Here is a 57,671-nt window from a genome sequence, read left to right on the forward strand (position 1 = left end):
AAAAAGCATGCTTCGGCGTGCTTTTTTTGTGTCAACGTTCCTGCTATTGCCTCCCCCTTTCCTTCAGAGTGCTCTTTTTTCACTATTTTTTCCACTCCATCTTATGGCAGCTTTTTCTACTTCAAAGGCTAGTTTCTTTCTGGTGTAAAAAGAGCGGCAGCTGTCGCCTTCCTTTTGTCATAAATTCGTCAGAATTTCATCACAAAAAGAAAAGAAAGATACCAGTAAGCCCGCAAATTTCTTTTTTCTTTCCTTGATAGACTGAATGTAGTAAGAATCGAAAAGCGGAAGGAAGAAAAACATGAAAAAAATCGCCATTATTTTTGGAGGCAATTCACCGGAATACACCGTTTCTTTAGCTTCAGCAACTAGCGCAATCGAAGCACTCCAATCATCTCCCTATGACTACGACCTCTCTTTGATCGGGATCGCCCCAGATGCTATGGATTGGTACTTGTATACAGGAGAACTGGAAAACATCCGACAAGACACGTGGTTGTTGGATACGAAACATAAACAGAAAATACAGCCGCTATTCGAAGGAAACGGCTTTTGGCTAAGTGAAGAGCAGCAAACGTTGGTACCTGATGTTTTATTTCCCATTATGCATGGCAAATACGGGGAAGATGGCAGTATCCAAGGATTGTTTGAATTGATGAAGCTGCCTTATGTAGGCTGCGGGGTGGCAGGTTCTGCCTTATGTATGAACAAATGGCTGCTGCATCAAGCTGCAGCAGCCATTGGCGTACAAAGTGCTCCTACGATTCTCTTGACAAATCAAGCCAACCAGCAAGAACAAATCGAAGCTTTTATCCAGACCCATGGCTTCCCAGTTTTCTTTAAGCCTAATGAAGCGGGCTCCTCAAAAGGGATCACTAAAGTCACCTGCGTTGAAGAAATCGCTTCTGCCTTAAAAGAAGCCTTTACTTATTGTTCCGCAGTGCTCCTACAAAAAAATATTGCCGGTGTTGAGATCGGTTGCGGTATTTTGGGCAACGACTCTTTGACTGTCGGTGCTTGTGACGCCATTTCATTAGTAGACGGCTTTTTCGATTTTGAAGAAAAGTACCAGCTGATCAGCGCCAAAATCACCGTCCCTGCGCCATTGCCTGAAACGATTGAAACCAAGGTCAAAGAACAAGCTCAGCTGCTCTATCGTAGTCTTGGTCTTAAAGGTCTTGCTCGCATCGACTTTTTTGTCACGGAGCGAGGAGAACTATACTTGAATGAAATCAATACTATGCCGGGCTTTACGAGTCACTCCCGCTATCCTGCCATGATGGCAGCGGTCGGCTTATCCTATCAAGAACTACTACAAAAACTGCTTGTCTTAGCAAAGGAGGAAGTCAAATGAATCCCTATCTACAGTTAGTTAGCAAAGAATTTCCGTTAGAAAAAAACCAAGAACCCCCTCATTTAGTCCTTGCTGCCTTCAGCGAAGACGAGGTTTACTTGCAGCCAGAAGCAGCCAAACAATGGGAACGGCTCGTCAAAGCCTTAAAGCTTGAAAACGAGATCTGCTTGTTAGATGGCTACCGAACCGAAAAGCAGCAACGGTATTTATGGGAATATTCCTTGAAAGAAAATGGGCTAGCCTATACGAAACAATTTGTGGCATTGCCCGGTTGCAGTGAACATCAGTTAGGCTTAGCGATCGATGTTGGTTTAAAGGGCAGCCAGGATGATTTGATCTGCCCACGATTTCGTGACAGCGCAGCCGCTGATTTATTTACCCAGGAAATGATGAACTATGGGTTTATTTTACGCTATCCCGCAGACAAACAGGAGATTACAGGGATTGGCTATGAACCATGGCATTTTCGTTATGTCGGTCTGCCTCATAGTCAAATCATCGCCAGTCAACAGTGGACCTTGGAAGAATACCATCAATACCTTGAACAAACTGCGAGGCAGTTCGCATGAAGAAGAATCAAGGAATCGAGCAATTCCGGGTGATTTTGGCGATGATGGTGGTGGCGATCCACTGTCTGCCTCTTCACCGCTTATGGCCTGACGGTGATATCCTGATCACGTTGACGCTCTTCAGAATTGCCGTCCCCTTCTTTTTTATGATCAGCGGATATTACGTGTTCAGCGACTTAGCCACCCAAAACAGCTATCCTGCCAGACAGCGTGTCTGGCAGTTTATTAAAAAGCAGCTGCAAGTCTACCTCATAGCCACACTGCTCTTTTTGCCGCTTGCTTGGTACAGCGGCATGCTTGGGTTGAACATGCCGCTGGGCACCTTTATCCAAACATTGTTGGTCACTGGCATTCTTTACCATCTTTGGTATTTTCCTGCGATCATTACCGGCAGTCTACTAGTGATGGGCCTCTTGACACGGCTTTCTTTCAAGCAGGTGTTTTTCATTGCTGTCGGTTTGTATGTGGTTGGTTTAGGTGGGGACAGTTGGTCTGGCCTGGCTGCACAAACACCCATTACGCCACTCTATTCACTGATTTTTCAACTATTGGATGGAACTCGCAACGGCATTTTCTTTGCTCCTTTGTTTTTGATCTTAGGGGTACTAGCCAGAAGATTTGCCAAGAAACCAGCTTCTCCCCATCGCTATAGTTATCTGCTGATCAGTCTGATTTGCTTGCTTTTGGAAAGTTACCTTTTGCATCACTTTACCACGCCGAAACATGACAGCATGTATGTTTTTTTGCCCTTCGTCCTGTTGTTTTTATTTCCGATCATCCAGCAATGGCAAGCACCCATAATCTGGAAACAAGCGGGTCGACTGTCCCTTTGGCTCTATTTGCTCCATCCTTATACCATTGCAGTGACCCATTTTCTTAGTCAAAAGCTACCCTTGCTGCAAAACAATCTGATCAATTTCTTGGTGGTCTTAGGACTGACCATTGGGGTGGTGCATGGTCTCTTTGCTTTGCAAAAGCTGTTCCCGTTTTCGAAAAAAACGCCGCTTCACTTGCAGCGAGCAGCCAAAGAATTTTCCGCCCCCGCTTTGTTGCACAACTTGCAGGAAATCAAGCGATTGATCCCAGCAACAACAAAAGTGATGGCGGTGGTTAAAGCGGATGCTTATGGTTGTGATGCGAAGACGGTTGCCGGTACCCTAGAAAGAGCCGGCGTCGATTTCTTTGCCGTTGCTACCCTTGAAGAAGCCATTGAATTACGGCGAGCAGGCATCAAAAGTCGCTTACTGATTTTAGGGTACACTTCTGCCCAACATGCCAAAGAGATGAAACATTATTCCTTGATTCAAACCATCGTTAGTGAGGCCCATGGGCATGCTTTAGCCCAAACAAGCATACCGATCGAATGCCATTTAGCAGTAGATACTGGTATGCACCGCTTAGGCGTTGCACCTGATCTTGAGACAGTTACTGGACTTTACGCCTTGCCATCTCTCAAGATCACAGGCATTTTTTCCCATCTAGGCTCTTCAGATCAGCTGGATACGGCAAGTATCTTGCGGACACAAGCCCAAATCACTTGTTTTGATGATCTGTTGGCTGGCTTATCCGCTAGAAATATCGTCTATGGACTGACACATCTGCAAAGCAGCTACGGAATATTGAATTACCCAGAGAAACACTATGATTATGTACGTCCAGGTATTCTTCTAACTGGTTCATTGAGCGTCCCGAACGAACCAACGAAGCAGAAGATAAACGTACAACCGATTTTGACACTCAAAGCCTTACTGGTAGACAAAAAAACAGTTGCCGCTGGTGAAGCGATCGGCTATGGATTAGGCACTATTTTTGATCGACCAGCCACGATCGGGATCGTTAGCATCGGCTACTGCGACGGGGTTCCACGTGCCCTATCAAACCAAGGGTTCCAACTTTCTTATCAAGGTGCTTTACTCCCGCAGATTGGGTTGGTTTGTATGGATATGCTCTTGATCGATTTAACGGACTATCCAGAACTGGCGGTCGAAAGTTCGCTCGAAGTAATCAGCGATTGGACGACTACCGCTGATCAAGCACAAACCATTACCAATGAATTGATCAGCCGCCTAGGTTCCCGCATCACCTCTAGTTCAAAGTAGAAAACGAATGCATTCGCTTACCGATTACGGTATGATGGGTGTAGAGTAAATGGTAGTGTAAATGAAAAATGATCGTAGATAGTTGGAGTGAATCAAGGATGGCAGAAAAAATAATTGTTGTTGATGATGAAAAAGAAATCGCGGAGTTAGTCACGACGTTTCTAAGGAATGAAGGCTTCCAAGTAGAACCTTTTTATGATGGAACGAGCGCTTTGGCCTATCTTGAAAAAGAAACGGTCGACGTGGCGGTTTTAGATGTGATGCTGCCGGATATCGACGGCTTCCAGCTGTTGCAGCAAATTCGTAAGACCCACTTTTTCCCAGTACTGATGCTCACGGCAAAAGGGGAAGACTTGGATAAAATCACCGGTCTAAGCCTTGGGGCAGATGATTATGTGACCAAGCCCTTCAATCCTTTAGAAGTCGTTGCTCGGGTCAAAACGCAGCTGCGGCGATACCAGCGTTACAACCAGTCAGCGAATCCCCAGAAGATTGAAGAATACGAAAAGGAAGGCTTACTGTTGAAAATCAATAGCCACCAATGTTTTCTTTATGGCAAAGAGGTTTTCTTGACCCCCATCGAATTTAAAATCTTGCTTTACTTATTTGAACACCAAGGATCGGTCGTTGCCTCGGAAACCCTTTTTGAAGCAGTTTGGAAAGAAAAGTATTTAGACAACAATAACACAGTGATGGCACATATCGCCCGTTTGCGGGAAAAACTGAACGAACAACCCCGCAAACCGAAATTAATCAAAACCGTATGGGGGGTCGGCTATATCATTGAAAAATAGAAGTCCATTGATCCGCAAGCTCTTGACCCAATACTTTATCACCACGGGCATCTTGATGGCGATCTTGATCATCATTCCTTTCGCAGTACGCTTCGTTGCTGGAATGAGGGTCTGGTATGGCTATGAACCCATTTATCAAATTTTACGACTTTTTGCTGACTATTGGCTTCTTTGCTTAGCCATCGGGGCCTTACTGATTTGGGTGAGCACAACGATTTATTATATGAGTAAAGCTATCAGTTATTTGAATGAAACGATCCAAGCCACAAACCAACTGATTGCCGAACCCACGAAGCGAATCGTTCTTTCCAGCAATATGATTGATGTGCAAGAAGAAATGAACCAGTTGCGAGAGAAAAACTTACAGGATCAACGAGCCGCCAAAGAAGCGGAACAACGAAAAAATGATTTGATCGTCTATCTCGCACATGATTTACGAACGCCTTTGACCAGTGTGATCGGCTATTTGACGCTTTTAGAAGAGGAACCGCAGCTTTCTACCGAACTACGCGCACGCTATACGAAGATCGCCTTGCAAAAAGCCCAACGGCTGGAACTATTGATCAGCGAATTTTTCGAAATCACCCGCTTTAATCTTACAACGATCGCCTTGCAAACTGAAACCACGGATCTGAGCTTGATGCTGGAACAGTTGACGTTTGAATTTTTGCCGCTGTTAGAAGAAAAAAATCTCCATTGGCAACTTCAGCTACAGAAAAAAGTCTTTGCGACCGTTGATACGGAGAAAATGGAACGCGTTTTTGACAACTTGATCCGCAATGCCATCAATTATAGCTATCCTAACTCCCCTTTGCGATTAGCCATCAGCGAGTCTGATGATATCCTGATTCGTTTGACCAATCAAGGAAAAACGATCCCAGCTGAAAAGATCGGCTTGATTTTTGAGCCTTTCTACCGCATGGATGCTTCCCGAGCAACAGCGACGGGTGGGACGGGTCTTGGTTTGCCGATCGCCAAAGAAATCGTTGAAGCATTAGGTGGAAAGATTTGGGCGGAAAGCCGTGATGAAACCATCGTCTTTTCGATTCGCCTACCGAAGGCAGCAATGGAAAAAAATGAACAGCTGTCAAAGCCCCATCCATCTGAACCAACCGCTTAACAGGCAAACAACCTGAGCATTTCGCTGCTCCCCTTCTAATTCAGAAGGAGGAATAGCTGCTCAGGTTGTTTTTTATTGATTGCTTATTGATACACCAAAGATCGTAACGCTTGATCGACTTTTTCTGCCGCTAAGCGTCCTTCACGAATCGCCCAGATGACTAAACTCGGTCCTCTTTTGGCATCTCCTGCGACTAACACTCGTTCATTGTTCGTCGTGTAATCATCGTACACTTCTCGCACACCAAAGGCATCGAAGAGTTGGGTCTCTGCACCAACAAAGCCCATTGCCAGCAAGACCAAATCCGCCTTGATCACTTGCTCTGTGCCAGGGATCGGCTGAAACTGTTGATCCACTGAGACCGTTTCGATGGCGATCAACTGGCCGCGTTCGGCGCCGATAAAGGCCGTTGTGGACACCCCATGATACGTCACTTGTGTTTGTAGCACTTCAGCCGCTTCTTCTTGCCCATATCCTGTGCGGGCTGTCATTGGGTATTCTGGCCAAGGATTGCTGTCGGTCCGTGTCAATGGCAGTTGGGGCGTGATCTCCAATTGACGCACAGAAGCGGCTCCTTGCCGAATCGCTGAACCAATACAGTCATTTCCAGTGTCGCCGCCACCAATCACGATAACATGCTTGCCAGCAAGTTTTTTACTTGTTGCCGCTTTGCCATGCTTTAACACATCTTTGGTTGCTTCCGTCAGATAATCGACTGCAAATTGCACCCCAGTCAATTCACGCCCTGGAATCTTCAAGTCACGAGGAACACTAGCTCCTGTTGCCAAGATGACCCGATCATACTGAGCGGCCAATTCTTCTGCCGACAAGTCACGACCGATCTCCGTATTAGCGACAAAGGTCACGCCTAGCTCTGCCATCAAGTCAATCCGTCGCTGAACGACGTCTTTATCTAATTTCATATTTGGAATACCGTACATCAGTAAACCGCCAAAGCGATCACTGCGTTCATAGACCGTCACTTGATGCCCTAGTTGATTCAAGCGCCATGCAGCGGATAAACCAGCTGGTCCGCTGCCGACGATGGCAACTTTGAACCCAGTCGCTTCTTGAGGCAATCCCGAGGCTTTGACCCAATCATTTTCAAAAGCAGTATCGATAATAAAGCGTTCATTGTCGTGGATCGTGACACCCGAGCCATTCAGTGCTTCGGTACAGCCTTTTTCACAAGGAGCTGGACAAACACGACCAGTCATTTCAGGTAATGGGTTGGTTTTGGCAAGACGCTCAAAAGCGGCTTGGAAACGCCCTTGATAAACCAAGTCATTCCATTCAGGAATCAGGTTGTCATTGGGACAACCTGAAACCGCTCGTTGCCCCCCGTAAAAAGAACCGGTATGACAAAAAGGAATCCCGCAGTTCATACAGCGTGCTGCTTGCTCTTGACGCTCATTTTCAGGCAATGGCGTCTGTAATTCTTGCCAGTCTTCGATTCGTTCTGCCACTGGTCGGGTAGGATTTTCTACTCTTGGGTACTTTAAAAAACCAAATGGATCTGCCATATTAGTCACGCTCCTTTCCTAGGATGGTCAATTGTGGACCGACGACAGCTTCGAAGGCTTTCGTCACAAGTTCATCTCCGACAAACCCTTGGTCCGCCAAGGTCTCCGTCGCTTGGATCATCTGATGGTATTCTGTCGGATAGACTTTGATGAAATGGTGCTGCTGATTTTCCCAATCTTCTAGGATCTCAGCCGCCTTCAATGAATCTGTATAGGCGAAATGCTGCTGGATCATCTCTTTTAGTTGGTGGTCATCGCCACTTTCGCCAATCCGATATAAATCGACCATTTCCCGATTGCATTTATCGGCAAAGGTTTGATCGGGGTCGTAAACATACGCCACGCCACCGGACATTCCAGCACCGAAGTTGCGGCCGGTTTTTCCTAATATCACCACGACACCGCCAGTCATGTACTCACAGCCATGATCGCCAACACCTTCGACAACGACATTGGCTCCACTGTTACGAACACAAAAGCGTTCGCCAGCAATGCCTCGGAAATAGCCTTCGCCTCGATTTGCCCCGAAGCACGCTACATTACCAACAATTGGTGAATGCTCTGCGTCATAAGCGGCATCTTCAGGTGGCACAATGATCAAGCGGGCACCGCTTAACCCTTTGGCTACATAATCGTTGGCCTCACCGATCAGTTTCAACTGGATGCCCTGGGTGGCAAAAGCCCCAAAGCTTTGTCCAGCAATACCTCGATACGTAAACTGTAACAGACCTGGCGTAACTTCATAATTGCCAAAACGTTCCGCGATCCAGCCTCCTAAACGCGCGCCGACTGAGCGTTGAACATTATTGATCGTATGATTCGTCACGATTTCTTGATTGTTGTCGATAGCAGCTTGTGCAAAAGCATCTAATTCTGGCCATTGACGTTTCTCAAGGAATGGATCGGTCACTTTGCGTTCGATTGGGATTGTCGTCCCAATCATTTTCGAAAAGTCTAATGATTTTGCTTTGCCTTTAGCAACGAAGCGTGGTGTCAACAATTCCGCATGTCCTACCATCTCATCGATGGTACGAAAGCCTAACTCAGCCATCGTTTCCCGTAGATCTTCTGCTAAAAAGTACATCGTATTGATGATGTGCTCAGGTTTTCCAGCAAAAAATTTTCGCAACGCTGGGTTCTGTGTAGCAATGCCGACAGGACATGTATTGATACTGCATACCCGCATCATGACACAACCAATCGCAACTAGCGCTAAAGAGGCAAAGCTATATTCTTCTGCTCCTAAAAGAGCAGCAATGGCGATGTCCCGACCCGTCATCAATTTTCCATCTGTCTCTAAGGTCATTCGCTGCCGCAAATGATTCATAGCTAACGTTTGATGGGCTTCTGCGAGCCCCATCTCCCAAGGCAAGCCGGCATCACGGATCGAATTTCTCGGAGAAGCACCGGTCCCACCGTCATAGCCTGAGATCACGACTACGTCTGCGCCAGCTTTGACGACACCGGTAGCGATCGTACCCACGCCCGTACTAGAAACCAATTTGACATTGATCCGTGCATACGGATTGATGGCTTTTAAGTCATAGATCAGCTGGGCTAGATCTTCAATCGAATAAATGTCGTGATGTGGTGGCGGTGAAATCAATCGAACACCAGGCGTAGACCCTCGAATCTCGGCGACCCACGGGAAGACTTTATTGCCTGGTAATTGGCCGCCTTCTCCAGGTTTCGCTCCTTGCGCCATTTTGATCTGAAGTTCATCTGCACTCATTAAATATTCGGCGTTGACACCAAAACGGCCAGAAGCTACTTGTTTGATGCGACTATTATAATTAATGCCCTCTACTGGTTTGAAACGATTTCGGTTTTCGCCACCTTCTCCACTGTTGGATTTTGCCCCGATCGCATTCATTCCTTCAGCAATACAGCGATGCGCTTCTTCACTTAGTGAGCCGTAGGACATCGCCCCGACTTTAAATCGTTTGACGATCGTTTCGACAGGCTCCACCTCAGCTAACGGAATACTGCGTCTTGTGTTCGCAAAGGTCCACATAGACCGTAACGTCGTTGGATTGTCCAATGCCTCTTGATTCATTTCCGCCGCATATTCTTTATAAAGCTCATAACTGCCTGTGCGAACGGCTTTTTGGAACCCATAGATCGTTTTTGGATTGAACAAATGATGCTCCCCATCGGCTTTGTACTGGAAACTACCGCCAGAATCAAGATAATCCATTCGTTTTTCACCATATGCTGCCTCATAACGCGTCAGATATTCTTGCTCGATTTGCGCTAACGAGAGACCACCGATACGGGTAACCGTGCCGGTAAAATATTCAGCGATGACTTTCTCAGAGATACCAACCGCTTCAAACAATTGTGCCCCGTGGTAACCGGCGATCGTTGAGATCCCCATTCGTGACATGATTTTGACAATGCCCTTTTCACATGCCTTGCGGTAACTCTCGATCTTCTCTGAAAGCTCAAAATGCGCCAATGTCTGGTAAGCCCCATAAGGATGGACCCCACTTGCTCCGTAGCCGACTAACATGGCATAATGATGGACCTCACAGACTTCCGCAGTATCCGCAACGATCGATGCCAAGGAACGTTTGCCTTTTCGCACCAAATAATTGTGCAGGCCTGATACCGCCAAGAGAATCGGAATCGCCACTTTTCCTTCTTGCGATTGGATGACTTCCCGATCACTTAAAATGACGATCGTTGCCCCAGCATCGATTTTTTGCTCCGTTTCTTTAAAAAGCGCTTCTAACGCTTGTTGCAAAGCTACACCGTTTTCTGGTACATAATCATAAAGAATCGACTGTAAAACCGCTTTTTGACCATTTTGATTTAACTGTTTGATCTTTTCATATTCACTCGTTTTTAACACAGGACTAGCAATCTTCAGCTTATTACAATTGATTCGGATGTCCTTTGAAACATCCCCATCTCGACCTAAAAACAGCTCGGTACCGATCACTAATTTTTCGCGAATCGCATCAATGGGTGGATTGGTCACTTGGGCGAATTGTTGCTTGAAGTACGTAAACAAGGATTGGGGACGTTCGCTCAAAATAGCTAAGGGTGAATCAAACCCCATGGAGATCACTGGTTCTTCTCCCGTTTGAGCCATAGGTAAAATCAACGTGCGTATGATCTCATCCGTGTAGCCATTTCGTTTCCAAAGGGTCTGAATCGCATCGTCTGCTGTTTCCTCCTGCTTCTCAGTGTCGGGAAGCAGCTCTGGTGTCAATAGGTGTTCCGCTAGCCACTCCTGGTAAGGGTGGGCATTCGCATAATGCGCTTTGATTTCTTGATTTCGTAAAATCACCCCTTTTTTGGTATCCACCAAAAACATATTTGCTGGTCCAAGCACCCCTTTTTCAATCACTTCCGATGCTGGCAGATCCACAACTCCTGACTCAGAGGCCACGACAACAAAACCAGCTTTCGTGATCGAGTAGCGAGATGGTCGCAATCCATTACGATCAAGGGCAGCTCCCACCATCTCCCCATCGGTAAAGCATAAAGCTGCTGGTCCATCCCAAGGGGCCATAAAGCTTGCATTGTATTCATTAAAAGCCGTCAGTTCTGGCGTCAAGCCAGCTTCTTTAGACCATGCTTCTGGCACCATCATCAACAGTGCTTGGGGAATGTCTCGACCTTGACGATACAAGTATTCCATACAGTTTTCCAGCTTTGCCGAATCGGAGTTTTCGTCATCGTAGACTTCGATCTGATGTCCATGCATCCAATTTTCCGCCCCGCGTAACGTGTTGATTTCGCCATTATGGGCTAAGAAACGAAAAGGTTGCGCCCGACTCCAGCTTGGAAAGGTATTCGTTGAAAAACGAGAATGGGTCAAAGCAATACTCGAAGTCATTTCTGGGCTTTGAAGATCTTTGAAAAACAAGCCAACTTGATAGGCATGCAGCATCCCTTTATAAACAACTGTCTTACTGGACAAGCTGCAGATAGACAACTCATCGGTATGATACGTTTTTTCCAGTTTACGCCGTAGCCGGTAAAGCTGATCTTCAAAGGGACGGCCAGCTGCTACATCGACAGGCTTTTCAATAAAGACTTGCACAAAAGATGGCATGACTTTTTGCGCCCCCGGCCCACACTGATAATAATCATATGGAACGTCGCGCTGCCATAAAACCGTAAAACCCGTTTGTTGAATATCTTTAGCTACTTCTTCTTGGACCTGTGCTGCTCGGAGCTTTTCTTTCGGTAAAAAAAACATCCCAACAGCATAGGCGCCTTTTTCAGGCAATGGGATTCCTGCCTCTTTTGCCTGCTGCTGAAAAAAAGGATCTGGCATCGCCATCAAGATTCCTGCTCCGTCCCCCGTGTCAGGTTCAGCGCCAGTTCCCCCTCGATGATTCATCCGTTCTAACATCGTTAAGGCATTTTGGACGAGCTCTCGGGAATAATGACCATTTTTCTGAGCAATGAACCCCATCCCACAAGCATCTTTTTCAAAAGCGGCATCGTACATCGTTTGGTTCGTTGTTTTCATCATCTCTAAATCACTCATGGAATCACACTTTCTTTCAATATTCTGAATATTCCGATTTTTAACAGTTTACAACCTGATTTTCTATCTGGCAAGTTTTTTTTACTTGATCCAATTTAGTTGATTTCTTCCTTCAAGGGTTACTTACATCCACAGAACAAATAGTGACTTGTAAATCACAGGCAGGAATCTTCGTCTAATAAGGTTTTTTTATTATACAATAAACTGTCGGAAAATTATTGCAAACAAATGAGAATCGTTATCAATTAACGCGAATTTTCTCATTTGGATGTCACAAACAGCTGCTTATGTCCCATTTTCAAGGAACAAGCTTGACTGATTTCAAAAAAAAGATGACCCGCAATGGGATCATCTTTTTCCGTTTTTTTATTTTTCAAAGCCTTCTGCAACCGCTTCAGGATAGTTTTCTTTGACAATAGCTGCGCAATGGCCGCAAAGTGTTGGTAGCTGCTCTTCTACACCGACATCCACACGGACTTGACGACAACGTTCGCAGACTTCACCTTCGGCTTTTTCCACTAAGATCGCCACGTCTTCAAATTGATAGGCCGCTTCTGGTGCTGCTTCACCTGCTTCTTTGATCGTTAAGAAGTCCGGTGAAATGATAAGCAATTGAGCGATATCTGAATCGATAGCTTTTAGTAATGCCGCAACTGGCTCAGTTGGATAAACAGTGACTTTCGCTTCAAACGATTTCCCGATCAATTTTGCATTACGTGCTTCTTCCAATGCTTTTAAGACATTGTCACGGAAATCAAGGAAAGCACGCCATAAATCAAGCAGCTCTTCTTGGTTAGCAAATGTATCATAGCCAGGGAACTCCGCTAATTGGACATATTCCTCTTCTTCTTTCAAATGTGACCAGATTTCTTCTGCCGTATGCGGAATGATCGGCGTCAGTAATTTCGTCAACGCAACCGCTGTTTGATAGAAGACGGTTTGCATGGCGCGACGTTGGAAATCATTTTCAGCTTCGATATAAACAACATCTTTCGCAAAATCCAAATAGAAGGATGACATATCGACTGTCAAGAAGTTAATGACTGTTCGGTAAATATGCAAGAAGTTGTATTTTTCATAACCATCTTCTCGGATCGTTTTGATCGTTTGATTCAAACGAACCATCATGTATTTATCGACAGAACGCAAGTTTTCAAATGGTACGCTGTCTTTTGCTGGATCAAAATCACTCGTGTTCGCTAATAGGAAACGCATGGTATTGCGAATTTTCCGATAGACCTCTGATACTTGATTCAAGATATCCATAGACACTCGGACATCCGCTTCGTAGTCAACACTGCTGACCCAAAGGCGCAAAATATCCGCACCCATTTGGTTGATCACTTTTTCTGGTGCAATGGTATTACCAAGAGATTTACTCATCTTACGGCCTTCGCCATCTAAGGTGAAGCCTTGAGACAAGACGGCTTTGTATGGTGCGACTTCATTGATCGCCACACTAGTTGTGATACTTGAGTTGAACCACCCGCGATATTGATCAGAACCTTCCAAGTACATGTCAGCTGGGAACGTCAATTCTGGACGTTGACGTAACACGGCTTCGTGAGAAGAACCTGAATCAAACCAAACATCCATGATGTCAGTTTCTTTCGAGAATTTACCGTTTGGTGAGCCTGGATGCGTGAAGCCAGCCGGCAGCAATTCTTCGGCTTCTTTTTCAAACCAAATCGTTGAACCATGTTCAGCAAACAAGGTTGCCACATGCTCGATCGTTTCAGGCGTGATGATGGCTTCGCCGTTTTCTGCATAAAAGATTGGCAATGGTACACCCCACGCACGTTGACGAGAGATCACCCAGTCGCCGCGATCGCGAATCATATTGTATAAACGGGTTTTGCCCCATGGAATGATCCAATCTACTTTTTCGATCTCATCCAAAATGTTTTGACGGAACTTATCAATTGAAGCAAACCATTGTGGCGTTGCCCGATAGATGACTGGTTTTTTCGTCCGCCAATCATGTGGATAGCTGTGAGTAAAGAAGTTTAGTTTTAATAGCGCCCCTTTTTCTTCTAAAAGCTCAGTGATCATTGGATTGGCTTTGTCATAAAAGACCCCTTCAAATCCTGGTGCTTCTTCTGTGAAGACCCCACGGCTATCGACTGGTGATAAGACATCCAGCCCATATTTTTTGCTGACGATGTAGTCATCTTCCCCGTGTCCTGGTGCAGTGTGGACCAAACCTGTACCGGCATCCAATGTCACATGATCCCCTAACATCAACAGAGATGTACGGTCATAGAAAGGATGTTGCGCCGTCATTTTTTCTAATTGATCGCCTGCCAATTCTTGCAATACTTCGACAGATTCCCAACCAATCTCATTCGTCACGGTTTCTAATAAATCTTTTGCCACGACAAACTTACGACCATCAGCCAAGATTTGAACATAGGCAAAGGTTGGATTCACAGAGATTCCTAGATTCGCTGGCAAGGTCCATGGCGTCGTCGTCCAGATAACAAAAGATGTATCTGAATCAAGCAAATCTTTGCCATCTGCGACTGGGAAAGCAACATAGATCGATGGTGATTTCACATCTTTGTATTCGATCTCGGCTTCTGCTAGTGATGATTCACTAGATGGTGACCAGTAGATTGGTTTTAATCCTTTGTAGATATAGCCTTTTTCTGCCATTTTTCCGAAAACGCGAATTTCTGCAGCTTCATAATCGGGCGTCAGTGTGATGTATGGGTGCTCCCAATCACCAGAAACCCCTAAACGTTTGAAGTCAGCTCTTTGTGTATCCACTTGTGTCAAAGCATATTCTTCACATTTTTTGCGGTATTCTGCCAAGCTCATTTCTTTGCGCTTGATTCCTTTATTTGTCAACACTTGCTCGATCGGCAAACCATGGGTATCCCAACCAGGTACATAAGGGGAACGGAAACCTGACATTGATTTGGAACGTACGATAATGTCTTTACTGATTTTGTTCAATGAGTGTCCGATATGGATGTTCCCATTTGCATAAGGAGGACCATCGTGTAAGACAAAGGTTGGCTTGCCTTCATTTAATTCTTGACGGCGTTGATACAATCGATTTTCTTCCCATTCTTTTTGCCAATCCACTTCTCGGTTCGGCAAGTTGCCTCGCATTGGAAAAGCGGTTTTTCCAAGATGCAGTGTTTCTTTCATTTTCATTCTTGTTTCGCTCCTTTTCGTCTCACTACGTTTCCGTATAATTTCTAAATCCATTGACTCGACCAATCAATTGCTTCAATTGAACGTATCAAAATGGATTGGTTGCCATGACTTTCTTGTGTTTAGGTCTCACTGATTTTAAAAATCAATCCTAGTGATTCCTCGTTTGGTTACTACGCTCTCGGCAGTCGCCTAGTACTGTTCATCATCTATTCTGTCTTGCTTCCACAAGCCAATCATAGTGATTCCTAGTAAGGTTACTACGCTCCCTACTGTCGCCTAGTACTGTTCATCATCTATTCTGTCTTGCTTCGCAAGCCAATCATAGTGATTCCTAGTAGGGTTACTACGCTCCCTATGGTCGCCTAGTACTGTTCATCATCTATTCTGTCTTGCTTCGCAAGCCAATCATAGTGATTCACAGCAAAAAACACGTCCGTCCCTGGCAAGGGACGAACGTGTTCGTGGTACCACCCAAATTTTTATTGTCGTTAGACAATTCTTTGATGATCGGTAACGGGATCAGGCGTCGTTCTCTACTTGAGTCTTTGGATAATCGGCTCTTTAAAGAACGCAACTCACAGATGATCTGATTTCTTACAGGGTTTTATTTGGCTTCCACTCTCCCAAACTCGCTTGAAAATTATAAGAAATTTTTCTGTTCTGTGTCTTAGTTGTTATCTGTTTTGTTCAATTCGTCTAATAAGTTTCTCGCATCATCTAATGTTTTCACTTCAGGGCTTTCGCTTACATCAACGATTTTTTCATCTGATTCAACAACGTCCACATCAAATGTGTCCACTGCTTCTGAGTTTACTCCAGAACCATTTTCACTGTCAAGTTCTTTTGATAAAACTTCTCTGATTACTTGATGGGAATCTTGCACGTAGCTTGAAAATGGCGCCAAAATTTCTTCCCACTCAGGGCTCTTCACTTGTTCTAATTGGGTTTGTAACATAACCAATAAGTTGTTGTGGAAGACTCTGGTTTTCTTCTTCAAGTCATTTGTTTCTGTTGCCAATTGACGGGCATTGTCTGTTGCATCCGTCAAAATCTCTTTAGCTTTTTCTTCCGCTGAGGTCATCAAGGCATGGGCATGTTTTTCTGCAGTAGCAACCATTTCATCCGCACGGTTTTGGGCAGACGTAACGATCACTTCTGATTCTTTGCTTGCGCTTGTTTTTACTTTATCCGCGGTATCTTGAGCCACGATGATGGATTGGTTCAAGGCGTCTTTCAGTTCATTGAAATACTCTAGTTTTTCTTCGGCGTGTTTCAATGATTTCTCTAACTCGCGATTGCGTTGAACCGCTTCTTCATAATCGCGGACGATCATATCCAAAAAGTCATCGACTTCGTCTTGGTTGTATCCTCTCATTTTTACTGAAAAGTTTTTATTTTGAATGTCTAATGGAGTTAATGCCATATTCTATACACCTCTTTGATTTATTTACGTAATACACCTAATAACAATCTAACTTTTTCTTTTTTCGTGGTTCCTTCTAACCCCTGTATTTGAATCCGACCAAATCCTCTTACTGAAACGATATCCAGTAAATCCAGAACAAAATCTGGTCGTAGTGCTTCTGTCCAGTTTACTTTTACTTTTCCTGATTCGATCAACTGTTTCGAACGCTGACGTGAGATGTTGTATACGGCAGAGATCACTGTATCAAGACGCAATGAACTAACCGTTTCTCTTTCCTCGGTCCAGCCATCTTTAGGAACGATCAACTCGGTGTATTTTGTTTCTTCCAAGCGCACCGATACGTTTCCGATTTTATCCACTTGGAGTTGGATAAAATGACTGACTTCAGCGGCAACGAATACTTGCCATATTTCACCATCGGAAAGAATGTCTCCAAAGTATTCCCTCTTGACTCCAGTCCCCATTAACGTGCCTAAAACTTTTCCATGACTCAACACCGTAAATTTTTTCGGGTATTGAATCGTAAACAAAGTCATGTCAAACTCATCGGTGGTGGGCTCATAATAATCGGGATAAATCAAACAACGTCGTCTTTCAGCAGCTTCGTAACCACCAAAAAAGCGGAAGCTTAAATCCGTTGATTGACGAATCAAGCTTTCTAAAATATACGCTTGTCTCGGATCTAAAAAATCAGTTAAGTAAGGCGCATACTGCATTTGCACTTGTTCGATCCATCCTTGAGCGGAATCAATAAAAGGGCGTTCATCGTTTCGAAAATGTTGATAGACATTTGCGTTCACCGATAACCACCCCTTACGTTAAAATAAAATTGATTGTAAGATCAATATCAATGCTTGTGATGCTAGCTGTAAGACGATAATTGCAAACGCAATCGTAAAATCAATACCAGCAAAACTTAATTTCAATCGATCAAATAAACTCAAATACGGTTCACACACTTTTGCTAAGAAACGGCCAAAAGCGGATTGATACCCTCCTGGAAACCAAGACAAAAGTGCATAGATCACTAATAAAATGGTATACAGATAAACAGCATCACTTAGTAATTTAACGAATCTCAAAAATAAAATTGGCGTTCCTCCTCACTTTAGATATCAAAAAAATTGGTATCTGCTAATGTTTGGGCAGTGCCTTCAATTTCCATACCCTTAGGCGTGCAAAGAAAAATTTCATCGCCAACACGCTTGATATCACCATCTTCAGCGTACACTGTTCCTGTTAAAAAATCAACTATTCGACGAGCTTGGTACTCTTCAATTAAATGAAAATTAACAAGTACAGCATCTCCATTGATGACCTGCTTGGCAATCCCCATCGCTTCGGAATAAACGCGTGGCTCTACGATCGTTATTTTACCAGCTGCTTGTGCGGGTGTTTCTTTTGCTTTTGTTTCTTTGACTCTCGTATTGCTTCTTTGTTGTGCCATCGGAACGACTTTTTCTTCCGTCTTCGTCACCGGTCTTACCCGTTCAGCCGCAGCTGAGGCTTGTTGATAGACAGCAGCTTGTGGTTGCTGTCTGTATTGATAGGCTTGATTTTGTGGTTGACTTGTTGTACGTGTTGCCGCTTGGCCAGATGCATACGTATTCGTGGTTGCTCTGGGGGCTGTAAAAGCTCCTCCTTGGTTCACAGCTTGTTTAGACGCTGTGCGTGCCGGTTCTTCCGTGGCAAATGTTTCTTCGTAGTAATCTTCTTCGTCAGTCAATCCAAAAAAATTGGTCAGTTTCTCTTTGAGCGACATCGGTCAACCTCCTTTTTTATTGAAATAATGCTGTTCCTACACGAATAAATGTTGCACCTTCTTGAATCGCAATGGGAAAATCATTACTCATTCCCATACTCGTTTCTAAGCAAGGGGCATGTGTAAGATGCAGGTCAGCGATCTGTTGTTGAATCCTTTTTAATTCTTTAAAAATCTGATGCTGCTCGTCTTTGGAAGCAGTGAGCGGGGCCATCGTCATCAATCCAACAACACGAATTTTGTCGAACGAAGCGAGTGCTTCAATAAAAGCCATTACCTCTTCAACAAAAATCCCTTGTTTCGTTGCTTCCTGCGAAACATTCACTTCCACAAAGCAGTTGATCGGATGCTCTGCTCGTTTTTGAATTTCTTGTGCCAGTTTGATTGAATCTAACGCATGGAAAAAATCAATCTCATTTATAATTGATTTTACCTTTCTGCGTTGCAAATTGCCAATAAAATGCCAACGGACATCTGGATAATCCTTTAGTGCTGCCTTCTTTTCAAGTAGTTTTTCTACTCGATTTTCTGCACAATCCCGCACACCATTTTCTAAAAGGACTCTTGTTGTTTCTGTATCGACGGATTTTGTCACAGCTGTCAAACAGACCTCACTGGCATTTCTAGAAACAAGAGCACAGGAATCCTGTATCTCTTGCTGAATCTTGTGCAAGTTCTCAGAAATCATGTGCTCTGCCCCCTAGCGTTTACGACGGAAAAATGGTGGTGTGCTTAATTCGTCGTCATCATTCGAACGTACTTCATCACGGCTGAAGGTATCGAATTCTTTCTTTTCTACATTTTCAAATGTGTTTTCTTCTACTTTAGGTCGTACATTTTGTTCTTTGCGGATATCCCAATCACCAAAGCCATTGCTTTCTTCTGCTTGCGCAGGGCGTGCTTGATCCATATCTAATGTTGGTTTTTGAGGGATAGAATGAATTTGACCTTGGCTTTGTCTGCTAGAGCGAGAACCCCGTTCTTTTTTTGAAGGGTCAATGCCGGTTGCAATGACTGTCACACGGATCTCATCGCCTAAGTCTTCATTGATTGATGTACCTAAGATAATGTTTACGTCGCCTGTTGCCGCATGAGCGACGATATCAGAAGCATCTTGCGCTTCAAATAAAGTCATATCCAATCCGCCAGTGATGTTCAATAGCACTTGTTCTGCGCCATCGATCGACGTTTCTAGTAATGGTGAAGAGATCGCTTTTTTCGTTGCTTCGATCACACGTTCTTCCCCGCTAGCAACACCGATTCCCATCAAGGCTGTGCCTTGATTTTCCATTACTGTTTTCACATCAGCGAAGTCTAAGTTGACATAGCCAGGTGCAGTGATCAAGTCTGAGATCCCTTGAACCCCTTGACGCAAGACATTGTCTGCTTCACGGAATGCTTCAAGCATTGGCGTTTTCTTGTCAACAACTTCTAATAAACGGTTGTTTGAGATGATCAATAAGGTATCGACATTCTCTTTTAATTTAGCGATGCCTTCAGCCGCAAAACGGCCACGTTTTGGTCCTTCAAATGTAAACGGACGAGTAACGACACCGACTGTCAACGCGCCGATTTCTTTAGCGATTTTCGCTACGATCGGTGCAGCACCTGTTCCGGTTCCGCCACCCATACCAGCGGTAATGAAAATCATGTCTGCGCCTTCTAATGATTCGCGAATAGAATCTTCACTTTCTTCCGCTGCTTTTTGACCAACTTCTGGTTGAGAGCCAGCGCCAAGTCCGCGGGTATATTTAGGGCCTAATTGAATGACTGTTTCTGCTTTTGAGTTTTTTAATGCTTGAACGTCAGTGTTGGCTGCAATAAATTCTACGCCCTTGACATTTTCTTCGATCATACGATTGACTGCGTTGCCGCCACCGCCACCGACTCCGATGACTTTGATCACAGCGCCGTCATTGATGTTATTATCAATTGAAAATTCCATAATTTATCTTCCTCCTGAGAATCGTTTTAGATTATTCAAAGATATTTGAGAAGAAATCTTTTACTCGGTTTGTGATCGACTCACCTTTTTTCTCTTCTTCTGCTTCTTCATAAGTTTCTTCTGGCGCTTCATATTGTTCGTAATGCACTTCTTGTTGTTGAATAGCAACGGGCTGTTGCGCCACTGTTTTTTCACCAGTGATTGCACTTTTGGCAAGCTGATACACTTCGCTTAAGTTTGCCGAATAGTCAACGATACTGATCACATTCGTGAAAACAGGATTTCTAAGTCCCATATGATTAGGAACGTAAAGCTTGACGTTTGTTTCGAATACTTCTTGAGCAAGATCTACGACACCAGGAAGACTTGCAGCGCCACCAGTCAAGATCACGCCACCCGGTAAATCAAGCCCATCGATTTCGTCTAAAACTTCTTTTGATTTGGTGAAGATTTGTTCCATACGGGCTTCAATGATTTCTGATAAATAGCGTTCATCGATTTTCACTGGTTCTGATTTCCCGATCACATCAACCGGAAATTCTTCGCTGGCTGAAGTGCGTTCAGGATACGCATCCCCATAATTGATCTTCAATGCTTCTGCATTGTTGAAAGAGGTATTTAAAACCGTCGAAATGTCTTTTGTGACAAATTCGCCGCCCTCTTGGTTCACATGGGTGAATTTCAATTGCTTGTCGTGCATCGCTGCGGTGGTTGTTTGGCCGCCACCAATGTCGATGACGATCGTGCCAAAATCTTTTTCACCATCTGATAAAATCGATTCTGTTAGTGCTAATGGCGTAATGACTACTTCATTAACGATCAGACCAGATTTTTCAACACATTTGCGAATGTTGTGAATGATGGTTTTTGGTCCTGTATATACAACACCAAACATTTCTAGGCGAACCCCGATCATGCCACGAGGATCTTTGATTCCTTCAAAACCATCAACGGTAAATTCCTGCGGTAAAATAGCAATGATCTGTCTTTCAGGAGGGGTAGAACGAACGAGTGCTGCGGAGGCAACATTACGCACGTCTTCGTCGGTGATCTCTTTTGATTCACTATTGACAGCGATCATTCCTTGACAATTTTCCACTTCAAGAAGATTGGCTGGTACACCAACACTTACACTGCGAATTTGAATTCCTGCTTTTTCTTCTGCTTGTCTTACTGCTCTTTGAATGGCTTGTACCGTTTTATCGATATCTACAATGATCCCACGGTTGATTCCTTCTGATTTTGCATTACCTACACCAATGATATTCATTTGGCTGTCAACGTATTCGGCTACTACAACTTTTACAGATGTCGTACCGATATCAAGGCCAACATACATTCCCGTTTTTGCCATGGATGGGGTTCCCTCCTACTTAAATTGGATATATAGCGAACCATCACAGTCCGTTTTTAGAGTTCATTCGAATAATTTGTTCACTGTTACCAATTCTACCATATAATGGCGCTTTTTAGAAACAAGTTAATGAAAAAAACTCTTGAATTTTTCCTAAGAATCACTATCAGCTGTTTGATTTTCGTCTGCATCGTCTTCTTGTGTATTTGAAATTGGGTAAGTAAAGATTCCAACTTCCATATCCACAATACTGTCCTCGGTCAAATCTTTGGCAATTTGCGGATAATACTGCATTTGACTCACCATATTCGAAATGTTAACGATCACTTGATTGCCATCATTCATAAAGAGAGTCAGCAGCTCATCATTGCTGTCACGGGGGGTATATTTGATTTGAGAAACGCCATCGCGAATTTCTGAACTTAATTCTTGATAGGCACTAAGTGTTGCTTTGATTTTATCTTCAGCCGAAAAATTTTCTAAAACCGGCAATCCTTCCACTGGCTGCTCACTGATTTCATCTAACACAACGCCATTTTCTAAAACCGGCGCATAGCCACCATCTTGGGCTAGTAAAGCAACTTCTTGAAATTCAGTGACAGTGATATCGAAGCGATTGATACCAGATAGAGAAATTGAGGCATTTTTTATACGTGGCAATTCTTTTTTGATGGCAGACACGCTTTGATTACGTTCGAAAAATTGCGGCCACATCTCTTCATTGACGGTTAGGTCCGAATTTTCGAGAATTGCTTCTGCGGATACTTCATGATTGCCTTTGACGACCACATTCGCCAAACGACTAAGGGGCGAAACGAAATACAAAACAATCAATAAAGGAATCATCAACAATCCAATAATCAAGGCTAAACGGCGAATCAACACTTGGTTGCGGTACGCCTTTAGGTTAGGCAGCCGATCAGCAAAGGAGCGGGCCTTTTTTTCTGGCTCTGGCAATGCTTCTTTCTCATCAACGGACTCTTCCATCGCTTGATCTGCTTCAAAAAACGCTTCTTCTTGCTCGTCTTCATGGTCTTCTAACGTATCTTCTGTTTCTTCAGGAGCAGGAGAAGACCAAGCTGGCTGATTGCCTTTTTCTTGCAAATACTTTAGATTTTCTTTTTGCCAAGGGGTCAACTCTTCCGTTGACGAGGGGGTTTGATCATCATGAGGTGTTTTGTCTTTACTAATGATAATCGCTCCTTTCTATCCCACACATTGTACTATTTGATTACCTCTTGCACAAGTCGAAATAATCGTTCTGAGGCATCGCTGATCCCTTGTTCTTTTGAGGCTTTTGCCATCTTACTACGAAGGGCTTCATCTTGCATGATACTGTCTACTGCTTCCACGAGGTTTTGACTGTTTAGTTCATGATCGGCAATCATTTTGACTGCTCCTGCATTGGCTAAACTTTGGGCGTTCTTCGTTTGGTGGTCATTGGTCACATAAGGACTAGGAATCAAAATCGCTGGAATCCCTAATGCAGTGAATTCTGCGATCGATGTGGCTCCTGCTCGTCCAATCAACAAATCACTATTTGCCATCACTTCCGCCATCTGATCAATGTAAGGGCGAATACTGATATTAGGAAAGGCATCTTTTGACATGCCGATTTTTTCTTCGATCTCTTTGTAATACCTTTCGCCAGATGCATAAAGTAACTGATACTCTTTTTGAGCAAACAGCGGCAGCGCATCAATGATCGCTTGATTGATTTTCAGTGCTCCTTGACTCCCACCAAAAACCAAAACCGTTTTTTTCGCCGGATTTAAATCGTAAGAAGACAAAATCGTCGACTTTTGACTATTCCGTACTTCTTGACCTCGAGGATTCCCCACCAGCACCGTTTTCTTCGCTGGAAAGTATTGAGAAGCATCGTGAAAGGCAATGGCGATTTTATCCACATACTTTGTTAGAAACTTATTGGTGATTCCAGGAACACTATTTTGTTCATGAATAATGGTAGGTATTTTCAACTTCGCTGCGGCAAAGACCACCGCGCCAGAAACGTAGCCGCCGGTGCCGATCACCACATCCGGTTGAAACTCCTTGATGATTTTTTTGGCTGCGTAATAACTTTTCATGAAAAGTTGGATCGTTTTTACATTATCGAAGGACAACTTACGCTTAAAGCCTTGGATTTCTAATGTTTTAAAAGGAATACCTGTTGGAGGGACGATTTTATTTTCCAAGCCCCTTGTTGCACCAATGTATAAAAATTCGGCTGTCGGGTCAATCTCTTTTACATAATCGACAAAAGACAACGCTGGATAAATATGTCCGCCAGTACCGCCGCCAGTCACAAGTATTTTCATATCCGTCACTCATTTCTATTTAAGTTCTGCTACTGCCGCCATAAATTTGTCGCCGCGAACTTCAAAATTAGGGTATTGATCCCAACTTGCATTCGCAGGTGACAATAAAATCGTATCTCCAGCAGCACTTAAAGAAAAGGCTAATGGGACGGCTGTTTCAACATTGTCTGTCATTTCAATTGTTTTTACCCCTGCTGATTGAGCAGCAGCGGCTAATTTTTCCTTTGTTTCACCAAACAACACGATGGCTTTTAGCCCTTTTAGTGCGGGAACTAAGTCATCAAAGCTGTTCCCCCGATCCAGACCACCTGCCAATAAAATCAGTTTCTCATTGTCAAAGCCGCCTAATGCCATTTCTGTGGCTAGAATGTTTGTTGCTTTGGAGTCATTGAAAAATTTCACCTGATTGATGGTGGTGACATACTGAGTCCGATGGGGCACGCCTGTAAAGGTTTGTAACGCTTGCTTAATGGCTTCGTTTGGCATATCGCAAAGTTTACCGACAGCAATCGCTGCTAATGCATTTTCAATATTATGATCTCCTGGCACGCCCAGTTCATCAGCTGCCATGATCACTTCTTCTTTATAATAGAGGATACCGTCAAGCATGTACGCGCCTGCTACTTTTTCCTTGGTGGAAAAAGGAATGATTTGCGCTTTTGATTTTGCCGACAGTGCTTCTAGTTCTGGCTGGTTCCAGTTGATCACCAAATAATCATCTGCAGTCATTCGCTGTTGCAACCGCCACTTTGCTAGGACATACTCTGGACGACTGCCATGGTAATCGATATGGGCTTCATAAATATTGGTGATCACGGCGATTTTCGGCCGTAAGGTATCGATTCCCATCAATTGGAAACTTGAAAGCTCCATCACCAAGCGATCTTCAGGCTTGGCCGTTTGAGCAACGGAACTTGCAGGAAACCCAATGTTCCCAGAAAGCAGTGCCTGCCCTTTTTGCATCCCGGCGTTTAAGACATTGGCGATCATGGTCGTTGTGGTGGTTTTTCCGTTCGTACCAGTAATGCCGATAATCGGTGCCTCAGAGATTTGATACGCTAGCTCCACTTCCGTGATTACAGGAATTTTTTTCTCTAAAGCTTTTTGAACAAGTGGCTGTGAATAAGGGATTCCTGGATTTTTCACAACTAACGAAAAGCCTTCATCCAATAATTCGATTGGGTGGCTGCCAGTGATCACTTTGACCCCTAACGCCAAAAGATCTTGTGCTTCGGGATTTTCAGCAAATGGCTTGCCGTCATTAACGGTCACAAGTGCGCCCAAATCATGTAACAATTTGGCCGCACTGAATCCACTACGCGCTAATCCTAGCACAAGAACTTTTTTATTTTGATATGTTTTAATTTTTTTCATTTTCTTCATCTCCTACCATACAAGGGCTATTGTGAGCAACGAGCAACCTAACGCAATACACCAAAATACAGTGTCGATCTTCCACTCAGACCATCCGCTCATTTCAAAATGATGGTGGATGGGTGACATCTTGAAGATTCGTTTGCCCGTTAATTTGAATGAGGCAACTTGCAGCATCACGCTTGCTGTTTCACAAACATAGACCAGTCCGACAAGCAAGAGGGTCCATTCTTGGTGTAAAAGAATCGAAATTGCTGCCAGCAGACCGCCTAAAGCCAGCGAACCGACATCCCCCATAAAAATTTTAGCCGGTTTGCGATTGTACGGAAAGAAGCCGATCAATCCGCCAATGATTGCTAGACAAACGATCAACACATCAATTTGATCTTGCCGCCAAGCAATCAGTGCGTAAGTTGAAAAAGAAATCGTGCCCAGTCCTGCGACCAGACCATCGATACCGTCGGTCAAGTTGACTGCATTTGAAAAACCGACCAGCCAAAAGATGACGAACACTCCGTAAAAGATCGACAGTGGCACATCGATCCCAAAGAAATTTAACACGTCTGCATTGCCTTCCGCTCGAAAAACAAAGTAAAAGACGAGTCCGCCTAAAATTTGTCCAATCAATTTTTGCAGCGAGTTTAAGCCCATATTTCTTTTGCGGAAAATCTTGATGAAATCGTCAAGAAATCCTAATGCACCATAAACCAAGGTAATGAACAAAAGAATGAACAATGAAGCAGTCAGTTGATTTTGCCATGCCCCTACCCCAATTGCAGTGATCATTGCAGAAATCAAAAATACAAACCCACCCATCGTTGGTGTACCAGCCTTTACGTTATGCCATTTAGGGCCGTCACCACGTATTTCCTGTCCGTATTTCTTCATTTGAAAATAGCCGATAAACAAAGGCATCGCGGCTGTTACGATCGCAAAGCCGCTTGCCAAAGGTAATATCATCTCTGTCCATTCCATATCGTTCTCTCCTATTATTCTATTCGTTTTCGCTTAGTGTAAACTTGATCGATTGTCCCGATAACTCAGTATAAGGCTCCACGCTCTGTTTGGTACAATAGCCGTCCCCTTCAAAACTGACGTCCACATTCAACAGACTGCCAAATTTGATCAAATCTGCTTTGGACCAGGAGGTCGTATCAGGCATGTAATACTTGTCGCTATCCGTAATCAGCAGTACCCGTCCGCCAGGCATGATCGAAGTGCCGCTGTCAACGGACTGTGCGATGACCTTCTCGCCATCACCGATGACAACAGGGGTCAACCCAGCTTTTTGAACGTCAGTTGCCGCTGATTCTGTATCAAGATTACGATAATCCCCTACAGTCGTTTCACTACCAGAGGTTGTACTATCTTCTAATGCAGAATTTTTTAGATCCATGACTCGTTTCATCAATGGATTGGCAATTTCACCCAACACGGTGCTTTCGTGCTTCTCTGGCAATTTGATCGTCAAATACAAAATATATTCAGGTTCTTCTGAAGGAAACATCAAAACAACAGAATACAGATAATTGGTACCACCAAACAAATACTTACCGGTCGTTGGATCGGCTACTTGGGCTGTCCCCGTTTTCGCGGAAATATTGTAGCCTGGTAGTTCATAGACACCATAAGCACTTCCGTAATTTTCACTTTCGACAACATCACGCATATATTCCCGTACTTTTGTTGCCGCTTCTGCTGTGATGGGATGGCCAACTTCTTCTGGTTGTGTGACCGTTTCTTCTCCTGTATTGCCATCAACGATTTTACTAATAAATTGTGGTTTTAACATCGTTCCGTTATTTGCCACCGACGTAAAGGCCTGCATCATTTGGAAATTCGTCACACCAATCGCTTGACCAAATGACGTCATCGCTTGGCTGACAGGGTTATCCTCTGGTGTGATCCCAGTATTTTCGTTAGGCAATCCTGAATAGGTACTGCGACCAAAACCAAATTCTTTTAAGTATTGTTGCCAACGATCTGCCATTCGCTGTTCCAAGGTCACCATTCCAATATTACTCGACCATGAAAGTGCTTGGCGCATCGTCAGTGTTCCTTTTTGACCGAAGTCCCAGTCGTTGATGGTTGCATCATAAAGTTTCATTCCATCAGGGCTTGGGGTAAAAGTTTCGTTTTCATTAAAGATCCCTTGATCGATCGCTGCTGCCGTCGTCAAGATCTTCATGGTTGATCCTGGCTCGTAGTTGTCCTCAACTAATAGGTTTTGCCAATCATTGATGGAATCCAAATTTTCTGGATTATAGGTTGGTCGTTGCGCCATCGCCACGATTTCACCCGTTTTTGCATCCATTAAGTTCGCTGTTAAGTTTTCTGGTTTGTTTTCTTTAAAGACACTGTCCATCAGCGTTTCCAAGTAGCTTTGGATCCGACTATCGATGGTCGTATAGACGTCTTTCCCATCCACCGCTGCAACAGTTTCGGCTACGGTTCCTGGCAACGGATTTTGATTGTTGTCTTTTTGATAAACGATCTCGCCATCGGTCCCTGAAAGCACGTCATTGTACGCAGCTTCTAGCCCGGTTTTCCCAACTAGACCAGTATCGTCATCATTGGCAACAGCATACCCGATAAAGTGAGAAGAAAAGACACCATTCGGATAAAGACGAGCTGGATGACTGTCAAAATGAAAGCCAGCAATCCCTTCTTTTTCCATTGCATCTTCAATCGCATTCTTTTGTTCTAATGTAATATTGTTCCCTTTGCTTCCAAAAGAAACACGCCATAATTGTTGCTCAAGCCCTTCTTCTAATGTATTGACTGCTGTTTCTTGGTCGATGGACAATACATCCGACAAGATTTTGCCCAATTTGTTGAAGTTTGCTTTTTCTGCAAAAAGATTCTTTTTGCCATCTTTGTAATTTTGGTTCAAAACAGCGTAAATTGAATAGGAAGTCACATCTTCAGCAATTGGAATCCCATTGCGGTCATAGATCGTTCCACGTTTCGCTTTGATGACTTCACTGCCTTCATAAAGATTTTTCGTTTTTTCAGCTAAGGAAGTCCCAGCGACATCTCCGACAATGACGATGTAGCTCAAACGCGTGACAAACAAAAAGAACAATCCAATACTCGTAGCAAAGAGAATAATACCTACTTTTTTGCGATTGTTCGTTGTAGTTTGATTGTTCTTTTTTAAGTATTGCTTGAATTTATCTGTTAACTTCATTTAGTCCACTTTCCTTAAATTGCCGTCATCGATCGACAATCCATTATCCTCAGCAATCTTTTGGATGCGCTCGGTTTTAGAAAGTTCATTTTTCTCTTGTTCCAACTGTTCTGCTTGTGTTGTTTTTTCATTGATATCCGATTGGATCAAAGAAATATCGTGTTCGACTTGACTGATATTGGTTCGAATATTGATGGTCAAGATCGCCAACGTCAATACAGAGATGATCACAAAGGCAGCGATCAGTTTTTCCAGAGTAGAAATGCTTTTTAACCGACGAGCCGGAGATGCTGGTACGCGGATGACCTCAGGACGCTGGGGATCAGTAGGCAGTTTTTCAGTTGTCGGTTCAGAGTGTTCCATAGGTTGTGATTCAAGTGGTTCTCTGAATTCATAGTCATGAACTTTTAGTTCTGCCATAGTTGTTACCCTTCGCTTTCCTTGATTTTTTCCGCGATTCGCAGTTTCGCACTGCGAGAACGATTATTTTCAGCTACTTCTTCCTCAGTTGGAAGAAGTGGTTTTCTTGTTATAAGTTTAAGTGTTGGTTGGAATTCTTCTGGTATCATCGGCAAACCTGGCGGCATATCCTTCGGTGTGCTGTATTCCTTGAACATCGATTTCACGATGCGATCTTCTAAAGAGTGAAACGTGATGACACTCACACGTCCGTTGACTGCTAAAAGATGAATCGCTTGTTCAAGTGATTCTTCAATCACACCTAGCTCATCATTGACTGCAATGCGAATGGCTTGGAAAACCCGTTTTGCAGGGTGTCCGCCTTTTCTTCTTGCTGGCGCAGGAATGGCTGTTTTGATGATATCGACCAACTCACCCGTTGTTTCGATTGGATGATCTTGTCGCACCCGCTCGATTTCACGAGCGATTTGTTTCGAGAATTTTTCTTCTCCATAACGGAAGAAGATTTTGACTAATTGGTGGTAGTCGAATTGATTGACTACTTCATAGGCAGTCAACGCTGCAGTTTGATCCATCCGCATATCCAGCGGTGCATCTTGGTGGTAGCTAAAGCCGCGTTCGGCTTCATCTAATTGGGGTGAGGAAACACCTAAATCGTACAAAATCCCATCAACTCGGCTCACACCATGTTGATGCAATGCTTCCTTTAAATAGCGGAAATTACCTTTAATGAACGTAACCATTCCTTTAGCAACATATGGTGCTAAACGTTCTTTCGCATGATCGATAGCAGTTTGGTCTTGATCAAAAGCAAAGAGATGTCCCTCTTCAGACAGTTGCGACAATAAATATTCACTATGACCGGCTCCACCTAATGTACAATCGACATAGACGCCTTCTGGACGAATCTTTAACCCATCAACGGTCTCCTGTAGCATAACGGTGTAGTGTTGAAAATCTGCCATGTGTTTTTTCCTCTTCCTATCAAGCCTATAAGCCAAAATCAATCATTGTTTCAGCAATTTCATCAAAGTTTTCTTCTGCTTCTTCAGAGAATGCTTGCCAACGCGTTTCATCCCAAATCTCGATTCGGTTTGAAACGCCGATGATCACACAGCTTTTGGTAAGGTCTGCATGATTTCTCAATGTAACAGGGATATTGATTCGTCCTTGTTTATCGATTTCGCACTCTGTTGCAGCAGAATAAAAGAAGCGGACAAATGTCCGAGCGTCCTTTTTCGCTAAAGGCATTTCGTTTAGTTTTTCTTCAAGTTTTTCCCATTCAGATAAGGGGTAGCCAAATAAACAGCCATCTAATCCACGTGTCACAACAAATTTTTCTCCGAGTTTTTCTCGTAGTTTTGAAGGGACGATTAGTCGGCCTTTTGCATCTATCGAATGTTGAAATTCACCCATAAACATCGATAAATAACCCCCGATCTCCACCTGATATTCACAGTCTACCACAATCCCCCACTTTCTACCACAAATTATATGAAATTTGAAAGGGAAGTTGTTTGACTTTTCTTTACCAAATGAGGAAAAAGAGGAAAACCGACTACTTAAAGTTTTTAAAAAAACTTTAAGTGAAAAAATGGGCGTTTATCAAGAGTCAAAACACTATAAGTAACTAACAATATTTAGAATGATCAAAACGACATGAAAAATGATCGTAAATAGAAAAATACTACGCCAATACATCTTTAAATAGCGACCATATTGGATCTCCTCATAGTAATACGCTTGAAAGACTGCCAGCAGAATCCCCAATAAAAAAATGGAGATCAAATAGTACAATGTGATTGCTTGATCAAAAGTATACTTTGATAATTGATGAATCCCGACCATCAAAAATGGTACCGCTAAATCCGGTGCCTTCACGTGGTAACGATCATTCAAGGACAACGCGGAAACAATAAACCGACAGGCGAAATAGACGAGCACAGGAAAGATATACCAAAACAAAACGATTGGATTAAATCCAGACATACAGCAAAATCCTTTCTAACAACTAGTGTCACTATACTTTATTTTCTTTACATCCGTGTTTCAGTTCTTTTAAAAATCTGAGCTGGAATAAGACAGCCATGAAATTTTTTAAGGAGCCTCTTTGTTCATCAGCTGACTTTTGAAAGTCTTGAAGAATGCATTTCTTTACCTATTAAAACAGAAGGGCGTATCTTCAACAAGTCTATCTTGCCATTCTAGTGATTTTTTTTATCCTGAAATTGAAATTTTCTTAATTTCTCCTTGGTTCAACTTGAGTTCTTGTGTATTTGAGGGTAAACTGTCACTAGAATAACTCTAAAAGGTGGATTAGAATGAACGAGAAAAAACCAAAAAGTACCTTTGCAAAAATCACGCAAGTCGTGATCTGGACCATGCTTATTCTCACTGTTGGCTCGATTTTCTTAGCAGCATACACAAGTATTATGGGTTAATCCTATTAAAAAAGTGCCCTTTTCCAAAATGATGGCTTCCATCTTTTGGAAAAGGGCACTTTTTTTACAGCAAGGGTGACACAAGGCGTGCCAAGCCTTCTTTGATTTTGATCGTCAGCTTTCTTTGCTGATACGCTTCGATCGTTAAGTGCTTAGAATCGATCGAATCCGCCAGAAACGCTTCTTTCGTTTGCGTCGCGAGTTGTGCATCGTAGATGATCGTATTGACCTCAAAGTCTAAACGAAACGATCGGACATCGATATTTGCTGAACCAATCGAAACGAGCCCACTGTCAATGATCATCGTTTTTGCATGCATAAACCCTTTCTCATAGGTTTCGATGACTGCCCCAAAATGCAGTAGCTCAGCCGCAAAGGAATAGGTCGCCCAATATACCAAGGGATGATCCGGTTTGTTAGGGATTTGTATATGAACTTTCACCCCAGAAAGCAGTGCCAACTTCAAGGCATTGTGAATGGCTTCATCCGGAATATAATAAGGTGTTTGGATCAAGATTTCCTTTTTGGCTAAGTTGATCATTTTCAGATAGGTCATTTTGATTTCTTCATGTTCCGTATCAGGACCACTCGTGATGACTTGGGCTGCAACTGTCCCGACTTGTTTAATTTCAGGAAACAAGGAAGGATCATATTTGATCTCCAACGCATGTTGTGAATTCCAATCCATCAAAAACCGATTTTGCAGCGAATAGACAGCTGAACCGGCAATTCGCAAGTGATTGTCTCGCCAATAACCGAATTTTTCCACTTGCCCTAGATATTCATCTCCCACATTAAAACCGCCTGTATAGCCAATTTCTCCATCGATCACCACGATTTTCCGATGATTTCGATAATTGATTCGCGGATTGACATAAGGAACGAATAAAGGAAAGAAGAAGGCAATTTGACCGCCATGTAGACGCAACTCATCAAAAAACTTCAATGATACTTGGGTGCTGCCCCAAGCATCTAATAAGACTCTTACTTTTACGCCCCGCTTCGCCGCGCGCACCAGTGCCTCTTTGACTTCATTTCCCAATGTATCACTGCGATAAATGTAATATTCCATATGAATGTGATTTTTTGCCTGTTCGATATCCGCGATCAAGGCATCAAATTTCTGCCGTCCGTCGGTATAAAGCGTCATACTATTCGCTGTCGTATACAGGGATTGCCCAAAGACTGTCAACAGGTAGACCAGCTGCTGCACTTCTACCTGCGCGGTCGGCGGATGCGGAAACAGCTGACGAGCGAGCGCTTGTTTTTGTTCTTCTAATTCAACATTCAGCCCCACCTTTGCCTGTGAGCGCATATCAAAGATCTTTTCCTTAGAGATCCCTCTACCAAAGAAAAAGTAAAGCACAAAGCCAACGATTGGAATGAACATCAAGACCAAAAGCCAGGCCCACGTTTGAGCAGTCTGCCGCCTTTCTCTGAAAATGATAATGATTGATAACAAAATATTGACTATAAATAAAATGGTTACCAAATTATCCATTACAACCATTTCTCCACCTCTTCCCCGATTTCCCGCTACTAAAGCATATCAAAAAATAGTACCTAAAGTAAAGTAACACTGTGATGAAACAAAAAAAGCCGATCTTGACGATCGACTTTAAGAAAACATCGGTTTAGAATTTTAAGAAACGGCGCATTGATAAGACAGAACCAAGTGAACCGATCACGATCCCAATCAGTGCCATCACACCGCAAACTTGTAATAGAAACATATTTGGTGCAATTAAACTGTAATTTGAACGCAGTAAGGATGGATTGACCATTGCATAAACTTGGTGGTAGCCGAAGTACATTAATGCAATCGGAACGATCGAACCTAAGAGTCCGATCCAGCCGCCTTCAAGGAAGAATGGCCAACGAATGTAGCCGTTTTTCGCCCCCACCAGACGCATGATCTGAATTTCTCTTTGACGAGACAAAATCGTGATCCGAATCGTATTAGAGATCAGGAACATTGCCACAAAAATCAATAAGACAGCAGCCGCTAAGCCCCAAGTCCGCACAGCAGCAGACAATTCAAAGATTCGGTCAGAAGAATCTCCGCCGTAATCGGCTTTGAAAACATTTGGCAATTCGCCAGCTTGCTCAGCGATCTCTGTCGTATACTCTGGATCTGTTGCACTGACGACAAACACGTTATACAGCGGATTACTGTCGCCTTCGAACAAGTTCCATGAATCCCCCATTGCATCTTGGATCTTCTGCAATTCTTCGTCTCGGCTAGAAAATTTCACTTCTGAAACGTTCGGCAGATCATTTAAGGACTGTTCCAAAGCATCCATGTCTTCTTGTTCCGTACCAATATCAACGAAAACCGAAACGTCCACATTCTCGCGAATGTCTTCGGCTAGTTTTGTTGCATTTAAGATTACACCTAGAAAAATACCGACTAATGTCAGTGTGATCGTCACCGCACTCAATGACGCAATAGTCATCCAGCCGTTACGCTTTAAACTTTTGATACTCTCCAGGAGATGACGGAAAAATGTTCTAATCATCGTAACCATATTCTCCTTCCGCTTGGTCGCGAATAATGCGGCCATTTTCAATCGCGATCACGCGATGACGAATCGTATTTACGATCGTACTATTATGGGTCGCCATAACGACCGTTGTTCCTTGGGCATTGATCCGATCAAGCAACTTCATGATTTCCCATGAGTTTTCAGGATCTAGATTCCCCGTTGGTTCATCCGCAATCAATACTTTCGGCGTATTTACGATGGCACGAGCGATCGACACCCGTTGTTGTTCCCCACCGGAAAGCTCACTTGGAAAGACCCGAACTTTATGTTTCAGTCCGACCAAATCCAAAACTTCCATCACCCGTTTTTTGATATCACGAGGCTTGCGGCCGATAACTTGCATTGCATAAGCAACATTTTCAAAGACCGTTTTCCGTGGTAAAAGTTTATAATCCTGAAAGACCACGCCGATTTCCCGACGCATCAAAGGGATCTCGCGGTTTTTCATGCCGACCAAATCATATCCTGCGACATTCAAAACGCCTTTGGTTGCTCTTTCTTCCCGATACATCAATTTGATAAAGGTTGATTTGCCGGCGCCTGATGGTCCAACGACATAGACAAACTCTCCTTGATCAATTGAAATCGAAAGGTTACGGATAGCAGTCGTACCATTAGAGTACTTTTTCATTATATCTTTCATTTCTATCATACAGCTATCTCTCCATCTCAAATTTTCATTCTGGCTTATTATAGCATGAATATATTTCACCTTGCTTGCAACAGATTACAATTATGTTTCAATCTGTTTAAGTCACACAAGGTTATTTTTGATTCAGTTTCAGCTTCAAATACGCGTCGATAAAGCCATCCAAATCGCCATCCATGACTGCCTGTACATTCCCAGTTTCGAAATTCGTTCGGTGATCTTTGACCATCGAATAGGGATGGAAGACATAAGAACGGATTTGCGAGCCCCAACCAATTTCTAACTGCTCGCCTCGCAAGGCTGCTGCCTCTTGCTCTTTCTTTTCCACTTCTAATTGATACAGCTTGGCTTTCAACATCCCCATCGCTTGCTCACGGTTTTTCAATTGTGAGCGCTGGGCTTGGCTAGCAACGACCGTTCCTGTCGGAATATGGGTGATCCGCACAGCAGATTCGGTTTTGTTGATGTGCTGTCCGCCCGCACCACTTGCGCGGTACGTATCGATTTTCAAATCATCTGAGTTGATTTCCACATCGATCGCCCCATCTAATTCTGGCATCACATCCACCGAGCAAAATGACGTGTGCCGTCTCTTGGCTGAATCAAAAGGTGAGATCCGAACTAAACGATGAACGCCTTTTTCCGATTTCAAATACCCATAGGCATTGTGGCCTTTTACAAGTAAAGTGACACTTTTGATCCCCGCTTCATCACCAGCTTGATAGTCGAGGGTCTCTACTTGATACCCATGTTGTTCGCAAAAACGAGTATACATCCGTAACAGCATGCTGCCCCAGTCTTGTGATTCGGTACCGCCTGCACCAGGATGAAGCTCGATGATGGCGTTATTTCGATCATAAGGTTCATCTAACAGCATCGACAATTCATAAGACGCCATTTTCTCGTTTAGCTTCGTGATCCGTGCTTCAAGTTCTGCTTCCATTTCTGGGTCTGCTTCTTCTTGAATCATTTCCAACATCACTTCCAGTTCTTCCAATTCTTCTGCTAACTGATTGAACTGATCGTAGGTCTCTTTGTTGGCATTGTTTGCGTTAATGACTTGTTGGGCTTTTTCCGAGTCATCCCAAAAGGTGGGATCTGCCATTTGGTGTTCCGCTTCCGCAATGTCCTCTTCTAACTGATCTAAGTCAAAGAGACCCCCTAAAACTGATTATTTTTTCATTCATCTGGGTCAATTGATTCCGAATATCTGCGATTTCCATTAAAATTCCTTCTTTCTTTTTTTCTTACAAACGAAAGTAGACTGGACAAAAACGTCTGCCAGCCTACTCTCAACTTTTTCAAAACGTGTTACATATTTTTCCCGTGGCAATTCTTGAATTTTTTCCCGCTGCCGCATGGACAAGGATCGTTACGACCAACGTTTTTGAAACTTGGTGCTTGGGCAGCCGGTGCTTCTTCTACCCCTTGTGCTTCCCCTTGAGCAACTTGTTCCCGTTGAACGTTTTGGCGAATCTCTGCCTTCATAAAGAGACGAGTTACTTCATATTCGATCGCTCCAACCATGTTCTCAAACATATTGAATCCTTCTGTTTGGTACTCAACTAATGGATTGTTTTGTCCATAAGCCCGCAACCCAACCGATTGACGCAGCTGATCCATAGCATCGATGTGGTCGGTCCACTTCGTATCGACAACTCGTAGGATGACTACTTTTTCAAATTCCAGTAATTGTTCTGGACTATTAAGTTGTGCTTTCTTTTGTTCAAAGACTTCTTCTGCCCGTTGGTTTAGGTAGTCTTTGATCTCTTGAGCTGATTTGCCCTTGATGTCCTCGATACTGATGGTATCTTCATGAACAAGTGCATTCGCAGCAAAATCAACGATTCCTTCATAATTCCAATTGCTTTCTTCTAATTGCGTATGACTGTCGACGACCCGGCTGATGGAACGTTTCACCATATTCATTAATTGTGGTGAAAGATCCGTTTCTTCCATGATCACTTCTTGACGTTGTCCGTAAATAACTTCCCGCTGTTCTCGCATTACGTCATCGTATTGCAAGACGTTTTTCCGAGTATCGTAGTTATTGCCTTCCACTCGTCGTTGGGCAGATTCTACTTGTTTTGAAAGCATCTTGCTTTGGATCACGGCGTCGCCTTCATCGATCTTCATCCGATCCAAGAACACTTTGATTCGTTCAGAACCAAAACGCTTCATTAAATCATCTTCTAGCGATAAGTAAAATTGCGACATCCCTGGATCTCCTTGACGTCCCGCACGTCCCCGTAACTGATTATCGATCCGTCGCGATTCATGACGCTCAGTACCGATAACTGCCAAGCCGCCAAGTTCTGCAACACCAAGACCTAACTTGATATCCGTTCCCCGACCAGCCATATTGGTCGCGATCGTTACAGCGCCTTTTTGTCCAGCATTCAAAATGATTTCTGCTTCTTTAAAGTGATTCTTGGCATTCAATACTTCATGAGGAACTTTCTCACGATCAAGCATTGATGACAGTAATTCAGAAGTCTCAACAGCGACCGTCCCTACAAGCACGGGTTGTCCTTTGCGGTGACGCTCTTTGATGTCTTGAACGACTGCTTGGAATTTGCTCGTAAGCGTTGGATAAAGCAAGTCCGCACGATCATCCCGTAAGATTGGTTTGTTCGTAGGAATCTGAATGACTTGCATGTTATAGATTTCTCGGAACTCTTCTTCTTCCGTTTTCGCTGTACCGGTCATCCCAGACAGTTTTTTGTACATCCGGAAGTAGTTCTGGAATGTGATCGTCGCCATCGTTTTGGTTTCATCTTCGATTTCGACACTTTCTTTCGCTTCGATCGCTTGATGGAGCCCATCAGAATAGCGGCGACCATCCATGATCCGACCTGTAAATTGGTCAACGATCATTACTTTCCCATCTTGCACCACGTAATCAATGTCACGAATCATAATGTAATTCGCCCGTAGTGCTTGGTCCAAGTGATGGGTCAATGCCGTGTTTTCAATATCATACAAGTTTTCTAAGCCGAAGGTCTCTTCTGCTTTTTCGATCCCACGTTCTGTTAAACCGATCGTTTTTGATTGGATATCGATTTTGTAGTCTTCTTCTTCCGTCAAGCGTTTGACAAAATTGTCGACCCGATTGTATAGCGCAGTTGATTTTTCTGCTTGTCCTGAAATGATCAACGGTGTTCTCGCTTCATCGATCAAGATCGAATCGACCTCATCGACGATGGCATAGTTTAATGGACGCTGTACCATTTGATGACGGTAAACCACCATGTTGTCCCGCAAATAGTCAAACCCTAATTCATTGTTTGTACTATAAGTGATATCACAAGCATATGCCGCACGTTTTTCTTCTGCTGATTTTGAGTTAATGTTCAAGCCGACCGTCAACCCTAAAAAGTTGTACAGCTCCCCCATCTCAGTCGAGTCACGAGTTGCCAAGTATTCATTGACAGTTACGACGTGGACACCTTGACCGCTCAAAGCATTCAAATAAACAGGTAATGTCGCCGTCAAGGTTTTCCCTTCACCAGTACGCATCTCTGGGATATTCCCATCATGCAAGACGATCCCACCCATTAATTGGACGTGGTAAGGATAAAGGCCCAAAACGCGTTTTGCAGCTTCACGTACTACTGCAAAGGCTTCAGGTAATAATTTATCCAAAGTCTCTCCTTCTTGGAAACGACGACGAAATTCATCGGTTTTCCCGCGTAATTGTTCATCAGATAAAGCGGCCATTTCATCCGCATGTGATTCAACTTGATTCGCAATATGGTCAAGACGTTTTAATTCTTTTTTGTCGTTTTCGATTAATTTTCTAAAAAAATTGGCCATACCTTAATAATTCTCCTTTTACTTCTGCATTATCCTAGCTGGAAACTCTCCTAACTATTTTAGCACTAGTTCACCATAAATGAAATATTTTTCGATAGAACTATCGCATCAATCTTGCGTGATAAACGGATTCTTAACCTTTTTTCACAGATTTTAAAGAAACGCAGGAAAAAAAACACGCAACAAGCCATTGATCGGCGCTGAAAGTCCAGCACACGCCCAAACGTCTTGTTGCGAAGGTTTGCAAATTATGCCGTTTTAAAACGGGTTTTTAAGAAAGCTAAGAAGAGCATCAGTAGCATGCCTAAAGACTGAATCCCGATCATCAAGACGATATCAGCGCCAATAAATCCTGCCAACATCGCAACGAGAGAGCCTGCCCCCAGTGCATTTAAAATCACGTTCGTGCTTTCTTTGAAGCTGCCGATTGTCGATAGTCGTGATTTTTTCGTCAACCAGAGGAAAAACGCTGCGCCTATGACTAGAATACTATTCATTGCCACCAATAAAAATGCCACTGTGATCGTCTGACTGAAGAAAATCGCCGTCTCGTTGTTGCGATAGAAGCCGTCTTCGATTGCTTTTTGAAACGAAGCCGCATCATCTACTTGATCAGGTGCCATTTCCGCCGTGTACCGCATTTCATAGTGATAGGTTTGTCCATCGATTTCTTCTTTGATGGTCCAGTCTGTTTCCCGAAAATTGATGGCGTATTTCGCTTTTTCAAGAGCCGCTTCTGAAAGCGCAACGCCTATGATCCCCGCTTCTGTTTGGGAAAAGACTTGTGACTCATCCGCTAAAAGTTTGCCATCTTCCACCTGCAGCTCATTGTATTTTGCTGCCGTTTCTGCCGTCACGAGTGTTTTTGCATGGGGAAAAAATGCCGCAAAGGCTTGATCCGTTTTCTTGCTGATCATTAAGGTCAACGGGATCATCAGCAAGGACATCAAGAAAACATAGACGAACACTTGCTGCCGGCGATTTAATTTTTTACGCCATGCATAGACTTTTGTTGGAGAAAAAATGGCCCCAAAGTACGTTAAGGGAAATCGTTGTTCAGACATCCTATCATTCCTATCCTTTTGTTCCGCCAGAGGTCAAACCTGAAACAAAGTATTTTTGTAAGAAGAAAAACAGTGCAGCGATCGGTACGGCGATCAAAATCGCCCCTGCCGCAAAGAGTGCGACCCGTTGGTTACGGGCATCATTGATAAAGGTTTGTAGCCCGACTGCGACGGTCAAACGCTCTTGTGAGCGAAGCAAGAATCGCGCCAGCAAGAATTCGCCGAATGGTCCCATAAAGGCCCACAATGCTTGGACGGCAACCATTGGTTTTACGAGGGGCAAAACGATTTGCCAAAAGATGCGAAAATGCCCTGCACCATCAAGTTTTGCTGATTCATCCAAGTCGATGGGTACTGTATCAAAGTACCCCTTCATCAGCCAAGTATTCATCGGAATCCCACCACCGATATAAATCAGTGTCAAGAACCAGAAGCTATCTAGACCGTTTGCTAATAAGCCCATGACATAAAAAGCGGTCAACGCCGACATTGTCGGTACCATTTGAACGATCAAGAACACCATCAGACTACTTTTACGACCAGCAAAACGGTAACGACTGTAAGTATACCCTGCTAACGTTACGATCATTACTTGAATGATCATCGTCGAAACGGCCACGATCAAGGTGTTTTTATACCATGTCAAATACGGGGTTTCATTGAATAAACGTCGAAAGTTGTTCAATGTCCAATCCGCATCAAAATCTAAGCGAAAAGCGATCATGTTCCCTGCCTTGAAGGCTGAGGTTGCGGTAATCAACAAGGGATAGATGATAATGATCGATAACGCGATCATAAACAAGTAGGTAAATAATTTGCTGAAAGAAAACTTCTTCTTTTTCATCCTCAATCCTCCATATTAAATGCATTCGTCTTTTTAAACACCAGTAATGAAATGGAGATCACCACAAAGGAAATGATCAAGGTCAATGCAGAAGCAATCGAATATTGTGGTGAGCCGCCGGTCGTCAGTTTGTAGATCCATGAAATCAAAATATCTGTCGATCCAGCATTTCCGCCTAAACTTCCTGGTCCACCTTCGTTAAATAGATAGATCATCGAGAAGTTATTAAAGTTCCCTGTATATTGCGTAACGAAGGTTGGGGCTGCTACCAAAAAGATTGCCGGCAGCGTAATGTTCCGAAAACGCTGCAACGCATTGGCCCCATCCATTTTTGCTGCTTCATACAAATCTTCGGAAATGGATTGTAAAATCCCTGAAACCATTACATAGATGTAGGGGAACCCTAACCAACCCTGAATCAAAATAATCGCCGTTTTCGTCCAAAACGGATCAGTCTTCCAAGCAATGTTCCCAATATCCACAAAAGGCAGATTGTTCAATAGCGGGATCACCTGCGTATTGATCGCTCCTGCGGTATCATTAAACATATTTGAAAAACTCATGATTGTGATAAACGCTGGCACCGCCCAAGGAAGCAAGAAAATCACCCCAAAGACGCGACGAAACTTCACAAATTTTTGGTTGGCAACAACTGCTGTCAGTATGCCGAGTGTAATTTGCAAGGTGGTTGCTAAAACGGTCCAAATCACCGTCCAACTGAATACTTTTACAAAGGTGTCGCGGTAAGAACTTAAGGTGAAGATATTCGTGAAATTCGAAAAACCGATCCAGTCGATTAAGTTTGCTGGCGGAATGTGTCGAAAATCATAGTTGGTAAATGCCATAAAGAGCGTCACCATTACTGGAAAAATAATTGCTACGATCATTACCAAGTAGGCAGGGATCGTCAGTAAGTACGCGAACCCATCTTCGTATAATTTTTTGAAAAATTCTTTTCTCGTAACAGCTACCGGGAAGCCTTTTTCAATGCTTTGCCGAACCTGATAAGCATCTTTGATATTTAAAACCCAAAAGATAATGAAAATAACGGTAACGATGACCTGCAATGTTCCTTCAATCAACAAGAACAAAGAGTTGTCTTCCATCGGTACTGATCCGAGTGTGACAAAGTTATAAAGTGCTTGTCCACCAAACAAAAACATTTCGACCAGAAAAATCAGAAAGGCTGCAAAAAAGAGACCCGCTTTGAATTTCTGACCATTTTTGAATTGTCCCCCACCAGGGATGATTGAAAGAAGCGCTGTCTGCATGGCTTGTGAATTCGTCCTCATATGTATCCTCCTTAAAATCGAAAGTCTGCCAAGCGGCCGACGATCGATAGAAAACACTCTCGTCAAGCAATTTCTTGCGTGCTACGTTGCAAGGAATCCTTTTGACAAACATCCTCTATAGAATCGTCGACATGAATGACAGACCGTAATCGGCTAATTATTAGTATTTCTGCTCAATCGCTTCTTCGATTGTTTTGGCAGCATTATCCGCTGCTTCTTGAGGAGTCATATTGCCTGAACCTGCATCAAACAGCATGTTTTCAGCCCCTACCCAAACCTCAGACATTTCAGGGATATTTGGCATTGGTTGTGAAACACTGTATTGCTCGATCACTGCTTTTGCTACTGGATCATCAGAAGCAGCGACTGTTTCTTGAGCCATAATGTTCGCTGGAATATCATGACGCATGTCATACAATTTCTCTTGATTGGCTTCGTTGGTCAAATACTCGACAAATTGTTGAGAAACGTCTTTGTTTTGTGAGTAGTTAGATACCACCCACGCTTTTCCGCCGCCAAATGTTTCATAGTCGTTGCCGTTGTTTAGCGTTGGGATTTTCGCTACACCATAGTTGATGCCTGCTTCTTCAAAGCCGTTCACGCCCCATGGTCCATAAATGATAGCTGCTGTTTTGCCTTGATTGAAGTAATCCAACATCAAGTTTTCGTTGGCTGATACATCAAGCATTCCTTGCGGCCAGACATTTTGGAACCAATCAGTTGCATACGTGATTGCTTCAACAGAACCTTCGTTGTTCAGCCCTAGATCAGATGGATCTGTTCCTTCATCACCAAAGACATACCCGCCATGCCCCGCTAATAGACCATACGTATAATAAAAGTCCGTCCAACGAGCTAAGAAACCAACATTGTCATCGCCTTCTGCAAAACGATCATCTTTTGCTAGTTCTTCTAAATCAGAAAAAGTTGCTGGCGCTTCATCGATCAAATCTTTGTTATAGAACATGACAACTGCTTCAATCATTGCTGGTGCGCCATAGATCTTATCATCGATCGTTACCTGTTGCTTGTCGGTATCACTGTAACGTCCATCATCTGGTAAAGTCATTTCTGCCAAATGCCCTTGGGAGCCTACTTGACCCACACGGTCATAAGGAGACATCGTAACATCTGGACCTTTCCCAGCAGGACCGTCTAGTTGAAGCGCATCCATTTGATCGAACATGTCCATTTCTACAACGTTGATGGTGACATCATTTTCAGATTCAAAGTCAGCTTTCACTTCATTGATATAATCAATATAGTCTGCGCCTACAGAGACCGTGATCGTTTTTTCATCGCTACCTGAACCTGCATCTGCATTACTACCATCGGTACTACCGCCGTTGCCGCCACACGCCGCAAGCGTTAACAACGCACTTCCTGAAACTAATCCTAGAGCTGCCTTTTTCCAATTCACTTTCATCCTGTTTACCTCCTGCAATTTGTAACTCTATTATGCAACCGGTTTCTTAAAATGGCAAACATTTTCTAAATGTTAGCGATAACAAAAATTGAAAAAGCCTTTAAATTAAGATATTGAGGAATTGAAATGAATTTGCGCAACCATTTGCTTAATTTTTCACCTTGTGGATTCACGAACCACGAGTTGCGGTAAAAAGCGCTGTTGTCGCAGGCTCGTATCGTTCTGTTCAATTTTTTGAATCAGTAATTCACCACAAGCTTCGCCCATCTCAACGATGGCTTGCTTCATAGTCGTCAACTTGGGCGAGCTGACCTGATCCAGGAATACCCCGTCGTAGCCGACAATCCCAAAATCCTTTGGTATCTGCGCGCCAATCGACTGCAAGCCTTGATTGATGCCTAGTGCCAAACGATCCGTCGCACAAATAAAACAAGTATTTTCCGCAAATTGCTCCTTCTGTGCTGTGATAAAGGTGCGGGCTGCGGAAGAACGGTTCTCAAAACGATGGATTTTTGGTGCTTGTCCTGTTTTTGTGACTGTATCTATGTACCCTTTTTCTCGACTTTTCGTAAATGCTTCTTCCAACTCTAAACCAATATAGACCAAGTGTTGATAGCCAGTATCGAGGGCGTGTTTACAAGCAGAAACGATCCCTTGGTAGTTGTCACTGTCAACAAAGCTGAATCCAGCTTCATTTTCACCAAATAGAACGACGGGTTTCTTCAAATTTTTTATCCAGTCCATATCCTTTTGGCGAAATCCCGTAATGATACAACCATCTGCTGGGCCACGATCCACCCCATCCGTCGTAACCAGCTGCAACGAATAATGCGCTTTGCCGATGGAACGAGCGATCCCCACTAATAAATTCATATAGTATGGCTCCGTCGTGTCCATCTCCTCTAAGATATACACTTTGATGATATGAGAACGCTTGGAAACTAATGATTTGGCAGCAATATTCGGTTGATAATCCAGTTCCAGCATTGCTTGATGAACGAGCTGCTTTAGCTCTTCGGTCACTTTATCTGGATGGTTGATCACTCGAGAAACGGTCATTGCGGAAACATTTGCTTTTTTGGCGACATCTGCTAACGTAGTCATGATTCACTCTCCCTGTATGATTTCATCTATAGTATAACACAATAAAACGAAAGAGAAACAAAGCCAACTTTTATATAGAAAGATTTCTTGCTTCATTCCAAAAGATAAAAAAACAGAGCAGCTTCTCAGCTACTCTGTCAAAAAAGACTTTTTTGGGGGTGTCGAGAAAAGGATCCCACACGTGTTAATCCGTTTCGATCAACCCGTATTTACCATCTTTCCGACGATACACAATGCTCGTTCCATTCGTTTCCGCATCTTCAAAGATAAAGAAGTTGTGTCCAAGCATGTTCATTTGTAAAACAGCTTCTTCACTATCCATTGGTTTTAAAGACAAACGTTTTGTACGTACGATGTCTAAATCAGAACCATTGGTTTCTTCATCGTTTGCTTCAGTTGTGAACAAATCACCATCTGTTGGCGGAACCAACGCTGTCTCACGAGATTTGCGATTGATTTTTGTTTTGAATTTGCGGATTTGGCGTTCCAATTTGTCAACAACCAAATCGATACTAGCATATAGATCAGGTGAAGTTTCTTCCGCACGTAGAACTAGGAATGGTAAAGGAATCGTTACTTCTACTTTTGCAGTTTTTTCTGTATAAACTTTCAAATTAACGTGTGCTGTTGCTTCTGGCACATCATTAAAATAACGTTCTAATTTACCTACTTTTTTCTCGACGTAATCACGGATCGCTTCTGTTACCTCGATATTTTCGCCACGCACATTATATCTAAACATAAAAATTACCCCTTTCGTCTACCAGTAAAGAAGGAAAAGGACCACTCTTTTCTTCTTCTTAACTCTATTATATCGAACTCTTGGTCATTTGCCTAGTAAATCGAACAATTTTCTTTAAGCGTTTTCAAAATAACGTTTCAACGAGCAATAGAAAATGAACGAATCGACTGGGGGCAAAAGGACTGCAATGCTTCAGCTGCATGATATAACGTTCTACCGGTAGTATAAACATCATCCATCAACAATAATTTTTTCCCTTTGATTTCACACGCTACATCTGGCTTCACTGCAAAGGGTTGCGCCTCTAGTAATCGTTGCCTGCGAGAACGTTGTGCCTGTGGTGCGGTATCAACAACTTTCTCCAGTAACTCTTGAAATCTGACTCCGGCGGCTTCCAGCACAGCGGTGACTTGATTAAACCCTCGCTGTTGGTAACGCTCTGCCGATAGTGGGATGGGAATCAAACACTCATAGTCAAACCTGTTGAGTTTCTGTTTGATCACAGGCGCAAACGTCCCCCGCAACTGATAGTTTCCCATCAGTTTGTATTCGTGAAGCCAATCCTTCATTCCTTGATCGTAAGCAAATAGCGCTCGGTGCTGCAATTGTATCATGGGACACGTTTCTTCCCAATAGAGACAATCGCTGCAAAACTCAGTTTCTTTTTTTCCACACGAAGGGCAGCAGGTTCGCCAATCGATCACTGAAAACTGTTGGGCACATTGCGGGCACAATTCATTTTCTGGGATACGCCAAGGAGCCAACACCTCAATGATCGTTCGTTCTCTAGGAAAAGTCCTTTTACACCAACTACACACCATCGGTCAGCCAGCTTTTTGCCAATTGGTTCATTTCCTTGATTTCGTTGAGTGCTTTTCGGATCGCTTCCGTCATTTGGTCGTAGAAAAAAATGACCTCCCCTTCCGTATAGGCCCCTTTACGATCGACACGACCAGCAATTTGCACGAGCGCCGATTTTGTAAAGACTGGATGATTAGCACCCAATACGATGACTGAGACGTTTTCAAACGTCACCCCACGCTCTAAAATCATCGTTGTAAACAACACCTTGTAAATCTGTCGACGAGCAGACGCTACTTTTTCGCTCCGTTTTTGATCTTGCGACGAAACGCTAGTCAAAGACCATGACGTGCCTTGTCGGCGGACAGCCGCTTCTACTTCCTTCATCAGCGCAATGCTTGGACAAAACACCAAGACAAAGTTTTTTTGAAGCAGCCGCTGCAACTGCAGCAGCAATGGTCGCAGCCAACGTTTTCTGCGATAAGCCTGCGCCCAGTGACTATAATGAACAGGTTTTGGAACGATCAATGGACGCTGATGAAACCGCAGCGGCATTTTCAAGACAGCGAATTTCCCACGAATTTCTTGCAGCAGTCGTTCTGAAGGCGTCGCACTTAAATAGATCAGACACCCGTTTTTGGCTAAGGCATTGTATAATCCGTAACGCAGCTGAGCATCGCCCTCGTAGGGAAATGCATCTACCTCATCCACCACGATCAGTTGAAAGCTCCGATAAAAATGCAATAGCTGATGGGTGGTGGCAATAAGGATGTTTGTGTAGCGATATGGCTCTTCTGATTTTCCATAAAGGAGCAAGCTTTCCTCTTGTGGAAATGCTTGCTGAATCCGCGGAAACAATTCACGACAAACATCGATCCGAGGTGAGACGATCGCCACTCGACCACCTTCTTGCCGAACGTAGCGGATCGTTTCAAAGATCATTTCGGTCTTCCCTGAACCCGTGACCGACCAAACAAGCGAGGATCGCTTTTGTCGACAATTAGACACCAATTGCTGGGAAATTTTTTGCTGAAACGGCGTCAATGCTCCTGGCCAGACGATGTGGTGATCAATGGCTGGACTTTCCGTAGGTTGAATCACCAGTCGCCCATTTGATGTGATCCGACCATAGCGAATACAGGTTGGACAGTAATAGCTGCCTATCGGTAATTGCACCGACGGCTTGCGGTGGGAAGAACCGCATCGCTGACAAACGATTCTCTGCCCCTGCTCGAGCATTGCCGGTCGAGAATCAAAGGGTTTTCCTAGATTCATTGTTTCATCTAAAACAAAAAATTGTCTTCCTTTTTGATTGGTCATAACATACACCTCAGTTTTAAGTACGCAAAAAAATCGGTTCAAGTACTTTTTGAAAAGTACTTGAACCGATTACAGGTTTCTTGTTTGCTTCAACAGCAGGTCTTGCTTATTCGCCGATCAATGTCAAAGCTTGATCTAAGACTTTTTCGCCGTTCATCATGCCGTAGTCTGCCATGTTGATTACTTCTAAAGGAATTCCTTTTGGCGCTAGACGTTTCTCAAAATCGCCTTTCATGAAACGAACTTGTGGTCCTAATAATAAAACATTTACGTCTTTGCTTTCTAAATGTTGATCTGCTTCTGAAGCGGAAACTGCAAAAATATCTGCTTCTAATCCTTTTGCTTCAGCTGCTTTTTGCATTTTTGTTACTAATAAGCTTGTACTCATTCCTGCAGAACAAACTAACATAATTGTTTTTTTCGCCATATCGAACACTCCTTGAATTTTAAGAATAAGATAACATTTCCTATCTCTAGTATAGAACAAGTTTGAAATTTGTCAACGCTTTCTATCCAGCAGCCAGTTTGATTTTACTAAACGGTTAAAAACGACATATTCTTTTTTTAAATTGACGAGGACTACCTCATAGCCGGCATTCAGCCACGCATAAGCCCCGTTTTCAGGATGTCGGTAATCATTTGCCCACCAATCCGTACTCGTGCGGGCACTTTTGGGCAAACCGGATGCTGGGAAAAGAAATTCATCAAACTGGGTAAAGGTTAACGTAATTTGTGAACCGCCGTTTTTTTTTAAATAGTGCGTGATCGTATCGTACTTTTTGCGTCTACCCAAAGCAACTGCCTCCTCTTTTTCAGGTCTGTGTTGGTGCCTTTTTCTTTCTTCTATTTGTAACTTTCCTTCCGATTGCCTATACTAGAAACATAAAGGAGGCGATCGTACGCGTGACTTATCGAACGATCCGACAAGATGGAGAAACGGAAATAGAAATCAAAAAATCGCGTTTCATCTGTTCGTTAAAACGAATCCAATCAGAAGATGAAGCCAAAGCGTTTATACAAGCCCTCAAAAAAGAACATTGGAAGGCGAATCATCATTGCAGCGCCTATGTATTGGGCGAAAACCATGAGATCCAACGCAGCAGTGATGATGGTGAACCTAGCGGCACCGCTGGAGTACCGATTTTAGAAGTATTGAAGAAAAATGACTTGATCAATATGGTCGCTGTCGTTACCCGCTACTTCGGTGGAACGAAACTTGGCGCTGGCGGATTGATCCGCGCTTATTCCAGTTCAGCTTCCGCTGGCATCAAAGCGGTGGGAATCGTCGAAGGCGTTTTGCATCAAGAGCTTGCATTGACCATTGATTATCCCCTTTTAGGTAAGCTGCAAAACTATTTAGAACTGCAGAACATCTACGTAAAAGACATTGCTTATACCGAGAAAATCGTTGTTACCTTAATGATTCCCGAAGCAACGCTTGCCGACCAAGAAGTCGCTTTGATTGATTTGCTGCAAGGGCAAGTGCAGCTAAACAAAGGCAAGACCGAATATGTAGAGCGCCTCATCGAGGAGCCAACCGAGTAACTATGCAGGACAAGCACCTGTCAGGTTTGCTCTTTTCCTCAAAGCACGGACTCTAATGCCGCTTGCTGCAGCGAATGCAGGAACGCCCAATCGTTGAAAAACCGAATTGACCGATGCGGAGCAACAGCACGTATGCTCGCAGTGTCCTTTCGGCTTTTTCGCGTCTTTTTTGTTTCCAGCCGTCTCAGGCAGCTTATTTTTCCATATAAAATTCGAAACGATTGCCGACATATTGGGTGCGCACATATTCAAATGGTTGCCCATCTTCAAATGAAGTGATTTGCCGCATACGTAAAATCGCATCGCCGCGTTTGATTTGTAAATAATCAGCAATTTGCTCGGAAGCGACCATAGCTGAGATCGTTTGCGAAGCGCCGCCAATTTTCCGCTGTCCTTTTTCTTCCAACACTTTATAGAGGGAAGAGATGATCTCCTCCTTGCTAAAGTCATGAATAAACTTTTCAGGGATACTCGCTACTTCAAAACAGATCGGCATATCATCCGCATACCGAATCCGCTCCATCCGTAAAATCGTTTCGTGTCCTTCTAATTGCAGCTTTTCCATCTCACTGGAGCTAGGTGCAGTCAAGAAATAAGCGACCGCTTTGCTGGAAGGCTTACGACCAAGAGAATTCATAATTTCGGTAAAACTCGTCGTGCCCGTCATTTTCTCCTGTACTTTTTGGCGAGCCACATAAGTGCCAGAACCGATTTTGCGCTCAAGAATCCCCTCATCCGCTAAGGTTTGGATCGCTTGCCGCAACGTCATGCGACTCACGCCGAATTGTTTTGACAACTCCCGTTCTGAAGGTAGACGATCCCCGATTTTGTATGTATTGTTTTCGATATTGGCTTTGATTTGATCATGAATCTGGATATAAACAGGTAATTTTTCCACCACTACACATTCCTCCGTTCCCCTCCTATTATAACTGGTATATACCTAAATAGCTAATAAAAAAAGCAAAAACTGCTCAGTTTTTCTCAATTTGTGCGAACTCTTTCCCCATTTTATAGGCAGAAAAAGAAGTTATCACAAATTGTCCAAACAAGAGCAGTCTCTTTGCTTTTAAATTGGTTCGGTCGCTGGCTTGAGAATTTATTCAGCCAACGCTTTATTGGCAGTTGCCATGAGCAAGCGAATGCGATTCAATTGATTGACGATCGAGACACCTGGATCGTAATCAATCGCTGCAATGTTCGCCTGCGGGTATTGACGACGTAATTCTTTCATAACACCTTTTCCTACCACATGATTGGGCAGACAGCCAAATGGTTGCAGACAAATGATATTGTTGACATTATTTTCCAACAGATCAATCATCTCACCGGTCAAGAACCAGCCTTCTCCCGTATGATTGCCGATGGAAACAATCTCGCTCGCTTGCTCGGCAAGCTGATGGATCGAATGAATGCCCTCAAAGCGCGTTGACGCCCGCAACGCTTTATCCATTGGTTTTTGGAGCCGTTCAATCGCCATGATCGCAAAATCAGCGATCATTTTGCTTTTCTTCGCCATCCCCAAATGCTCGTAGCGCCAAATCTGATTGTAGAGGGAATAATTCATGAAGCCGACAATATCTGGTACGACCGCTTCCGCTCCTTCTGCTTCTAACAGGCGAACGACATCATTATTGGCAGTCGGTGAATACTTCACTAAAATCTCTCCCACGACACCGACACGTGGCTTCTTGATAGCATTTAACGGCACTTGATCAAAGTCTTGAATGATTTTCTTCATATTGCGATTAAAGAGACTGAAGGAGCCATTGCGGACATTTTTGGCAATTTTTTCCAGCCATTCTTGGTGGAGCCGATCGACAGCCCCTGCTTCTTGCTCATATGGACGGGTGCGATAAACGACTCGTTCAAAGAGATCCCCGTATAAAAATGCCACCGCCAAGCGTTTCATCATCGGCAAGGTAAAGCGAAAGCCCGGATTTGATTCAACACCAGTATTGCCCATCGAAATAGATACCACCGGTACTTGCGGAAATCCTGCATCGTTCAATGCTTTACGTAACAAGGGAATATAGTTCGTTGCGCGACACCCACCGCCCGTCTGGGTCATCAATACGCTGGTGTTTTCGACGTCATATTGCCCGCTTTGTAGCGCTTCTACCAGCTGTCCAATGGAAATGATGGCCGGGTAGCAGGCATCGTTATTGACAAAGCGCAAACCGACATTGACTGCTTCTCGATCTTCACTGGGCAGACAGACCACTTGATACCCAGAAGCCTGCAAAGCGACATCTACTAATCCGCTTTGATGGATGGGACTCAACATCGGCAATAAGAGCGTGTGCTGCTTGCGCATTTCTTTGGTAAAAATAATCTTTGCTGGTTCCTCGTATTGCTTTTTAGGAACAAAGTGCTGTTTGTCCCGTTCGTTGACTGCTGCTTTCAAGGAACGCAACCGAATCCGAATCGCCCCAAGGTTTGCACCCTCATCGATTTTCAACACCGTATACAGCTTGCCATATTGCGCCATAATCTCTTCGACTTGATCGGTGGTCACTGCATCGATCCCGCAGCCGAAGGAGTTTAATTGAACCAATTCTAACTGCTTGTTTTTCGCCACCACTCGTGCAGCCGCATACAACCGTGAATGATAGACCCATTGATCCACGACCCGCAGATCGCCGACATTTGCTAAATGAGCAATACTGTCCTCGGTCAGTACATGAAAGCCTTCTTGGGTAATGACTTCCGCTATCCCATGGTTGATTTCAGGGTCCAAATGATACGGTCTTCCAGATAAAACGATCCCTTTTTGGTTGGTCGTCATCAGCATTCGCAGCGTTTCTTCTCCCCGTTGCGCAATATCTGCTTTGAACTGATCTAGTTCCTCGAAGCCGCTGCGCAGCGCTTGGGCAATTTCGTCTTCAGAAAAACCAAAATCTTGAAACGTCCCCATTAAGGTTTTGACCATTGAGGCTTCATCTGCCAGATTTAAAAATGGACAGCGGTAGTCAACCGCCCCTTCACGAATCGCATCGACGTTGTTACGAATCACTTCTGGATAGCTTTGTACGATTGGACAGTTAAAATGATTTTCAGCGGCAGTGTTCTCTACTCGCTCAAAAATGACTCCTGGATAAAAGATCAACGGTATGTTTTGATCGATCAGTGCTTGGATGTGTCCATGGGCTAGTTTGGCTGGGTAACAAACGGTATCGCTAGGAATCGTTTCGATCCCTTGCTCATATAGTTCTTTATTAGAACGCGGCGACAAGGTTACCCGAAACCCTAACTGGGTGAAAAAGGTATGCCATAGCGGATAATTTTCATAAAGATTCAACACTCTTGGTAAGCCGATTTCCCCATGGAGGGCATCTTTTTTACGCAAAGAACGGTACTTGAACAAGCGGCGGTATTTTTCATCCACGAGATTGACTTTGCGGTCTTCTTTTTTGATTTTGATCCGCGCACCACGTTCGCAGCGATTCCCCGTAATGAATTTTCGACCATCCGAAAAGAGGGTCACGGTTAATAAACAATTGTTTTCGCAAAGCCCGCAATTTGTAAATTCTTTTTCTGCTTGAAAATCGGCCATTTCTGCAGGAGACAACAACGTACTGACATCGTCGATCGCCGCTTCTTCTAACGCGATCAACGCCGCCCCATAAGCGCCCATCAAGCCAGCGATCGATGGTCGTACGACTTCACGGCCGCTGATCAATTCAAAGGCGCGTAGAACCGCTTCATTATAGAAAGTCCCTCCTTGGCAGACGATTTTCTCGCCAAGATCTTCGGGGCGCCGAACCTTGATCACTTTATAGATAGCATTCTTTATGACCGAGTAAGACAAGCCAGCCGAAATGTCGCCAACAGACGCTCCTTCTTTTTGGACCTGTTTGACTTTTGAGTTCATAAAGACGGTACAACGCGAACCCAGGTCAACCGGCGCTTGGGCTTTTGTCGCTGCCAGCGCAAATTCTTTGACATCCTGATTCATAGATTTGGCAAAGGTCTCAATGAACGAGCCGCATCCTGACGAACAGGCTTCATTTAGCTGAATCGAAGAAAGTGCACCGTCTTTGACTGTCATCGCCTTCATGTCTTGCCCACCAATGTCCAAGATAAAATCAACCCCTGGCTGGAAATGTTCAGCAGCTTTGTAATGGGCCATCGTTTCGACTTCACCGATATCGACCTTCAGTGCATGTTTGATCAGATGCTCACCGTACCCTGTGATCGTTGACTTTGCGATGTAAACGTCAGAAGGCATCTGACGATAAAGCTCTTGTAAAACCGCCATCGTTGTCGCTAACGGCTCGCCTTCATTGTTGCCATAAAAAGAAAACAACAAATCCCCTGCATCATTGATCAAGACGACTTTCGTTGTCGTTGATCCAGCATCGATACCCAAATAAGCAGCACCTTTATGCTCCGACAAAGGTTTTTCTGTAGCAACCGCTTGGGCATGGCGGGCACGAAAAGCAGCCAGTTCTGCTTCGTCTTTGAATAAAGGATCTAGCGTATCTGTTGGCGCAAGTGTGCCGTCTTCTTCATTGGCTAAGCGGTCGCATAGTACAGAAAGCTGCTGCGCTTCTTCTGCATACAGTGCAGCCCCCATCGCCACAAACAGTTCTGGATTCTCGGGAAAAATGATATCTGCTTCTTGCAAGTTCAACGTATCGATAAATCGTTGACGCAATTCCGACATAAACGTCAGTGGACCGCCTAAGAAGGCTACCTTGCCTTTGATTTTACGACCAGCAGCTAAGCCAGCAATCGTTTGATTGACCACCGCTTGAAAAATACTCGCAGCAATGTCCGCTTTTGCCGCTCCTTCATTGATCAGCGGCTGCACATCAGTTTTGGCAAAGACCCCGCAGCGTGAGGCAATCGGATAAAGGGTTTGGTATCCCTTGGCTAGCTCATTGACCCCATTGGCATCCGTTTTCAATAAAACCGCCATCTGATCAATAAACGCACCGGTCCCACCGGCACAACTGCCATTCATCCGCTGCTCCAACGCACCTTCAAAAAAGGTGATCTTCGCATCTTCACCGCCTAATTCGATCGCCACATCCGTTTCTGGGATCACTGTCTCGACTGTTTTGGTACAAGCGATGACCTCTTGGACAAAAGGGATCCGCAAAACTTCTGCCAGCCCCATTCCGCCTGATCCGGTAATCGCCAGCGCAACTGGCTGATCTTGGATTACTGCTTGCGCTTCTTTAATAATTTTTTCCGCTGCCTTTTGGATGTCTGCATAGTGTCGTTCATACCTTGAAAAACACGTTTGATTGCGTTCATCTAACAGAACCATCTTGACCGTTGTTGAACCGACATCGATGCCCGCCTTATATTTTTTCATTTGTTGCCTCCATCTAAACAACACTTTGTTGATTATCTAACAAGCCGTTTGTTATAATACTTATGTTCATTGTAATTCTTTTAATTGATAATTCAACAAACAATTCCAACGAAGGTGTGGGATAAACAACAATTAGACGTTTTTTGTCGTTTATTTTGAAAGGAAATTCACAATATGAAAAAATTGGATTTACGTGTCAAACGAACCAATAAGTACATTATTGAAGCCTTTATTCGCTTAGTTGAAGAAAAAGGCTTCGAGCAAGTGACTGTCCAAAATATCGCAGACGAAGCCATGATCAACCGCGCGACCTTCTATGCCCATTACAAAGACAAGCAAGACTTGTATGAAAAAATATTTGACTTGGCCGTCGAATCTTTTACCTCGATCCTTGACTTTGAAGATTTCGTTCAAGGCAATCGAATCAAGATCCGTAAAATCGAAGCGGCCATGACCGAACTTTTTTTACACATTCAAAAGAATCGCTCTTTTTATTTGACGATCATGGATGCCTCTGCCATTGAGATCATTCGTAAAAAACTGGGGCTGATTTTAACGGAACGGTATCAAGAGATCTTTTCAACCTTGAAGATTACAGAAGGCGATCTTGAAGTGCCCTTAGACTTCATCATTGATTATATGACCTCAATATTTGTTGGCACGCTGCATTGGTGGCTAACGGCAGAAACAACGATGCACGCCGACCATTTAGCAAAACTCGTCATCAAACTAGTGGCAAACGGTCATCTAACTGTCTTGGGGATTGAAATTGAGGAATAAAAAAAGAAACTGCCTATATGCAGTTTCTCTTATGCTAATTGCCCTTTAATCAATGATTTTTTGCGCGCCATTTGATCGTGTCTTTTGTCTTACGCTGTTTAGTTACTTTGATTCCTTTTGAAGCCACACGAATCGCATAGTCTTCCTTTTTGACAACGTCATAGACATGCTCTGCAACTTCCGTTACTTTTTCTTTTAGATTCAGTTTAAATTTCATGTGTTTTCATCTCCCGAATGCTTTACTACTAGCGTATCGCAAATAAAAAAAATCTTCAACTTATAGCCCTTCCTCAAACCAAAAAAAATAATGGTTAAATAACGAAAAAAAACAGCAAAACTACTTGCTGTTTTTTTCTGCGTATTCATCTGACTGGGGTAGCTGGATTCGAACCAACGCATGACGGAGTCAAAGTCCGTTGCCTTACCGCTTGGCTATACCCCAATAATGGTGGAGGAGAGTGGATTCGAACCACTGAACCCTAAGGAACGGATTTACAGTCCGTCGCGTTTAGCCACTTCGCTACTCCTCCAAAAGGTTTTTCTCAAACCTGACAATAGTTATAATACCGAAAAAGATAACAAATTGCAAGAGCAAAAAGTAAATTTTTCTAGAAATTATTCATGTAAATTCCATTGGCGAATAATCATCTCGATCGCAGCTTCTAAACTTCTGCTTGAACCTAGATCTTCATCCCCTAAAAAGCTTTGAAATTCTTTCGGTCCAGTCGTTAAAATCTCACCGATACGTTTTTTACCAATAAATAATTCATTGACGGTATAGTCTTTGCCATGAATGGCTTTCGTTGTTTCTTCAATACGGACTTCGATATCTTTATTTTTCTTAGACATGATTGCACCTCTTTCTTTACAGCACCTTCCTATTTTAACAGAAAACCAGCAAAAGAAAAAGAAAATCTCATCTAGAACGAAAAAAAGTAGTCAATCGTTACGATCGACTACTTTTGCTGCTTTGTCTCATTTCTGGTTCGTCAAGACAGCACTGGTTACGGTATACCCCGCATCGCTTAAGATTTTCTCAATCGCTGCGACTTGGCGCGACTCTACTTGGATCTCAACAATCGTTTTTAGCGCCATCCGATTGACTACGATGGTCAAAATACTCATCTGATGATCGGCAAGCAGCTTGGTCACGTCTGCTAACACGCCTACATGGTCATCCGTGATCTCGATGGACACTCGGGTTCCACCATCATGGTAGCCAGTGATTTTCAAAAAGGCATCGAAAATATCATTGTTGGTAATGATTCCCACTAGGGTATCATCATCCATGACTGGTAAAACCCCCACGTTTTCACTACGCATGACGGAAATGGCGTCCTCTAATAGTGCATCTGGTTCAATCGTGGTCACTTTTTTCAACATGATATCAGCGACAGTCGTTTTATTTAAGAGATAGTTCATTTCATAAACGCTTAAGCTTGTCGCTTTTGAGGGAGTTGCTTCAGCGATCGTTCCTTCTGTGATCAACCCTACTAATTTATCATCGTCAACGACGGGCAGACGGTGGATATCGTGCTGCTTCATTAAATCTACTGCATCAAAGATCGGTGTCTGCGAATCGACGGTGACGACCGTCTTCGTCATAAAATCACTTACACTCATTGTTTAGCCTCCTAGATACGCTTTTCTTACTTCATCACTTGCTAGTAATTCTTCTCCAGTACCTTCTAAAACGATTTTCCCGGTTTCTAATACATAGCCGCGATCGGCAATCGATAAAGCCATTTTTGCATTTTGTTCAATCAGCAGCACAGTCGTTCCTTGCTGCTTGATTTCTTGAATGATTGAAAAAATTTCTTTGATAAAAATCGGTGCCAAGCCCATCGAGGGCTCATCCAGCAAAAGCAAGCGCGGTTTTGACATCAATGCCCGCCCCATTGCCAACATCTGCTGCTCACCGCCAGATAATGTCGACGCATCTTGCGAGAGGCGTTCTTTCAATACAGGAAACTTGCGGTAAACTTGTTCATAGTCTTCTTTGACACCACTGTCTTTACGCAAGAAGGCGCCCATCTCTAAGTTTTCTTGAACCGTCAATCCTGAAAAGACGTGCCGCCCTTCTGGCACTTGCGACAAGCCGTTTGCGACGATTTTTTGCGGTGCTTCTTTCTCAATTCGTTTTCCTTCAAAAGTGACTGAGCCATTTGAGGGGCGGATCAATCCAGAAATCGTCCGTAAAATCGTGGTTTTCCCTGCACCATTGGCACCAATCAGTGAAACGATCTCCCCTTGATTGACGTGGAAGGAAACATCATGGACCGCTTGGATCATGCCGTAGTGTACACTTAAATTTTGAATTTCCAGCATCAGATTTCCCCTCCTAGATAAGCTTCGATCACCCGCGGATTGTTTTTGATCTCTTCTGGTTCACCGTGGGCGATGACTTGGCCGTATTCCAGCACATAAATCCGTTCGCACACTTCCATGACCAAACTCATATCATGCTCAATCAAGAGGATCGTCAATTGAAAATCTTTTTGGATCTTATAGATCAGCTTTGTCAGTTCTGTTGTTTCTTGAGGATTCATCCCCGCAGCCGGCTCGTCAAGAAACAGAATTTTTGGTTCTGTAGCCAATGCGCGTACGATCTCTAACCGACGCTGCTCGCCATAAGGCAAATTTTTCGCTAACGTTTGACTTTTGCCATCCATATCAAAGATCCGTAACAGCTCTAAGGCTTTTTTCTTCATGGACGCTTCGTTTTTGTAGTACTTTGGCAAACGCAGGATGCTAGTCAGCAGTCCTTCTTTATGCTTACTGTTCATAGCAATCAAGACGTTGTCCATCACAGTCAAATTTTTAAACAAGCGAATGTTTTGGAAGGTTCTTGAAAGACCTAAATCTGCAATTTTATAGGGCTTCACGCCATTTAAACGTTTTGGCTTCCCTTGGGTCTCAAAAAGCACTTCCCCTTCACTAGGTTCATACACACCTGTCAGGAGATTAAAGAGCGTTGTCTTGCCAGCACCGTTTGGTCCAATCAATCCGACCAGTTCATTGGTATCTAAATGGAGGTCTACATGAGAAACAGCAG

The 57,671-nt window shown here is 43.6% G+C and carries 48 protein-coding genes, 2 tRNA genes and 2 pseudogenes (1 of these 52 running past the window's edge); 8 read left to right on the plus strand and 44 right to left on the minus strand.

Features of this window, described 5'->3' with window-relative positions; all coding sequences use genetic code 11:
* Positions 1–301: 301 nt before the first annotated feature.
* The 5 genes from ECA1_RS14345 to vanS all read left to right on the plus strand — a co-directional run bounded on the left by ECA1_RS14345 (position 302) and on the right by vanS (position 5,936).
* Positions 302–1,354: a D-alanine--D-serine ligase VanC2/3 gene (locus ECA1_RS14345; RefSeq protein ID WP_060792851.1), complete on the plus strand. Its 1,053-nt coding sequence runs from the start codon at positions 302–304 to the stop codon at positions 1,352–1,354.
* On the plus strand, positions 1,351–1,923 hold the full coding sequence (locus ECA1_RS14350) for a D-Ala-D-Ala dipeptidase/D-Ala-D-Ala carboxypeptidase VanXY-C (protein ID WP_060792852.1): 573 nt from the start codon (positions 1,351–1,353) through the stop codon (positions 1,921–1,923). The genes ECA1_RS14345 and ECA1_RS14350 overlap by 4 nt, the downstream gene beginning before the upstream one ends.
* Positions 1,920–4,022, plus strand: coding sequence for a membrane-bound serine racemase VanT (gene vanT / locus ECA1_RS14355; RefSeq protein ID WP_060792853.1), 2,103 nt, complete (start codon positions 1,920–1,922; stop codon positions 4,020–4,022). Before ECA1_RS14350 ends, vanT begins: the two co-directional genes overlap by 4 nt.
* Before the next feature lie 98 nt (positions 4,023–4,120).
* On the plus strand, positions 4,121–4,816 hold the full coding sequence (vanR-C, locus tag ECA1_RS14360) for a vancomycin resistance response regulator transcription factor VanR-C (protein WP_005228837.1): 696 nt from the start codon (positions 4,121–4,123) through the stop codon (positions 4,814–4,816).
* Positions 4,806–5,936: a vancomycin resistance histidine kinase VanS gene (vanS, locus tag ECA1_RS14365; protein ID WP_015510159.1), complete on the plus strand. Its 1,131-nt coding sequence runs from the start codon at positions 4,806–4,808 to the stop codon at positions 5,934–5,936. The genes vanR-C and vanS overlap by 11 nt, the downstream gene beginning before the upstream one ends.
* 83 nt (positions 5,937–6,019) lie before the next feature.
* Here vanS and ECA1_RS14370 read toward each other — a convergent pair whose 3' ends face one another.
* The 19 genes from ECA1_RS14370 to ECA1_RS14460 all read right to left on the minus strand — a co-directional run bounded on the left by ECA1_RS14370 (position 6,020) and on the right by ECA1_RS14460 (position 30,909).
* On the minus strand, positions 6,020–7,459 hold the full coding sequence (locus tag ECA1_RS14370; protein ID WP_005228830.1) for a glutamate synthase subunit beta: 1,440 nt from the start codon (positions 7,457–7,459) through the stop codon (positions 6,020–6,022).
* Between the two features lies 1 nt (position 7,460).
* On the minus strand, positions 7,461–11,966 hold the full coding sequence (gene gltB, locus ECA1_RS14375) for a glutamate synthase large subunit (RefSeq protein WP_172462580.1): 4,506 nt from the start codon (positions 11,964–11,966) through the stop codon (positions 7,461–7,463).
* A gap of 366 nt (positions 11,967–12,332) precedes the next feature.
* Complete coding sequence (gene ileS, locus ECA1_RS14380; RefSeq protein ID WP_060792854.1) at positions 12,333–15,128, minus strand: isoleucine--tRNA ligase; 2,796 nt, start codon at positions 15,126–15,128, stop codon at positions 12,333–12,335.
* A 670-nt stretch (positions 15,129–15,798) separates the two neighbouring features.
* Entirely contained in the window at positions 15,799–16,554 is a 756-nt protein-coding gene (locus ECA1_RS14385) for a DivIVA domain-containing protein (protein WP_005228824.1), read from the minus strand.
* 20 nt (positions 16,555–16,574) lie between these two features.
* Positions 16,575–17,357: a YlmH family RNA-binding protein gene (locus ECA1_RS14390; protein ID WP_010749763.1), complete on the minus strand. Its 783-nt coding sequence runs from the start codon at positions 17,355–17,357 to the stop codon at positions 16,575–16,577.
* An 18-nt stretch (positions 17,358–17,375) separates the two neighbouring features.
* Entirely contained in the window at positions 17,376–17,639 is a 264-nt protein-coding gene (locus ECA1_RS14395) for a YggT family protein (RefSeq protein WP_005228822.1), read from the minus strand.
* A 26-nt stretch (positions 17,640–17,665) separates the two neighbouring features.
* Complete coding sequence (locus ECA1_RS14400) at positions 17,666–18,319, minus strand: cell division protein SepF (RefSeq protein ID WP_010749764.1); 654 nt, start codon at positions 18,317–18,319, stop codon at positions 17,666–17,668.
* A gap of 16 nt (positions 18,320–18,335) precedes the next feature.
* Positions 18,336–19,007, minus strand: coding sequence for a YggS family pyridoxal phosphate-dependent enzyme (locus tag ECA1_RS14405; protein WP_060792855.1), 672 nt, complete (start codon positions 19,005–19,007; stop codon positions 18,336–18,338).
* A 12-nt stretch (positions 19,008–19,019) separates the two neighbouring features.
* Entirely contained in the window at positions 19,020–20,264 is a 1,245-nt protein-coding gene (gene ftsZ, locus ECA1_RS14410; protein ID WP_005228816.1) for a cell division protein FtsZ, read from the minus strand.
* A gap of 31 nt (positions 20,265–20,295) precedes the next feature.
* Positions 20,296–21,618 (minus strand): cell division protein FtsA, encoded by a 1,323-nt coding sequence (ftsA, locus tag ECA1_RS14415; protein ID WP_005228814.1) that lies wholly within the window; start codon positions 21,616–21,618, stop codon positions 20,296–20,298.
* 153 nt (positions 21,619–21,771) lie between these two features.
* On the minus strand, positions 21,772–22,755 hold the full coding sequence (locus ECA1_RS14420; protein ID WP_060792856.1) for a cell division protein FtsQ/DivIB: 984 nt from the start codon (positions 22,753–22,755) through the stop codon (positions 21,772–21,774).
* Between the two features lie 86 nt (positions 22,756–22,841).
* Positions 22,842–23,936, minus strand: coding sequence for an undecaprenyldiphospho-muramoylpentapeptide beta-N-acetylglucosaminyltransferase (murG, locus tag ECA1_RS14425; protein ID WP_005237281.1), 1,095 nt, complete (start codon positions 23,934–23,936; stop codon positions 22,842–22,844).
* Positions 23,937–23,951: 15 nt separating this feature from the next.
* Entirely contained in the window at positions 23,952–25,310 is a 1,359-nt protein-coding gene (murD, locus tag ECA1_RS14430; RefSeq protein WP_060792857.1) for a UDP-N-acetylmuramoyl-L-alanine--D-glutamate ligase, read from the minus strand.
* 12 nt (positions 25,311–25,322) lie between these two features.
* Positions 25,323–26,285: a phospho-N-acetylmuramoyl-pentapeptide-transferase gene (gene mraY, locus ECA1_RS14435; RefSeq protein ID WP_060792858.1), complete on the minus strand. Its 963-nt coding sequence runs from the start codon at positions 26,283–26,285 to the stop codon at positions 25,323–25,325.
* A gap of 19 nt (positions 26,286–26,304) precedes the next feature.
* Complete coding sequence (locus ECA1_RS14440) at positions 26,305–28,500, minus strand: penicillin-binding transpeptidase domain-containing protein (protein ID WP_060792859.1); 2,196 nt, start codon at positions 28,498–28,500, stop codon at positions 26,305–26,307.
* Positions 28,501–28,920 (minus strand): cell division protein FtsL, encoded by a 420-nt coding sequence (gene ftsL / locus ECA1_RS14445; RefSeq protein WP_005228796.1) that lies wholly within the window; start codon positions 28,918–28,920, stop codon positions 28,501–28,503.
* Between the two features lie 5 nt (positions 28,921–28,925).
* A complete protein-coding gene (gene rsmH, locus ECA1_RS14450; protein WP_060792860.1) occupies positions 28,926–29,885 on the minus strand; it encodes a 16S rRNA (cytosine(1402)-N(4))-methyltransferase RsmH in 960 nt (319 codons plus the stop codon).
* A gap of 25 nt (positions 29,886–29,910) precedes the next feature.
* Complete coding sequence (mraZ, locus tag ECA1_RS14455; protein WP_005228792.1) at positions 29,911–30,342, minus strand: division/cell wall cluster transcriptional repressor MraZ; 432 nt, start codon at positions 30,340–30,342, stop codon at positions 29,911–29,913.
* 198 nt (positions 30,343–30,540) lie between these two features.
* Entirely contained in the window at positions 30,541–30,909 is a 369-nt protein-coding gene (locus ECA1_RS14460; RefSeq protein ID WP_005228786.1) for a DUF3397 domain-containing protein, read from the minus strand.
* Between the two features lie 332 nt (positions 30,910–31,241).
* Between ECA1_RS14460 and ECA1_RS17310 the strand changes: the two genes are divergently transcribed.
* The gene (locus ECA1_RS17310; RefSeq protein ID WP_005237290.1) at positions 31,242–31,361 is read left to right on the plus strand and encodes a DUF4044 domain-containing protein; all 120 of its coding nucleotides are present in this window, start codon (positions 31,242–31,244) and stop codon (positions 31,359–31,361) included.
* A 64-nt stretch (positions 31,362–31,425) separates the two neighbouring features.
* Here ECA1_RS17310 and cls read toward each other — a convergent pair whose 3' ends face one another.
* The 16 genes and pseudogenes from cls to ECA1_RS14535 form a co-directional block, all read right to left on the minus strand.
* Positions 31,426–32,871, minus strand: a complete 1,446-nt coding sequence (gene cls, locus ECA1_RS14465) for a cardiolipin synthase (protein ID WP_005228785.1) — start codon at positions 32,869–32,871, stop codon at positions 31,426–31,428.
* A 124-nt stretch (positions 32,872–32,995) separates the two neighbouring features.
* The gene (gene ftsX / locus ECA1_RS14470; protein WP_010749773.1) at positions 32,996–33,880 is read right to left on the minus strand and encodes a permease-like cell division protein FtsX; all 885 of its coding nucleotides are present in this window, start codon (positions 33,878–33,880) and stop codon (positions 32,996–32,998) included.
* Positions 33,873–34,559, minus strand: a complete 687-nt coding sequence (ftsE, locus tag ECA1_RS14475; protein WP_005237293.1) for a cell division ATP-binding protein FtsE — start codon at positions 34,557–34,559, stop codon at positions 33,873–33,875. Before ftsE ends, ftsX begins: the two co-directional genes overlap by 8 nt.
* A 112-nt stretch (positions 34,560–34,671) precedes the next feature.
* Positions 34,672–35,779, minus strand: a protein-coding gene (gene prfB, locus ECA1_RS14480) for a peptide chain release factor 2 (protein WP_100214389.1) whose coding sequence is annotated in 2 segments (ribosomal slippage) — positions 34,672–35,706 and positions 35,708–35,779 — 1,107 coding nt in all. Because the reading frame shifts where the segments join, the coding sequence is not laid out codon by codon here.
* 88 nt (positions 35,780–35,867) lie between these two features.
* A pseudogene (locus ECA1_RS18085) lies at positions 35,868–35,942 on the minus strand (SEC-C metal-binding domain-containing protein); the annotation flags it as partial.
* Between the two features lie 45 nt (positions 35,943–35,987).
* Positions 35,988–38,372: pseudogene (gene secA / locus ECA1_RS14485) on the minus strand (preprotein translocase subunit SecA); the annotation flags it as partial.
* Between the two features lie 248 nt (positions 38,373–38,620).
* On the minus strand, positions 38,621–39,436 hold the full coding sequence (locus ECA1_RS14490) for a DUF1189 family protein (RefSeq protein ID WP_060792861.1): 816 nt from the start codon (positions 39,434–39,436) through the stop codon (positions 38,621–38,623).
* 10 nt (positions 39,437–39,446) lie between these two features.
* Positions 39,447–40,280 carry a sugar ABC transporter permease gene (locus ECA1_RS14495; protein ID WP_016608756.1) on the minus strand — a complete coding sequence of 278 codons (834 nt, stop codon included), beginning with the start codon at positions 40,278–40,280 and terminating at the stop codon, positions 39,447–39,449.
* 2 nt (positions 40,281–40,282) lie between these two features.
* On the minus strand, positions 40,283–41,572 hold the full coding sequence (locus tag ECA1_RS14500; RefSeq protein WP_060792862.1) for a carbohydrate ABC transporter permease: 1,290 nt from the start codon (positions 41,570–41,572) through the stop codon (positions 40,283–40,285).
* Between the two features lie 160 nt (positions 41,573–41,732).
* Positions 41,733–42,998: an extracellular solute-binding protein gene (locus ECA1_RS14505; protein ID WP_060792863.1), complete on the minus strand. Its 1,266-nt coding sequence runs from the start codon at positions 42,996–42,998 to the stop codon at positions 41,733–41,735.
* Between the two features lie 156 nt (positions 42,999–43,154).
* Positions 43,155–44,102, minus strand: a complete 948-nt coding sequence (locus tag ECA1_RS14510; protein WP_005228774.1) for a LacI family DNA-binding transcriptional regulator — start codon at positions 44,100–44,102, stop codon at positions 43,155–43,157.
* A gap of 184 nt (positions 44,103–44,286) precedes the next feature.
* Positions 44,287–44,844, minus strand: coding sequence for a ribosome hibernation-promoting factor, HPF/YfiA family (hpf, locus tag ECA1_RS14515; RefSeq protein ID WP_005231866.1), 558 nt, complete (start codon positions 44,842–44,844; stop codon positions 44,287–44,289).
* A 137-nt stretch (positions 44,845–44,981) separates the two neighbouring features.
* A complete protein-coding gene (locus tag ECA1_RS14520) occupies positions 44,982–45,458 on the minus strand; it encodes a ComF family protein (RefSeq protein ID WP_228084615.1) in 477 nt (158 codons plus the stop codon).
* A gap of 196 nt (positions 45,459–45,654) precedes the next feature.
* A complete protein-coding gene (locus tag ECA1_RS14525) occupies positions 45,655–46,965 on the minus strand; it encodes a DEAD/DEAH box helicase (protein WP_060792865.1) in 1,311 nt (436 codons plus the stop codon).
* A gap of 106 nt (positions 46,966–47,071) precedes the next feature.
* Entirely contained in the window at positions 47,072–47,392 is a 321-nt protein-coding gene (locus ECA1_RS14530) for a PTS sugar transporter subunit IIB (RefSeq protein ID WP_005228768.1), read from the minus strand.
* Between the two features lie 72 nt (positions 47,393–47,464).
* A complete protein-coding gene (locus tag ECA1_RS14535; protein ID WP_060792866.1) occupies positions 47,465–47,758 on the minus strand; it encodes a DUF7662 domain-containing protein in 294 nt (97 codons plus the stop codon).
* Between the two features lie 110 nt (positions 47,759–47,868).
* Here ECA1_RS14535 and ECA1_RS14540 point away from each other — a divergent pair, with 110 nt between their 5' ends.
* Complete coding sequence (locus ECA1_RS14540; protein WP_060792867.1) at positions 47,869–48,510, plus strand: YigZ family protein; 642 nt, start codon at positions 47,869–47,871, stop codon at positions 48,508–48,510.
* A 193-nt stretch (positions 48,511–48,703) separates the two neighbouring features.
* Here the strand turns inward: ECA1_RS14540 and ECA1_RS14545 are convergent, their stop codons facing one another.
* Together ECA1_RS14545 and ECA1_RS14550 are read right to left on the minus strand one after the other, a co-directional pair.
* Complete coding sequence (locus ECA1_RS14545) at positions 48,704–49,411, minus strand: GntR family transcriptional regulator (RefSeq protein ID WP_060792868.1); 708 nt, start codon at positions 49,409–49,411, stop codon at positions 48,704–48,706.
* A 198-nt stretch (positions 49,412–49,609) separates the two neighbouring features.
* Positions 49,610–53,836, minus strand: a complete 4,227-nt coding sequence (locus tag ECA1_RS14550; RefSeq protein ID WP_060792869.1) for a 2-hydroxyacyl-CoA dehydratase — start codon at positions 53,834–53,836, stop codon at positions 49,610–49,612.
* Between the two features lie 174 nt (positions 53,837–54,010).
* Between ECA1_RS14550 and ECA1_RS14555 the strand changes: the two genes are divergently transcribed.
* On the plus strand, positions 54,011–54,616 hold the full coding sequence (locus ECA1_RS14555; RefSeq protein WP_005228762.1) for a TetR/AcrR family transcriptional regulator: 606 nt from the start codon (positions 54,011–54,013) through the stop codon (positions 54,614–54,616).
* 49 nt (positions 54,617–54,665) lie between these two features.
* Here ECA1_RS14555 and ECA1_RS17655 read toward each other — a convergent pair whose 3' ends face one another.
* The 7 genes from ECA1_RS17655 to ECA1_RS14585 all read right to left on the minus strand — a co-directional run.
* On the minus strand, positions 54,666–54,833 hold the full coding sequence (locus tag ECA1_RS17655; RefSeq protein ID WP_167823179.1) for a hypothetical protein: 168 nt from the start codon (positions 54,831–54,833) through the stop codon (positions 54,666–54,668).
* A 153-nt stretch (positions 54,834–54,986) separates the two neighbouring features.
* Positions 54,987–55,058, minus strand: a tRNA-Gln gene (locus ECA1_RS14560).
* Between the two features lie 4 nt (positions 55,059–55,062).
* Positions 55,063–55,146, minus strand: a tRNA-Tyr gene (locus tag ECA1_RS14565).
* Positions 55,147–55,231: 85 nt separating this feature from the next.
* On the minus strand, positions 55,232–55,465 hold the full coding sequence (locus ECA1_RS14570; RefSeq protein WP_005228752.1) for a DUF2969 domain-containing protein: 234 nt from the start codon (positions 55,463–55,465) through the stop codon (positions 55,232–55,234).
* A 126-nt stretch (positions 55,466–55,591) separates the two neighbouring features.
* Positions 55,592–56,239, minus strand: coding sequence for a CBS and ACT domain-containing protein (locus ECA1_RS14575; RefSeq protein ID WP_060792870.1), 648 nt, complete (start codon positions 56,237–56,239; stop codon positions 55,592–55,594).
* Between the two features lie 3 nt (positions 56,240–56,242).
* Entirely contained in the window at positions 56,243–56,944 is a 702-nt protein-coding gene (locus ECA1_RS14580) for an ABC transporter ATP-binding protein (protein WP_015510178.1), read from the minus strand.
* Positions 56,944–57,671: the 3' portion of an ABC transporter ATP-binding protein gene (locus tag ECA1_RS14585; RefSeq protein ID WP_015510179.1), read on the minus strand. 49 nt of this gene lie beyond the right edge of the window; the window shows 728 of its 777 coding nt (coding positions 50–777); the start codon falls outside the window, past its right edge — the gene reads right to left on this strand; the stop codon is at positions 56,944–56,946. Before ECA1_RS14585 ends, ECA1_RS14580 begins: the two co-directional genes overlap by 1 nt.

It is taken from the genome of Enterococcus casseliflavus NBRC 100478, from assembly GCF_001544095.1.
Classification (GTDB): domain Bacteria; phylum Bacillota; class Bacilli; order Lactobacillales; family Enterococcaceae; genus Enterococcus_D; species Enterococcus_D casseliflavus.

What these genes read in the sequence shown, in the direction of transcription:
- ECA1_RS14460 (WP_005228786.1), bottom strand. Translation starts at nt 30,909, where the DNA reads ATGTCTGGATTTAATCCAATCGTTTTGTTTTGGTATATCTTTCCTGTG.
- ECA1_RS14440 (WP_060792859.1), bottom strand. Translation starts at nt 28,500, where the DNA reads ATGAAGTTAACAGATAAATTCAAGCAATACTTAAAAAAGAACAATCAA.
- ftsA (WP_005228814.1), bottom strand. Translation starts at nt 21,618, where the DNA reads ATGGCAAAAACGGGAATGTATGTTGGCCTTGATATCGGTACGACATCT.
- ECA1_RS14500 (WP_060792862.1), bottom strand. Translation starts at nt 41,572, where the DNA reads ATGAGGACGAATTCACAAGCCATGCAGACAGCGCTTCTTTCAATCATC.
- ECA1_RS14580 (WP_015510178.1), bottom strand. Translation starts at nt 56,944, where the DNA reads ATGCTGGAAATTCAAAATTTAAGTGTACACTACGGCATGATCCAAGCG.
- ftsX (WP_010749773.1), bottom strand. Translation starts at nt 33,880, where the DNA reads ATGATTAGAACATTTTTCCGTCATCTCCTGGAGAGTATCAAAAGTTTA.
- ECA1_RS17310 (WP_005237290.1), top strand. Translation starts at nt 31,242, where the DNA reads ATGAACGAGAAAAAACCAAAAAGTACCTTTGCAAAAATCACGCAAGTC.
- hpf (WP_005231866.1), bottom strand. Translation starts at nt 44,844, where the DNA reads ATGTTTAGATATAATGTGCGTGGCGAAAATATCGAGGTAACAGAAGCG.
- ECA1_RS14495 (WP_016608756.1), bottom strand. Translation starts at nt 40,280, where the DNA reads ATGAAAAAGAAGAAGTTTTCTTTCAGCAAATTATTTACCTACTTGTTT.
- ECA1_RS14525 (WP_060792865.1), bottom strand. Translation starts at nt 46,965, where the DNA reads ATGACCAATCAAAAAGGAAGACAATTTTTTGTTTTAGATGAAACAATG.
- ECA1_RS14520 (WP_228084615.1), bottom strand. Translation starts at nt 45,458, where the DNA reads ATGATACAATTGCAGCACCGAGCGCTATTTGCTTACGATCAAGGAATG.
- vanR-C (WP_005228837.1), top strand. Translation starts at nt 4,121, where the DNA reads ATGGCAGAAAAAATAATTGTTGTTGATGATGAAAAAGAAATCGCGGAG.
- ECA1_RS14505 (WP_060792863.1), bottom strand. Translation starts at nt 42,998, where the DNA reads ATGAAAGTGAATTGGAAAAAGGCAGCTCTAGGATTAGTTTCAGGAAGT.
- ECA1_RS14385 (WP_005228824.1), bottom strand. Translation starts at nt 16,554, where the DNA reads ATGGCATTAACTCCATTAGACATTCAAAATAAAAACTTTTCAGTAAAA.
- ileS (WP_060792854.1), bottom strand. Translation starts at nt 15,128, where the DNA reads ATGAAAATGAAAGAAACACTGCATCTTGGAAAAACCGCTTTTCCAATG.
- mraY (WP_060792858.1), bottom strand. Translation starts at nt 26,285, where the DNA reads ATGGAATGGACAGAGATGATATTACCTTTGGCAAGCGGCTTTGCGATC.
- vanT (WP_060792853.1), top strand. Translation starts at nt 1,920, where the DNA reads ATGAAGAAGAATCAAGGAATCGAGCAATTCCGGGTGATTTTGGCGATG.
- ECA1_RS14555 (WP_005228762.1), top strand. Translation starts at nt 54,011, where the DNA reads ATGAAAAAATTGGATTTACGTGTCAAACGAACCAATAAGTACATTATT.
- rsmH (WP_060792860.1), bottom strand. Translation starts at nt 29,885, where the DNA reads ATGGCAGATTTTCAACACTACACCGTTATGCTACAGGAGACCGTTGAT.
- ftsL (WP_005228796.1), bottom strand. Translation starts at nt 28,920, where the DNA reads ATGGCAGAACTAAAAGTTCATGACTATGAATTCAGAGAACCACTTGAA.
- mraZ (WP_005228792.1), bottom strand. Translation starts at nt 30,342, where the DNA reads ATGTTTATGGGTGAATTTCAACATTCGATAGATGCAAAAGGCCGACTA.
- ECA1_RS14550 (WP_060792869.1), bottom strand. Translation starts at nt 53,836, where the DNA reads ATGAAAAAATATAAGGCGGGCATCGATGTCGGTTCAACAACGGTCAAG.
- ECA1_RS14405 (WP_060792855.1), bottom strand. Translation starts at nt 19,007, where the DNA reads ATGATTTCTGAGAACTTGCACAAGATTCAGCAAGAGATACAGGATTCC.
- ECA1_RS14350 (WP_060792852.1), top strand. Translation starts at nt 1,351, where the DNA reads ATGAATCCCTATCTACAGTTAGTTAGCAAAGAATTTCCGTTAGAAAAA.
- ECA1_RS14575 (WP_060792870.1), bottom strand. Translation starts at nt 56,239, where the DNA reads ATGAGTGTAAGTGATTTTATGACGAAGACGGTCGTCACCGTCGATTCG.
- murD (WP_060792857.1), bottom strand. Translation starts at nt 25,310, where the DNA reads ATGAAAAAAATTAAAACATATCAAAATAAAAAAGTTCTTGTGCTAGGA.
- ECA1_RS17655 (WP_167823179.1), bottom strand. Translation starts at nt 54,833, where the DNA reads ATGAAATTTAAACTGAATCTAAAAGAAAAAGTAACGGAAGTTGCAGAG.
- ftsE (WP_005237293.1), bottom strand. Translation starts at nt 34,559, where the DNA reads ATGATAGAAATGAAAGATATAATGAAAAAGTACTCTAATGGTACGACT.
- ECA1_RS14530 (WP_005228768.1), bottom strand. Translation starts at nt 47,392, where the DNA reads ATGGCGAAAAAAACAATTATGTTAGTTTGTTCTGCAGGAATGAGTACA.
- ECA1_RS14370 (WP_005228830.1), bottom strand. Translation starts at nt 7,459, where the DNA reads ATGGCAGATCCATTTGGTTTTTTAAAGTACCCAAGAGTAGAAAATCCT.
- gltB (WP_172462580.1), bottom strand. Translation starts at nt 11,966, where the DNA reads ATGAGTGATTTAGAGATGATGAAAACAACGAACCAAACGATGTACGAT.
- cls (WP_005228785.1), bottom strand. Translation starts at nt 32,871, where the DNA reads ATGGTTGTAATGGATAATTTGGTAACCATTTTATTTATAGTCAATATT.
- ECA1_RS14400 (WP_010749764.1), bottom strand. Translation starts at nt 18,319, where the DNA reads ATGTCGCTCAAAGAGAAACTGACCAATTTTTTTGGATTGACTGACGAA.
- ECA1_RS14510 (WP_005228774.1), bottom strand. Translation starts at nt 44,102, where the DNA reads ATGACTACGTTAGCAGATGTCGCCAAAAAAGCAAATGTTTCCGCAATG.
- ftsZ (WP_005228816.1), bottom strand. Translation starts at nt 20,264, where the DNA reads ATGGAATTTTCAATTGATAATAACATCAATGACGGCGCTGTGATCAAA.
- ECA1_RS14490 (WP_060792861.1), bottom strand. Translation starts at nt 39,436, where the DNA reads ATGTCTGAACAACGATTTCCCTTAACGTACTTTGGGGCCATTTTTTCT.
- ECA1_RS14570 (WP_005228752.1), bottom strand. Translation starts at nt 55,465, where the DNA reads ATGTCTAAGAAAAATAAAGATATCGAAGTCCGTATTGAAGAAACAACG.
- ECA1_RS14345 (WP_060792851.1), top strand. Translation starts at nt 302, where the DNA reads ATGAAAAAAATCGCCATTATTTTTGGAGGCAATTCACCGGAATACACC.
- murG (WP_005237281.1), bottom strand. Translation starts at nt 23,936, where the DNA reads ATGAAAATACTTGTGACTGGCGGCGGTACTGGCGGACATATTTATCCA.